Source organism: Streptomyces sp. NPDC059816 (assembly GCF_042732055.1).
GTDB lineage: Bacteria > Actinomycetota > Actinomycetes > Streptomycetales > Streptomycetaceae > Streptomyces.
This window is the reverse complement of record NZ_JBHWIQ010000003.1, coordinates 316057-373727: the sequence shown is the minus strand read 5'-3', so window position 1 is coordinate 373727 and position 57671 is coordinate 316057. Positions and strand designations below refer to the sequence as shown.

The 57671-nt window shown below is 72.2% G+C and carries 47 protein-coding genes, 2 tRNA genes and 1 riboswitch (1 of these 50 running past the window's edge); of the genes, 29 read left to right on the top strand and 20 right to left on the bottom strand.

The window, feature by feature from the left end:
- Positions 1-260 precede the first annotated feature (260 nt).
- Positions 261-1019 carry a LuxR C-terminal-related transcriptional regulator gene (locus tag ACFV88_RS06440; protein ID WP_385486635.1) on the top strand — a complete coding sequence of 253 codons (759 nt, stop codon included), beginning with the start codon at positions 261-263 and terminating at the stop codon, positions 1017-1019.
- Between the two features lie 49 nt (positions 1020-1068).
- Here ACFV88_RS06440 and ACFV88_RS06435 read toward each other — a convergent pair whose 3' ends face one another.
- Positions 1069-1566, bottom strand: coding sequence for a MarR family winged helix-turn-helix transcriptional regulator (locus ACFV88_RS06435; RefSeq protein WP_385486633.1), 498 nt, complete (start codon positions 1564-1566; stop codon positions 1069-1071).
- Between the two features lie 96 nt (positions 1567-1662).
- Between ACFV88_RS06435 and ACFV88_RS06430 the strand changes: the two genes are divergently transcribed.
- Complete coding sequence (locus tag ACFV88_RS06430) at positions 1663-2481, top strand: trans-aconitate 2-methyltransferase (protein WP_385486631.1); 819 nt, start codon at positions 1663-1665, stop codon at positions 2479-2481.
- 281 nt (positions 2482-2762) lie between these two features.
- Here the strand turns inward: ACFV88_RS06430 and ACFV88_RS06425 are convergent, their stop codons facing one another.
- Entirely contained in the window at positions 2763-3434 is a 672-nt protein-coding gene (locus ACFV88_RS06425; protein ID WP_385486629.1) for a TetR family transcriptional regulator, read from the bottom strand.
- On the bottom strand, positions 3431-4420 hold the full coding sequence (locus ACFV88_RS06420; RefSeq protein ID WP_385486627.1) for an acyl-CoA desaturase: 990 nt from the start codon (positions 4418-4420) through the stop codon (positions 3431-3433). Before ACFV88_RS06420 ends, ACFV88_RS06425 begins: the two co-directional genes overlap by 4 nt.
- Positions 4421-4699: 279 nt before the next feature.
- On the opposite strand from ACFV88_RS06420, the gene ppc reads away from it, so the two are divergent.
- Positions 4700-7432 carry a phosphoenolpyruvate carboxylase gene (gene ppc / locus ACFV88_RS06415; protein ID WP_385486625.1) on the top strand — a complete coding sequence of 911 codons (2733 nt, stop codon included), beginning with the start codon at positions 4700-4702 and terminating at the stop codon, positions 7430-7432.
- Between the two features lie 12 nt (positions 7433-7444).
- Here the strand turns inward: ppc and ACFV88_RS06410 are convergent, their stop codons facing one another.
- From ACFV88_RS06410 to ACFV88_RS06385, 6 genes are all read right to left on the bottom strand, one after another.
- Entirely contained in the window at positions 7445-7951 is a 507-nt protein-coding gene (locus ACFV88_RS06410; RefSeq protein ID WP_385486623.1) for a hypothetical protein, read from the bottom strand.
- Between the two features lie 120 nt (positions 7952-8071).
- The gene (pth, locus tag ACFV88_RS06405) at positions 8072-8668 is read right to left on the bottom strand and encodes an aminoacyl-tRNA hydrolase (RefSeq protein WP_385486621.1); all 597 of its coding nucleotides are present in this window, start codon (positions 8666-8668) and stop codon (positions 8072-8074) included.
- A gap of 118 nt (positions 8669-8786) precedes the next feature.
- Entirely contained in the window at positions 8787-9368 is a 582-nt protein-coding gene (locus ACFV88_RS06400) for a 50S ribosomal protein L25/general stress protein Ctc (RefSeq protein WP_385486619.1), read from the bottom strand.
- Between the two features lie 267 nt (positions 9369-9635).
- Positions 9636-10610, bottom strand: coding sequence for a ribose-phosphate diphosphokinase (locus ACFV88_RS06395; protein WP_385486617.1), 975 nt, complete (start codon positions 10608-10610; stop codon positions 9636-9638).
- 139 nt (positions 10611-10749) lie between these two features.
- Complete coding sequence (gene glmU / locus ACFV88_RS06390; RefSeq protein ID WP_385486615.1) at positions 10750-12198, bottom strand: bifunctional UDP-N-acetylglucosamine diphosphorylase/glucosamine-1-phosphate N-acetyltransferase GlmU; 1449 nt, start codon at positions 12196-12198, stop codon at positions 10750-10752.
- 110 nt (positions 12199-12308) lie between these two features.
- Positions 12309-12383: transfer RNA gene (locus tag ACFV88_RS06385), tRNA-Gln, on the bottom strand.
- A 170-nt stretch (positions 12384-12553) separates the two neighbouring features.
- On the opposite strand from ACFV88_RS06385, the gene ACFV88_RS06380 reads away from it, so the two are divergent.
- Positions 12554-13903, top strand: coding sequence for a sensor histidine kinase (locus ACFV88_RS06380; RefSeq protein WP_385486613.1), 1350 nt, complete (start codon positions 12554-12556; stop codon positions 13901-13903).
- A gap of 38 nt (positions 13904-13941) precedes the next feature.
- Here ACFV88_RS06380 and ACFV88_RS06375 read toward each other — a convergent pair whose 3' ends face one another.
- Together ACFV88_RS06375 and ACFV88_RS06370 are read right to left on the bottom strand one after the other, a co-directional pair.
- On the bottom strand, positions 13942-14481 hold the full coding sequence (locus tag ACFV88_RS06375; protein WP_385486611.1) for an SUKH-3 domain-containing protein: 540 nt from the start codon (positions 14479-14481) through the stop codon (positions 13942-13944).
- A 121-nt stretch (positions 14482-14602) separates the two neighbouring features.
- A complete protein-coding gene (locus tag ACFV88_RS06370) occupies positions 14603-15148 on the bottom strand; it encodes a YwqJ-related putative deaminase (protein WP_385486609.1) in 546 nt (181 codons plus the stop codon).
- 297 nt (positions 15149-15445) lie between these two features.
- Between ACFV88_RS06370 and ACFV88_RS06365 the strand changes: the two genes are divergently transcribed.
- The 7 genes from ACFV88_RS06365 (at position 15446) to ACFV88_RS06335 (ending at position 29448) form a co-directional block, all read left to right on the top strand.
- The gene (locus tag ACFV88_RS06365) at positions 15446-16453 is read left to right on the top strand and encodes an SMI1/KNR4 family protein (RefSeq protein WP_385486607.1); all 1008 of its coding nucleotides are present in this window, start codon (positions 15446-15448) and stop codon (positions 16451-16453) included.
- A gap of 7 nt (positions 16454-16460) precedes the next feature.
- A complete protein-coding gene (locus ACFV88_RS06360; RefSeq protein WP_385486605.1) occupies positions 16461-19010 on the top strand; it encodes an SUKH-4 family immunity protein in 2550 nt (849 codons plus the stop codon).
- A gap of 552 nt (positions 19011-19562) precedes the next feature.
- Entirely contained in the window at positions 19563-20453 is an 891-nt protein-coding gene (locus ACFV88_RS06355) for a cellulose-binding protein (protein WP_385486603.1), read from the top strand.
- A gap of 605 nt (positions 20454-21058) precedes the next feature.
- A complete protein-coding gene (locus ACFV88_RS06350) occupies positions 21059-21847 on the top strand; it encodes an ABC transporter ATP-binding protein (RefSeq protein ID WP_385486601.1) in 789 nt (262 codons plus the stop codon).
- Positions 21844-24420 carry an ABC transporter permease gene (locus tag ACFV88_RS06345; RefSeq protein ID WP_385486600.1) on the top strand — a complete coding sequence of 859 codons (2577 nt, stop codon included), beginning with the start codon at positions 21844-21846 and terminating at the stop codon, positions 24418-24420. Before ACFV88_RS06350 ends, ACFV88_RS06345 begins: the two co-directional genes overlap by 4 nt.
- Before the next feature lie 544 nt (positions 24421-24964).
- The gene (mfd, locus tag ACFV88_RS06340; protein ID WP_385486598.1) at positions 24965-28540 is read left to right on the top strand and encodes a transcription-repair coupling factor; all 3576 of its coding nucleotides are present in this window, start codon (positions 24965-24967) and stop codon (positions 28538-28540) included.
- Positions 28541-28689: 149 nt separating this feature from the next.
- Complete coding sequence (locus ACFV88_RS06335) at positions 28690-29448, top strand: HNH endonuclease family protein (protein ID WP_385486755.1); 759 nt, start codon at positions 28690-28692, stop codon at positions 29446-29448.
- On the opposite strand, the gene ACFV88_RS06330 is transcribed toward ACFV88_RS06335, so the two are convergent.
- Positions 29445-29867: a hypothetical protein gene (locus ACFV88_RS06330; RefSeq protein ID WP_385486596.1), complete on the bottom strand. Its 423-nt coding sequence runs from the start codon at positions 29865-29867 to the stop codon at positions 29445-29447. The genes ACFV88_RS06335 and ACFV88_RS06330 overlap by 4 nt on opposite strands.
- A 500-nt stretch (positions 29868-30367) precedes the next feature.
- Positions 30368-30838 carry a hypothetical protein gene (locus tag ACFV88_RS06325; protein ID WP_385486594.1) on the bottom strand — a complete coding sequence of 157 codons (471 nt, stop codon included), beginning with the start codon at positions 30836-30838 and terminating at the stop codon, positions 30368-30370.
- Between the two features lie 195 nt (positions 30839-31033).
- Between ACFV88_RS06325 and ACFV88_RS06320 the strand changes: the two genes are divergently transcribed.
- The 12 genes from ACFV88_RS06320 to ACFV88_RS06265 all read left to right on the top strand — a co-directional run bounded on the left by ACFV88_RS06320 (position 31034) and on the right by ACFV88_RS06265 (position 45369).
- Positions 31034-33241, top strand: a complete 2208-nt coding sequence (locus ACFV88_RS06320) for an N-6 DNA methylase (RefSeq protein WP_385486753.1) — start codon at positions 31034-31036, stop codon at positions 33239-33241.
- Between the two features lie 173 nt (positions 33242-33414).
- Positions 33415-34236, top strand: a complete 822-nt coding sequence (locus ACFV88_RS06315) for a hypothetical protein (RefSeq protein ID WP_385486592.1) — start codon at positions 33415-33417, stop codon at positions 34234-34236.
- Positions 34233-35795, top strand: coding sequence for a protein kinase (locus tag ACFV88_RS06310; RefSeq protein ID WP_385486590.1), 1563 nt, complete (start codon positions 34233-34235; stop codon positions 35793-35795). The genes ACFV88_RS06315 and ACFV88_RS06310 overlap by 4 nt, the downstream gene beginning before the upstream one ends.
- A gap of 193 nt (positions 35796-35988) precedes the next feature.
- Positions 35989-36663: a SurA N-terminal domain-containing protein gene (locus ACFV88_RS06305; protein ID WP_385486588.1), complete on the top strand. Its 675-nt coding sequence runs from the start codon at positions 35989-35991 to the stop codon at positions 36661-36663.
- A gap of 61 nt (positions 36664-36724) precedes the next feature.
- Positions 36725-37765, top strand: a complete 1041-nt coding sequence (locus tag ACFV88_RS06300; RefSeq protein WP_385486586.1) for a nucleoside triphosphate pyrophosphohydrolase — start codon at positions 36725-36727, stop codon at positions 37763-37765.
- A 5-nt stretch (positions 37766-37770) separates the two neighbouring features.
- Positions 37771-39087: a cytochrome P450 gene (locus ACFV88_RS06295; protein ID WP_385486584.1), complete on the top strand. Its 1317-nt coding sequence runs from the start codon at positions 37771-37773 to the stop codon at positions 39085-39087.
- A gap of 186 nt (positions 39088-39273) precedes the next feature.
- The gene (locus tag ACFV88_RS06290; RefSeq protein ID WP_385486582.1) at positions 39274-40359 is read left to right on the top strand and encodes a transglycosylase family protein; all 1086 of its coding nucleotides are present in this window, start codon (positions 39274-39276) and stop codon (positions 40357-40359) included.
- Between the two features lie 174 nt (positions 40360-40533).
- Positions 40534-40725: riboswitch (cyclic di-AMP (ydaO/yuaA leader) on the top strand.
- A 4-nt stretch (positions 40726-40729) separates the two neighbouring features.
- Complete coding sequence (locus ACFV88_RS06285) at positions 40730-41482, top strand: transglycosylase family protein (protein ID WP_385486580.1); 753 nt, start codon at positions 40730-40732, stop codon at positions 41480-41482.
- A 413-nt stretch (positions 41483-41895) separates the two neighbouring features.
- Positions 41896-43176, top strand: a complete 1281-nt coding sequence (eno, locus tag ACFV88_RS06280; RefSeq protein ID WP_385486578.1) for a phosphopyruvate hydratase — start codon at positions 41896-41898, stop codon at positions 43174-43176.
- A 138-nt stretch (positions 43177-43314) separates the two neighbouring features.
- A complete protein-coding gene (locus ACFV88_RS06275) occupies positions 43315-43800 on the top strand; it encodes a septum formation initiator family protein (protein ID WP_385486576.1) in 486 nt (161 codons plus the stop codon).
- A gap of 70 nt (positions 43801-43870) precedes the next feature.
- Complete coding sequence (locus ACFV88_RS06270; protein WP_385486574.1) at positions 43871-44431, top strand: DUF501 domain-containing protein; 561 nt, start codon at positions 43871-43873, stop codon at positions 44429-44431.
- The gene (locus tag ACFV88_RS06265) at positions 44428-45369 is read left to right on the top strand and encodes an exopolyphosphatase (RefSeq protein ID WP_385486572.1); all 942 of its coding nucleotides are present in this window, start codon (positions 44428-44430) and stop codon (positions 45367-45369) included. Before ACFV88_RS06270 ends, ACFV88_RS06265 begins: the two co-directional genes overlap by 4 nt.
- A gap of 83 nt (positions 45370-45452) precedes the next feature.
- Here the strand turns inward: ACFV88_RS06265 and ACFV88_RS06260 are convergent, their stop codons facing one another.
- Positions 45453-45869: an ATP-binding protein gene (locus ACFV88_RS06260; protein ID WP_385486570.1), complete on the bottom strand. Its 417-nt coding sequence runs from the start codon at positions 45867-45869 to the stop codon at positions 45453-45455.
- Between the two features lie 197 nt (positions 45870-46066).
- Here ACFV88_RS06260 and ACFV88_RS06255 point away from each other — a divergent pair, with 197 nt between their 5' ends.
- Both ACFV88_RS06255 and ACFV88_RS06250 read left to right on the top strand, forming a co-directional pair.
- Positions 46067-46783 carry a GntR family transcriptional regulator gene (locus tag ACFV88_RS06255; protein ID WP_385486568.1) on the top strand — a complete coding sequence of 239 codons (717 nt, stop codon included), beginning with the start codon at positions 46067-46069 and terminating at the stop codon, positions 46781-46783.
- Positions 46784-46886: 103 nt separating this feature from the next.
- On the top strand, positions 46887-47270 hold the full coding sequence (locus ACFV88_RS06250; RefSeq protein WP_385486566.1) for a hypothetical protein: 384 nt from the start codon (positions 46887-46889) through the stop codon (positions 47268-47270).
- Positions 47271-47314: 44 nt separating this feature from the next.
- Here the strand turns inward: ACFV88_RS06250 and ACFV88_RS06245 are convergent, their stop codons facing one another.
- Together ACFV88_RS06245 and ACFV88_RS06240 are read right to left on the bottom strand one after the other, a co-directional pair.
- On the bottom strand, positions 47315-47572 hold the full coding sequence (locus ACFV88_RS06245; RefSeq protein WP_385486564.1) for a type II toxin-antitoxin system RelE/ParE family toxin: 258 nt from the start codon (positions 47570-47572) through the stop codon (positions 47315-47317).
- Positions 47569-47841 carry a type II toxin-antitoxin system Phd/YefM family antitoxin gene (locus ACFV88_RS06240; protein ID WP_385486751.1) on the bottom strand — a complete coding sequence of 91 codons (273 nt, stop codon included), beginning with the start codon at positions 47839-47841 and terminating at the stop codon, positions 47569-47571. Before ACFV88_RS06240 ends, ACFV88_RS06245 begins: the two co-directional genes overlap by 4 nt.
- Positions 47842-48350: 509 nt before the next feature.
- On the opposite strand from ACFV88_RS06240, the gene ACFV88_RS06235 reads away from it, so the two are divergent.
- The gene (locus ACFV88_RS06235) at positions 48351-49733 is read left to right on the top strand and encodes an NAD(P)/FAD-dependent oxidoreductase (protein WP_385486562.1); all 1383 of its coding nucleotides are present in this window, start codon (positions 48351-48353) and stop codon (positions 49731-49733) included.
- Between the two features lie 393 nt (positions 49734-50126).
- Positions 50127-51500 carry a class I SAM-dependent methyltransferase gene (locus ACFV88_RS06230; RefSeq protein ID WP_385486560.1) on the top strand — a complete coding sequence of 458 codons (1374 nt, stop codon included), beginning with the start codon at positions 50127-50129 and terminating at the stop codon, positions 51498-51500.
- A gap of 111 nt (positions 51501-51611) precedes the next feature.
- On the opposite strand, the gene ACFV88_RS06225 is transcribed toward ACFV88_RS06230, so the two are convergent.
- Together ACFV88_RS06225 and ACFV88_RS06220 are read right to left on the bottom strand one after the other, a co-directional pair.
- Positions 51612-54140 carry an ABC transporter permease gene (locus ACFV88_RS06225; protein ID WP_385486558.1) on the bottom strand — a complete coding sequence of 843 codons (2529 nt, stop codon included), beginning with the start codon at positions 54138-54140 and terminating at the stop codon, positions 51612-51614.
- An 88-nt stretch (positions 54141-54228) separates the two neighbouring features.
- A complete protein-coding gene (locus tag ACFV88_RS06220) occupies positions 54229-54999 on the bottom strand; it encodes an ABC transporter ATP-binding protein (RefSeq protein ID WP_385486556.1) in 771 nt (256 codons plus the stop codon).
- A 341-nt stretch (positions 55000-55340) separates the two neighbouring features.
- On the opposite strand from ACFV88_RS06220, the gene ACFV88_RS06215 reads away from it, so the two are divergent.
- Together ACFV88_RS06215 and ACFV88_RS06210 are read left to right on the top strand one after the other, a co-directional pair.
- Positions 55341-55694 (top strand): DUF5713 family protein, encoded by a 354-nt coding sequence (locus ACFV88_RS06215; RefSeq protein ID WP_385486554.1) that lies wholly within the window; start codon positions 55341-55343, stop codon positions 55692-55694.
- Positions 55695-56131: 437 nt separating this feature from the next.
- Positions 56132-56215, top strand: a tRNA-Leu gene (locus ACFV88_RS06210).
- 428 nt (positions 56216-56643) lie between these two features.
- Here the strand turns inward: ACFV88_RS06210 and ACFV88_RS06205 are convergent.
- Both ACFV88_RS06205 and ACFV88_RS06200 read right to left on the bottom strand, forming a co-directional pair.
- Complete coding sequence (locus tag ACFV88_RS06205; protein ID WP_385486552.1) at positions 56644-57375, bottom strand: RibD family protein; 732 nt, start codon at positions 57373-57375, stop codon at positions 56644-56646.
- A 38-nt stretch (positions 57376-57413) separates the two neighbouring features.
- On the bottom strand, positions 57414-57671 hold the end of the coding sequence (locus ACFV88_RS06200) for a hypothetical protein (protein ID WP_385486759.1). 705 nt of this gene lie beyond the right edge of the window; the window shows 258 of its 963 coding nt (coding positions 706-963); the start codon falls outside the window, past its right edge; the stop codon is at positions 57414-57416.

Here is a 57671-nt window from a genome sequence, read left to right as displayed (position 1 = left end):
CCCGCCTCGAACTGCGAGGTCAAACAGTTCCCCAAATAGGCTTCCGCTTCTGCCGGGCGGCCTTACTCTGATGGGCAGCGCCGGTGGGGGCCGGCGTCGATCAGGGGGCGAGACAGTCGGGTACGACGCCCGAAGTGGGGGTAGCAGTCCAGGCACGGCGACGGTCGTGCGGCTGCGGCGACTCGTGCCCGGACCGATCCGGGTCCGGGTTCCACTCGGGGCGCCGCACCCGCTCAGGTCGTCCCCCAAAGGGGGTTTCTGTGGTTCGTATTCGCGCGCTGGTCGTTGACGACCATCGTATTTTCGCCGAGTCGCTCGCGGCGGCGCTCGCCGCCGAGCCCGATGTCGAGGTGTCGGCGGCCGGCAGTGGTCCGGCGGCCCTGCGCTGTCTGGACCGTGCAGCGGCCGACGGGCGCAGATTCGACGTACTGCTCGTCGACGCCGACCTCGGCGCGGCGGCGGTGGGCGTCCTGCCCGGGGTGCGGCCGACCGTGGCGGTCGCCGGCGGGACCGACCCGGTGCCCACCGTGGACGGGATCTCGCTGGTCGCCGCGGTGCGGCAGGCGCAGCCCGGGGTCCGCACGGTGGTGCTCGCCGAGAAGGACGATCCGCGCCGCGCGGCGCAGGCCCTCCAGGCGGGTGCCAGCGGCTGGGTCGCCAAGGACTGTTCGCTGTCGCGGTTGCTGAACGTGATCCGGGGGGTGCTGCGGGACGAGACCCATCTGCCGCCGGCGCTGCTCACGGGGGTGCTGCGGGAGCTGACCGCGGCCCGCAAGCACCGCACGGAGAGCGAGCGGCTGGTCGAGTCGCTGACCCCGCGCGAGCGCGAGGTGCTGCGCTGCATGGTCGCGGGCCTCGGCCGCAAGGCGGTCGCGGAGCGGCTGTTCCTGTCCCCGCACACCGTGCGCACCCATATGCAGAACGTGCTCGGGAAGCTCGGCGTGCACAGCACGCTGGCGGCGGTGGCGCTCGCCCGGCGGGCCGGGGTGGGCCCCGTGGACCTCGAAGCGGCCTCCTAGGCCGGTACGGCCGGTGCCGGTCGGGTGGCGACCGCGGGCCCGTGCGGGGTCAGCCGGGAATGTTGTCGAACGGGGCGGTGAGCTGTCTCAGCAGTGCGGCCAGCTCGCCGCGCTGGGCGCGGGACAGCTCCGAGAGGATCGCCCGTTCCTGGTCGAGCAGACCCGCCAGCGCCTGGTCGGCGCGGTCCCGCCCCTCGGGCGTGAGCCGTACGAGGACGCCCCGCCGGTCGTTGGGGTCGGGGAGCCGTTCCACCAGGCCCTTCTTGGTGAGCCGGTCGATCCGGTTCGTCATGGTGCCCGAGGTGACCAGGGTCTGGGTGAGCAGTTGGCCCGGGGACAGCTGGTAGGGGGAGCCGGCCCGGCGCAGTGACGTCAGCACGTCGAACTCCCAGGGCTCCAGCTGGTGTTCGGCGAAGGCCAGTCTGCGTGCGCGGTCGAGGTGTCTGGCCAGCCGGCTCACCCGGCTGAGCACCTCCAGGGGCTCCACGTCGAGATCGGGGCGCTCCCGGCGCCACGCTGCGACCAGCCGATCGACCTCGTCCTCCATGGCGATCAGTGTAATAGGTCTGTCGACGTGAAGTCTCTTGATGTCAAGATAGGTTTGGGAGCGGTGGACGGTCCACCGCCTCGCGAGGAGGACGCCGTGCCCGCCGTACCCGTCTGGGACCCGCACCAGTACCTGCGCCACGCGGACCACCGCGGCCGGGCCTTCGTCGACCTCCTCGCCCGGGTGCCCGAGCCGCCCGGCGGGCCGGCCCCGCGCATCGCGGACCTGGGGTGCGGGCCCGGCAACGTCACCACCCTGCTGGCCGAGCGCTGGCCCGCCGCGCGGATCACCGGGTACGACAACTCCCCGGACATGCTGGAACGGGCCCGGAAACTCGCCGGGCCCACCTCCGGCGGCGGCCGGCTCGACTTCGCGCACGCCGACGCCGTCCGCTGGGCGCCCGACCCGGCCGAGCCGTACGACCTGCTCATCAGCAACGCCCTGCTCCAGTGGGTGCCCGGGCACACCGACCGCTTCGCCGACTGGATCGCGGGCCTCGCGCCCGGCGGCACCTTCGCCTTCCAGGTGCCCGGCAACTTCGACGCGCCCAGCCACGCCCTGCTGCGGGAACTCACCGGCTCCCCGCGCTGGCGACAGCGGCTCGACGGGGTGCTGCGGCACGGGGACGCGGTGCGCGAGCCCGCCCAGTACCTCGCCGCGCTGGCCGCCCTCGGCTGCGAGGTGGACGCCTGGGAGACCACGTACCTGCACGTGCTGGGCGGGGACGACGCGGTGCTCGACTGGATCACGGGCACCACGCTGCGGCCCGTACTGGCCGCGTTCGACGGCGACCCCGAGGAACGGGACGCCTTCCTGGACGAGTACCGGATCGCCCTGCGGCGCGCCTACCCGGCCGCCGCGCACGGCACGGTGCTCCCGTTCCGCCGCATCTTCGTAGTAGCCCGCCGCAGCTGACCCCCGCCGAGACAGCGCCCCCGAGCCCGAACGCACCAGCTCAGGGGCGCGGGGAACTCCGCAAACCCCCAGCGCACCCCGCAGAACAGCGCACCCGAGACCGGACGCACCTGATCAGGGGCGCGGGGAACTGCGCAAAATCGCCCACGCACCCGCACGGGCCAACGCACGCGCAGCAGATCGCACCAGCTCAGGGGCGCGGGGAACTCCGCAAACCCCCAGCGCACCCGCACCGGACAACGCACCCGCCCAGGACAGCACACCCCGAGCCGACCGCACGGTCACGTGTGCCGGTGCCCCATCAACCGCGGCTTGGGCTCCAACCCGTGGAGCCCATGCCACGCGAGGTTCACGAGGTGCGCCGCGACCTCCGCCTTCTTCGGACGGCGCACGTCCAACCACCACTGCCCGGTCAGGGCGACCATCCCCACCAGCGCCTGCGCGTACAGCGGCGCCAGCTTCGGGTCGAAGCCCCGGCTCTTGAACTCGCGCCCCAGGATGTCCTCGACCTGCGTCGCGATGTCGGAGATCAACGAGGCGAACGACCCCGTGGACTGGGCGACGGGCGAGTCCCGCACCAGGATGCGGAACCCGTCGGTGTACTCCTCGATGTAGTCGAGGAGGGCGAACGCCGCCTGTTCGAGCAGTTCCCGCGGATGCCCGGCGGTCAGCGAGCCGGTCACGCCGTCCAACAGCCGACGCATCTCCCGGTCCACCACCACCGCGTACAGGCCCTCCTTGCCGCCGAAGTGTTCGTACACCACCGGCTTGGACACCCCCGCCTTCGCGGCGATCTCCTCCACCGAGGTGCCCTCGAAACCCTTGGCCGCGAAGAGGGTGCGGCCGATCTCCAGCAGTTGCTGGCGGCGCTCCGCGCCGGTCATCCGGGTGCGGCGGGTGCGCCGCGGCTTCTCGCTGGAGGTGCTGGAGTCGGTCGCCACGCCGTCCATCATGCCGGTTCGGCGGCTTCCTGCTTGCGCCGGGAGTCGATCCGCTCCTGTGACGGCCAGCGCACGTCGTACGCCCAGCCGAGCTTCTCGAACCAGCGGATCAGCCGGGCCGAGGAGTCGACCTGCCCGCGCATCACCCCGTGCCGCGCCGACGTCGGGTCCGCGTGGTGGAGGTTGTGCCAGGACTCGCCGCAGGACAGCACCGCCAGCCACCACACGTTGCCCGAGCGGTCCCGGGACCGGAACGGGCGCTTGCCGACCGCGTGGCAGATGGAGTTGATCGACCAGGTCACGTGGTGCAGCAGGCCCACCCGGACCAGGGAACCCCAGAAGAACCCGGTGAACGCGCCCCACCACGACATGGTCACCAGCCCGCCGATCAGCGCCGGCAGCGCCAGCGAGAGCAGCGTCCAGTACACGAACTGGCGCGAGATGAGACGGATCGCCGGGTCCTTCACCAGGTCCGGGGCGTACTTCTCCTGCGAGGTCTGCTCCTCGTCGAACATCCAGCCGATGTGCGCCCACCACAGGCCCTTGAGGAGCGCCGGCACCGTCTCCCCGTACCGCCACGGCGAGTGCGGGTCGCCCTCCGCGTCGGAGAACTTGTGGTGCTTGCGGTGGTCGGCGACCCACCGCACCAGCGGCCCCTCCACCGCGAGCGAGCCCGCGACGGCCAGCGCGATCCGCAGCGGACGCTTCGCCTTGAAGGAGCCGTGCGTGAAGTAGCGGTGGAAGCCGATCGTGATGCCGTGACAGCCGAGGTAGTAGAAGAAGACGAGCAGCCCCAGGTCCAGCCAGCTCACCCCCCACCCCCAGGCCAGGGGGACGGCGGCGGCGATCGCGAGGAAGGGCACGGCGATGAACAGCACCAGCGTGATCTGCTCGATCGACCCCTTCTGCTCGCCCCCTAGGGTCGCGGACGGAATCGCCTGGTCGGACCCTTCTGACGCCGAGGAGGCGTCGTCGAGCACGTCGGAGCGGGTGGTCATGGGGAGTTCCCTGGGGGGTCGGGGGCATGGGGAGGGGGACGCGTGCGGTCACGGTTCCTACGGTTCCGTAACCTACGGCGACGTAAGTATGGCAGTGCGCCCCCGCTCGGCAAGAGGCCCTTGGCCGCGCGTCCGCTCGGACACCTATCCTGGGGAGCGGCCGGACAGCGTCGTCCGCTCTGTGTTCGTCCCGGGCCCCGAGCGGTGCCAGCCGCCCTCACCACGGACAACCCCGGGTTCCCCTCCAGAAGCGCCTCAACACTGCAAGGAGCCGCACCTGTGAGCAGTGCCGACGACCGGACCACCACCACCAGCCCCGAGCTGCGGGCCGACATCCGCCGACTGGGTGACCTCCTCGGCGAGACCCTGGTCCGCCAGGAGGGTCCCGAACTCCTCGACCTCGTCGAACGCGTCCGCCGCCTCACCCGTGAGGACGGGGAGGCCGCCGCCGAACTCCTCGGCGGTACGGAACTGGAGACCGCCGCCAAGCTGGTGCGCGCCTTCTCCACCTACTTCCACCTCGCGAACGTCACCGAGCAGGTCCACCGCGGACGCGAACTGCGGGCCAAGCGCGCCGCCGAGGGCGGACTCCTCGCGCGCACCGCCGACCGCCTCAAGGACGCCGACCCCGAGCACCTGCGGGAGACGGTGGCGAACCTCAACGTCCGCCCCGTCTTCACCGCCCACCCGACCGAGGCGGCCCGGCGCAGCGTCCTCAACAAGCTCCGCCGCATCGCCGCCCTGCTGGAGACCCCGGTCGTCGAGGCCGACCGGCGCCGCTACGACACCCGCCTCGCCGAGAACATCGACCTCGTCTGGCAGACCGACGAACTGCGGGTGGTGCGTCCCGAGCCCGCCGACGAGGCCCGCAACGCCATCTACTACCTGGACGAGCTGCACGCCGGAGCCGTCGGTGACGTCCTCGAGGACCTCACCGCCGAACTCGAACGCGTGGGCGTGAAGGTTCCCGACGGCTCCCGCCCGCTCACCTTCGGCACCTGGATCGGCGGCGACCGCGACGGCAACCCCAACGTCACCCCCCAGGTCACCTGGGACGTCCTGATCCTCCAGCACGAGCACGGCATCAACGACGCCCTCGAACTCGTCGACGAGCTGCGCGGCTTCCTCTCCAACTCCATCCGCTACACCGGGGCCACCGAGGAACTGCTCACCTCCCTCCAGGCCGACCTGGAACGCCTCCCCGAGATCAGCCCCCGGTACAAGCGGCTGAACGCCGAGGAGCCCTACCGCCTCAAGGCCACCTGCATCCGGCAGAAGCTGGAGAACACCAAGACGCGCCTGGCCAGCGGCACCCCGCACGAGTCCGGCCGCGACTACCTGGGCACCGCGGAACTGCTGCGCGACCTCACCCTCGTCCAGACCTCACTGCGCGAGCACCGGGGCGCGCTGATCGCGGACGGCCGGATGAACCGCACCATCCGCACCCTCGCCGCCTTCGGTCTGCAACTGGCCACCATGGACGTCCGGGAGCACGCGGACGCCCACCACCACGCCCTCGGTCAGCTCTTCGACCGGCTCGGCGAGGAGTCCTGGCGCTACACCGACATGCCCCGCGAGAACCGCACCAAGCTGCTCGCCAAGGAGCTGCGCTCGCGCCGTCCGCTCGCCCCGACCCCGGCCCCCCTGGACGCCGCCGGGCTGAAGACCCTCGGCGTCTTCGGCACCATCAAGCGCGCCCTGGAGGTCTTCGGGCCCGAGGTCATCGAGTCGTACATCATCTCCATGTGCCAGGGCGCCGACGACGTGTTCGCCGCGACCGTGCTGGCCCGGGACGCCGGACTGATCGACCTGCACGCCGGCTGGGCCAAGATCGGCATCGTCCCGCTGCTGGAGACCACCGACGAGCTGCGCGCCGCCGATGTCATCCTCGACGGCATGCTCGCCGACCCCTCCTACCGGCGGCTGGTCGCCCTGCGCGGCGACGTCCAGGAGGTCATGCTCGGCTACTCCGACTCGTCCAAGTTCGGCGGCATCACCACCAGCCAGTGGGAGATCCACCGCGCCCAGCGCCGACTGCGGGACGTCGCCCACCGCTACGGGGTCCGGCTGCGCCTGTTCCACGGCCGCGGCGGCACCGTCGGCCGCGGCGGCGGCCCCTCGCACGAAGCGATCCTGTCGCAGCCCTGGGGCACCCTGGAAGGCGAGATCAAGGTCACCGAGCAGGGCGAGGTCATCTCCGACAAGTACCTCGTGCCGTCCCTGGCCCGGGAGAACCTGGAACTGACCGTCGCCGCGACCCTCCAGGCGTCGGCCCTGCACACCGCGCCCCGCCAGTCCGTCGAGGCCCTCGCCCGCTGGGACGCGGCCATGGACGTCGTCTCCGACGCCGCCCACGGTGCCTACCGCGAACTGGTCGAGGACCCCGACCTGCCCGCCTACTTCTTCGCTGCCACCCCGGTCGACCAGCTCGCCGACCTGCACCTGGGTTCCCGGCCCTCCCGCCGGCCCGACTCCGGCGCCGGACTCGACGGCCTGCGCGCCATCCCGTGGGTGTTCGGCTGGACCCAGTCCCGCCAGATCGTCCCCGGCTGGTTCGGGGTCGGCTCCGGGCTCAAGGCGCTGCGCGAGGCCGGACTCGACGGCGTCCTCGACGAGATGCACGAGCACTGGCACTTCTTCCGCAACTTCGTGTCCAACGTCGAGATGACCCTCGCCAAGACCGATCTGCGGATCGCCCGCCACTACGTCGACACGCTGGTGCCCGAGGAGCTCAAGCACGTCTTCGACGCCATCGAGGCCGAGCACGCGCTCACCTGCCGCGAGGTCATGCGGATCACCGGCGGGGAACGCCTGCTCGACACCCACCCGGTGCTCCAGCAGACCTTCGCCATCCGCGACGCCTACCTGGACCCGATCTCCTACCTCCAGGTGTCGCTGCTCGCCCGCCAGCGGGCCGCCGCCGCCCGGGGCGAGGAGCCCGATCCGCTGCTCGCGCGGGCGCTGCTGCTCACCGTCAACGGGGTCGCCGCCGGCCTGCGCAACACCGGCTGACCCGCGGGGGACCTAGACCGTCACGACGGCCGCCGTCAGCAACGCCAGCGCGGCGGCGGCCGTCGCCCACGCCGTCCGGGGCATCCGCACGCCCCCGGCGATGATCACCGCGGCCAGCAACAGGGCGCCGCCGAGCGGCACCCACGCCCGCAGCAGCCCCGCCCGCCCGGTGCGCACCACCTGGTCGGTGTCCGGCTTCACCACGACGGGTATCCGGTCGCCCGGGTCCGCGCCCACCGACTGGTCGAGCACCACCCGCCCGCGCGCCTGCGAACCCGAGGACCCCGGCGCGTAGGCGCCCACGCACTCCTCGGCGTCGCACCCCTCGACCGTCATCGTGCCGCGCTCGCGCCCCTTGGCCAGCATCACGTGCTGCGCCGTGCCCCAGGACGCCCACACCCCGGCGATCAGCAGCAGCAGCGCCACCACGCCCATCAGGGTCCGGCCCGCCCAGGACACCGCGATCCGGCCGGCAGGACGGGAGTGAGCTCTGTGACCCGAGTGGGCGCGCGTCGCCATGGCCCGGATCCTTGGCCATCGCCGACGCCCGGTCAACCGCCCTCCGTGACTTGCCCCGAGATGTACACCTCCCTGTGACCGGCTCCACCCCGGGCGGACCGCCCGCACGGGCGAAAGGGCCTAGGTGTTGTACGTGCCCTGCGCCCGCTCCAGGCCGTCCGCGACGAGGCACTCCACCGCGTCGGCGGCCCGGTCGACGAAGTAGTCCAGCTCCTTGCGCTCCGTGGACGAGAAGTCCTTCAGCACGAAGTCGGCGACCTGCATCCGGCCCGGCGGCCGGCCGATCCCGAACCGCACCCGGTGGTAGTCGGGCCCCATCGCCTTCGTCATCGACTTCAGCCCGTTGTGGCCGTTGTCGCCGCCGCCCAGCTTCAGCCGCAGCGTCCCGTAGTCGATGTCCAACTCGTCGTGGACCGCCACGATGCGCTCGGTGGGCACCTTGTAGAAGTCGCGCAGCGCCGTCACCGGGCCGCCCGACAGGTTCATGTACGACAGGGGCTTGGCGAGCACCACCCGACGGCTGGCCGGACCGGGCGGACCCGTGCGCCCCTCCAGCACCTGCGCCTGCCCCTTGGTGGCCCGCTTGAACGTCCCGCGCATCCGCGCGGCGAGCAGGTCCACCACCATGAAGCCCACGTTGTGCCGGTTCATGGCGTACCCCGGTCCGGGGTTGCCCAGACCCACCACCAGCCAGGGCGCGTTGACGTCGTCCGTCATCGGTTTCGTGCCTCCTGAAGTCCCCCACGGCCACAGCCGTCGCCCGGACGGGGCGACGGCTGTGGGAACACGGCGCTGTTGCGGTGGAGCGGACGTCCCGGTGACCGGGACGCACGGCTCACGCCTCGGCGGTCTCGCCCTCGGCGGCGGGGGCCTCCTCGGCCTGCGCGGCCAGCACCTGGATGACGACGGCGTCGTCCTCGACGGCGAGGGACACGCCGGACGGCAGCACGACGTCCTTGGCGAGCACCGAGGCACCGGCCTCCAGGCCCGCCACGGAGACGGTCACCGACTCGGGGATGTGGGTGGCCTCGGCCTCGACGGGCAGCGAGTTGAGCACGTGCTCCAGCAGGAAGTTGCCCGGCGCCAGCTCACCCTCGGTCAGGACGGGGATGTCGACGCTGACCTTCTCGCCGCGCTTCACGAGGAGCAGGTCGACGTGGTCCAGGGAGCCCCGGACGGCGTCGCGCTGGACGGCCTTCGGGATCGCGAGCTCGGTGTGGCCGTCGAGGTCCAGGGAGATCAGGACGTTCGGGGTGCGCAGCGCGAGCAGCAGCTCGTGGCCCGGCAGCGTCAGGTGGACGGGGTCCGTGCCGTGCCCGTAGAGGACGCCGGGGACCTGGTCGGCGCGGCGGATGCGGCGCGCAGCGCCCTTGCCGAACTCGGTACGGGACTGGGCGGTGAGCTTGACCTCGGACATGTGCACTCCTCGTAGATGGGGAATCGATGATGGCCGTCACCCGGCCGTACGACTGGCCTGCTACGAAGAGCGCGTCGATAACGGACCGCCGCACCCAAGAAGTGCGGCCTCCCTCGCCGAGCAACTCGACCAGCTTACTCGGCGGGCAGGCCGCACTCCAAAAGGATCATCCGGGGATCACCCGGGACCCGCGCTCACGGGGCCCGCTCACGGGGCCGGGCGGCGCACCGCAGGACCCGCGACGGCTCCCGGGGTCCGGCTCGTGGCCTACTGCTCGTCGAACAGGCTCGTGACCGAGCCGTCCTCGAACACCTCGCGCACGGCCCGGGCGATCGTCGGCGCGATGGACAGGACGGTGATCTTGTCCAGTTCCAGCTCGTTCGGGGTGGGCAGGGTGTTCGTCAGCACGAACTCGCTCACCTTCGAGTTCTTGAGCCGGTCGGCCGCCGGGCCGGACAGCACGCCGTGCGTGGCGGTGACGATGACGTCCTCGGCACCGTGCGCGTACAGGGCGTCCGCCGCGGCGCAGATGGTGCCGCCCGTGTCGATCATGTCGTCCACCAGGACGCAGACGCGGCCCTTCACGTCACCGACGACCTCGTGCACGGTGACCTGGTTGGCCACGTCCTTGTCACGGCGCTTGTGCACGATCGCCAGCGGTGCGCCCAGCCGGTCGCACCAGCGGTCGGCAACCCGCACCCGGCCCGCGTCCGGCGAGACGACCGTGAGCTTCGAGCGGTCGACCTTGGCGCCCACGTAGTCCGCGAGGATCGGCAGCGCGAACAGGTGGTCCACCGGGCCGTCGAAGAAGCCCTGGATCTGGTCGGTGTGCAGGTCCACCGCGAGGATGCGGTCGGCGCCCGCGGTCTTCATCATGTCCGCCACCAGGCGCGCCGAGATCGGCTCGCGACCGCGGTGCTTCTTGTCCTGGCGGGCGTACCCGTAGAACGGCACGATCACGGTGATGCTCCGCGCCGACGCCCGCTTCAGGGCGTCGATCATGATGAGCTGCTCCATGATCCACTTGTTGATCGGCGCGGTGTGGCTCTGGATCAGATAACAGTCCGCGCCGCGCGCCGACTCCTGGTAACGGACGTAGATCTCACCGTTGGCGAAATCGAACGCCTTGGTCGGCACGATGCCGACTCCCAGCTGGTGGGCGACCTCCTCGGCCAACTCGGGGTGGGCGCGGCCGGAGAAGAGCATCAGTTTCTTCTCGCCGGTCGTCTTGATCCCGGTCACAGCACAGTCTCCTCGACGTGTTCGCAGCTGCTGCACCCGTCCGCGTTCCGCACCGACGAGTCAGCCGAATCAAATGCCCCAGTCCAGCGGAATGAGTGCACCTATCACGGTACGCGCTATCGGACGCCCCCGAATCCGGTCAGCTTTCGCCAGTGGCCTCCCCGGCCGCCGACTCGGCGGCCTTCGCCGCCGCGCTCCCCGGACGCTTGCGGGCCACCCAGCCCTCGATGTTCCGTTGCTGGCCCCGGGCCACCGCCAGCGAACCCGCCGGAACGTCCTTGGTGATCACGGACCCGGCGGCGGTGTACGCCCCGTCCCCGATGGTGACGGGCGCCACAAGCATGTTGTCCGCGCCGGTGCGGCAGTGCGAGCCCACCGTCGTGTGGTGCTTGTCCTGGCCGTCGTAGTTCACGAACACGCTCGCGGCACCGATGTTCGTGAAGTCGCCGATCGTCGCGTCCCCCACGTACGACAGGTGCGGCACCTTGGTGCCCTCGCCGATCGAGGCGTTCTTCATCTCCACGAACGACCCCGCCTTGGAGGCCGGACCGAGCCGCGTGCCCGGCCGCAGGTACGTGTACGGGCCCACCGACGCCCCCGCGCCCACCTCGGCCGCGTCCGCCACCGTGTTGTCGACCCGGGCGCCCGCGCCGACCACCGTGTCCCGCAGCCGCGTGTGGGGGCCCACCTCGGCGCCCTCGCCGATCCGCGTCGCACCGAGCAGTTGCGTACCCGGCCACACCACCGCGTCCCGCTCGAAGGACACCGACACGTCGACCCAGGTCGAGTCCGGGTCCATCACCGTGACGCCGTCCAGCATCGCCCGCTCCACCAGCCGCGCGTTCAGCGTCCGCCGCGCCTCGGCCAGCTGCACCCGGTTGTTGATCCCGGCGATCTCCCGGTGGTCCGCCGCGACCGAGGCGCCCACCCGGTGCCCCGCCTCGCGCAGGATGCCCAGCACGTCGGTCAGGTACTCCTCGCCCTGGCTGTTGTCCGTGCGCACCCGACCCAGGGCGTCCGCCAGCAGCACCCCGTCGAAGGCGAACACCCCCGAGTTGATCTCCCGGACCGCGCGCTGCGCCGCGGAGGCGTCCTTGTGCTCCACGATCGCCGTCACCGCGCCCGACGCCGGGTCCCGGACGATCCGTCCGTACCCCGTGGCGTCCGGCACCTCGGCCGTCAGCACGGTCACCGCGTTGCCGTCCGCGGCGTGCGTGCGCGCCAGCTCCCGCAGCGTCGCGCCGGTGAGCAGCGGGGTGTCCCCGCAGACCACGATCACCGTGCCGGTGAGGGTGCCGCCCAACTCCGCCAGGCCCGTGCGGACCGCGTGACCGGTGCCGTTCTGCTCGTGCTGCACGGCGGTGCGGGTCTGCGGGTCGATCGCCGCCAGGTGCTCCGCGACCTGCTCGCGGGCGTGCCCCACGACCACCACGAGCCGCTCCGGCTCCAGTTCGCGGGCGGCGGCCAGCACGTGGCCCACCAGGGAACGGCCGCAGATCTCGTGCAGGACCTTGGGTGTGGCCGATTTCATACGGGTGCCCTCACCCGCTGCGAGAACGACGACGGCGGCCGGGCGAATGGCGCTCACGGTATGCCCTTCGGCTTTCGGTGCTTGGTGCTGACATCCGCAGGATACCGGGGCGTACGGGGCCGGAAATGGGCGCGGGCCCCGACCTGGTGGCAGGGGCCCGAACGCCGTGGCTCCGCCGGCTGGATTCGAACCAGCACTACAAGGCTTCAAAGGCCTGCGGGCTACCGTTACCCCACGGCGGATCACTGCCCCGAACCTTACCCGAGTCGACCGTGCCCGCCGTCAAGTTCCCGGTCGAACACCGGCCGTCCGACGGCGGGGTGGCCCGGCCCCGTCCGCGGGTCGCACGGGTCGTGCGCCCGCCCGCCGAAACTCCCCGGGCGGCGTGCACCCGCCCCCGTACGCTGGGGGCATGACCACGACGGGGGAAGTCCACCGCGCGGCCTTGACCGGGCCGTGGTGGTGGGCACGGCGGCGCAGCGCCGTACTGGACGTCACATTGGCCGTGGTGTCGGCCGTGGAGTGCGCGAAACAGGGCACCACCTTCGCGCGGGACGTCGGCCTGCCCTTCGCGGTGGGGCTGGTGTTCGGCCTGCTCGCCGGCGCGACCCTGCTGGTGCGGCGGCGGTGGCCCATCGTGGTGGTGCTCGTCGCCATCGCGGTCACCCCCGCGGAGATGGGCTTCCTGCTCAGCGTGGTGGGTCTCTACTCACTGGCGGCCTCGGAGTGCCCGCGCCGCATCACCGCGGGCCTCGCCGGTATGTCCCTGGTCGCCGTGCTGATCGTCTCGTACGTGCGCACCGACCAGCAGGCGGACGCCGGGGTGGTGCCCGGCGAGGGGTGGGTCGTCACGTTCATCGCCCTGACGATGTCCCTCGGGCTGACCGCCCCGCCGGTGCTGCTCGGCCTGTACGTCGGGGCGCGGCGCCGGCTGATGGAGAGCCTGCGGGAGCGGGCCGACTCGTTGGAGCGGGAGTTGCAGTTGCTCGCGGAGCGCGCGGAGGAGCGCGCGGAGTGGGCGCGCAGCGAGGAGCGCACCCGGATCGCCCGCGAGATGCACGACGTGGTGGCCCACCGGGTCTCGCTGATGGTGGTGCACGCGGCGGCGCTCCAGGCGGTGGCCCGCAAGGACCCCGAGAAGGCGGTGCGCAACGCCGCCCTGGTGGGCGACATGGGGCGGCAGGCGCTGAGCGAGCTGCGGGAGATGTTGGGGGTGCTGCGGACCGGCGACGGCTTGTCCGCGCCCGCCGCGGGCAACGAGCGCAGGGGCCGTGCCGAGCCGGTGCCGCTGGCCGCGGTGGGGGCCGCCGCCGCGGCGGCGGCCTCGCGGGCCGCCGGCCCCGCCCCGGTGGGGGAGGGCCCCTGTCTGGCGGACCTGGACGAGTTGGTGGGTCAGTCGCGGGTGGCGGGCGTGGTGGTCGTGCTGTCCGTGGAGGGGGAACTGCGGGCGTACGCGGCCGAGGTGGAGCAGACGGCGTTCCGGGTGGTGCAGGAGGCGTTGACCAACGTCCACAAGCACGCGGCGGGCGCGAAGACGTACGTGCGCCTGGCGCACCGGTTGTCCGAGATCGCGATGCAGGTGGAGAACGAGGCGCCGCCGCCGGTCACCGAGGGCGGCTGCGGTGCGCGGCTGCCCAGCGGGGGCAACGGGCTGGTGGGCATGCGGGAACGGGTCGGCGCCCTGGGCGGCGTGTTCGTGTCGGGGCCCACCGACGCCGGCGGGTTCCGGGTGTCCGCGGTGATCCCCTGCGGGGCGGCCTGACCGGAGCCCCCGCCGGTCGGCCCCGCACCACGGGCCCGTTACGACGCCGGTGCGGTGGTGAGGCGGGGCGGCAGGGCGCCGGTGACCAGCGTGATGAGCGCGGTGTCCAGATCGGGACCCAAGTACCAGTCGCCGGTGTGGTCGAGCCCGTAGACGCGGCCTTCGGCGTCGATGGCGAGCAGCGCCTGGTGGTCGCCCGGGGCGGGGGAGCCCGCGACGATCTCCTCGCCGAGGGGGCTGACTTCGGTGCCGAGCGCACGGCCCAGGTCGGCGAGGGTGCGGGCCAGGTGCAGACCGTGCAGCGGGTCGAGGCGGACGGCGGTCGGTGCGACCGGCCGACCCGGCCCGGCAGGCATCGGCCCGGGGGCGAGGTGCAGGCCGCCGAACTCGGCCCACGCCTCGACGGCCGCGGGGAAGACGGCGTGTTCGTGTCCGCCGGGCGAGGTGTGGGCGCGCAGGGTGTCGGCCCAGTACTCGGCCTGCTTTATGTCCCAGCGGCCGGGCTCCCAGCCCGCTGCGCGCAGCGCGGCGTCGACGGGGACGGGGAAGCGGGTGGTGGAGCTGCGGTCGGGCTGCATCTGCTCTCGTTCGTGGGGGTGCGGGGCGGGTGCTACGCGTACTACGGGCTGACGGGGTGGTGCGGGTCAAGGGGTGGTGCCGGCGGGTGCCGGGCGGTCGACCTGCGCCCGCCCGGGGCGGTCATCGGGGGCCGATCACGCGGACGCCGAAGTGGCTGGCCAGGGCGGTGCAGGCCCGGCACGGGTGGGCGAACGTGCCGTGCAGCGGGTCGTCGTCCTCGCGGATGCGGCGGGTGGTGAGCTTGGCGTGCCGCAGCGCCTTGCGGCCCTCGCCGTTCGTCATCGGCTTGCGACGGGCGCGCTTGGAGCGCTCGGCGTCCGCGGTGGTGAGGTGCCGGGAGATCAGGAGCGTCTCCGCGCAGCGCCCGGTGTAGCGGTCGCGGCGGTCGCTGGTGAGCGTGTCCAGGAAGTCCTGGACGAGGGGGTGCAGCGCGGGGGGCCGGTCGCCGCGGGCCGCCGTGCCCGTGAGGGTGGCGCCGTGCACGGAGAGCGCCGCCGCGACGGTAGGGAGGATGCCGTCACGACGGTGGGCGAGCACCGGGGCGTCCAGGGTGCGCTCGGTGCTCCAGCCCACCCGGGGGTCACCGGTCGCCGTGGCGGACCGCGTCGGCCCGGTGGGCCGTGCGGACCCCGTCCGCTGTGCCGGTTGTGCCTGTGGTGTTCTCATCGGCTGCGTGTTCCCTCCCCGCGGGAGGGTGCCTGGCTGGTCGTCGCCACCCCGCGTGCGGTGTATCAGCCTGCCAAATTCCGGCGCCGCTGTGGAAGCTGCGGCGTTGCGGGGCAGGCCGTCTCGCGTGTCGCTCGTCGTACGGTCACGTCGGTGTGACAGCAGGTCACCGAATCGGTGGCCCGATGACCGCCGTTGCGGTTCGGCATAGGCTGTCGCCGACTCACGTTCCGTCCGCATCGATGACGTACATGATCACGCATCGATCGATCCCAGCGCCGCAGGGGGGCTACCGCCATGACGACAGGTCGGCTCGGGCAGCAGGCCGCGCCGCCGAACGCGGCGTACGCCGGGCAGGTCGTGCACTTCCCGGACCCGGTCCGGGCCGCACGCCACCCACGGGGGGTGCGGGTGGACGAGCACGGTCACCCGGACTTCGCACCGTACGCCCGGGCCGCCGCCGAGATCGCCGAGCCACCGGCCGGTTTCGGCGTGGACGAGCTGCGGTTGACGGACTACGTCTCGGCGAACGCGGTGCTCGCGGCGGAACGCCACGCGCTGTGGGAGTCGGGGTCGCCGGTGGCGACCCCGCACGGCTGGACCTGGCACCACGTGCCGGGCACCCGGCGGCTGGAGTTGGTCCCCGTCGAGGTGAAGGCGCTGTTGCGGCACCACGGCGGACTGACGACCACCCCGGTGGACCAGGACAAGCGCGGGACGCGCCCGCTCCAGGAGACCCGCCCCGTGCACTTCGGCCTGCCCCGCGGCGCGGTGGCGGTCACGGAGACGCAGGTCCAGTCGGCGGAGGAGGAACTCGGCTACCGACTGCCCGGCGCCTACCGCTCGTTCCTGAAGGCGGCGGGCGGCTGCGCCCCCGTGGGGGCGGCGTTGGACGCGGAACTGGGCCTGCTGGTGGACCAGCCGTTCTTCACGGTGCGCGACGAGGCCGCGATCAACGACCTCGTCTACATGAACAAGTGCCTGCGCGACCACCTGACCAAGGACTACCTCGGCATCGGGTTCGTCCAGGGCGGGCTGTTGGCGGTCAAGGTGCGCGGCGAGCTGCCCGGTTCGGTGTGGTTCTGCGCCCATGACGACGCCCGGGACCGGGACGGCTTCCCGGTGGAGGAGCGGATGCGGACGTTGCTGCTGCCGTGCGGCGACGACTTCGACGTGTTCCTGTCGCGGCTCGCGGGCAGTCCGCCGGAGTTGGAGACGGTGGCGAACCTGATGGTGGACGGTGGGTTCGCGCGGTCGGTGCCGGTCGGCGGCGCCGAGTCGAACGCGCAGGTCGCGGGGGAGTGAGTACTCGATGGTGACGTTCGCGCAGGCGCAGGAGCGCGGCGAGGAGTGGGTCAACGGCGACGTCCCCGCGTACCAGCACCGGGAGGTGCGGGTGCGAGAGTTCGGGCTCGGCTTCGTGGTGTGGGCGGAGGACCGCCCACAGGGCCCGCGCTCGGACGGCGGCGCACAGCGGCTGGTCATCGCCCGGGACGGCGGTGAGGCGACGCTGTGGCCGGGGCTGCCGGTGGGCGAGGTGATCCGCCGGTACGAGGAGGAGTACGGGGCGGTGCAGGGCGCGGCGGAGGACGCCGTGCCGGCGGCGCCGGAGCGGATCGACCTGCACCAGACGTCGTTCCTGCTGAGTCCTCCGGAGTGGTTGCAGGAGGCGGCGGACAAGTTGGGCATCCCGGATCAGCGCCGGGACGCCGAGCAGCGCCGGGACGTCGGGGGCGCCGGGGATGTCGGTGCGGCGGGTGCGGGTGCGGGTGCGGCTGCGGGTGCTGGCGCGTCGGGCGCCGTCTCCGCTTCGAGCAGCGGGGCCGGGGTGTCCGGGCCGTCCGGGGACGTCTTCCCGGGGGCCGCGGCTGCGCCGGCGCAGACGATGGCCGGCCCTCCGGGGCTGGCGCGGACGGTCGCCGGTCCCGGCGCCGCCGACGGCCCGGTCGACGGTCAGGTCCCGGACGCCGTGCCGGCGCCCGGTGGTGGCCCGGCGTCCGGAGAGACCCCGTGGGCCGGGACCGACACCTCGGGCGGCGCGGGCGAGGCGGGCTCGGTGCCGCTGCCGGACACGGTGTTCGCGGCGCCCGTCGTCCCGGAGAGCGTTCCGCCGTCGGTGGCGCCGGACGCCCCCACCGCGCTGATTCCCGGGGGGAGCCAGTTGCCGCCCACCGCGCTGGCGCAGGCGCTGCCCCCGTCGGGGGCTCGGCCCGGTGCTCCGGCGGGCCCGGCGGTGCCGCCTCCGGCGCCCGCTCCCGGGGCGACCCCGCCGCCCGGTGCTTCGCAGGGCGCGCCGTACGGTACGCCGCCGCAGGGTGCCCCGTACGGTGCGTCGCCCCAGGGCTTTCCGCCCGGTCCGCCCGGCCCGGCTGGTACCAGTGGTGCAGCTGGTCCCGGTGGGCCGGCTGGTCCCGGTGGTGCCGTGGGGCAGGGGGGCGCGGGCGGCTCGTTGCCGCCGGGCGCCCAGGACATCGCGGACGCGGCGACGAGCAAGGCCCAGCGACCGCCCCGCAAGTCCCGGGGCGGTGCCGTGCCCCCGCCTCCTCCGCCGCCCGGGGTGCCGGGCGTCCCCGGGGCGCGTCCGGGACCGCCCCCGCCGCCTTCGGGCCCGGGAGCTCCCGGGACGCCGGCCGGGGGTTACGTCCCCACCCAGCTGATGCCGTCGATCCCCCCGGAGCAGCCGGGCGGTCCCGGTGGTGGGGTGCACCACGCGGCGACGATGCTCGCGGGTCCGGCGGTGCAGGGCCCGCCGGGTCCGGGCGCGCCCCCGCCGCCCGGCGCGCCGGGCGTTCCCGGTGGCCCCGGGGCGCACGCTGTTCCCGGGGTGCCCGGGGGTCCGCCGGCCGGTGCGGCTCCCGCCTACGGGTACCCGTCCGCCCCCGCGGGGCAGCCGATGGTGGGCCCCGGGTACCAGGCGGTGCTGCGGTACCGGGCGGCCGACGGTTCGGAACAGCAGCTGATCCGGCGGTCCGCGCCGGGCACCCCCCACCCGGAGTGGCAGATCCTGCACGAACTGCGGGCGCTGAACGTGCCCCCGCAACAGGTGCTGGAACTCCACACCGAGTTGGAGTCGTGCGAACTGCCTGGCGCGTACTGCGCGCGCATGATCCGGGAGAGCTGGCCGCAGGCCCGCATCACGAGCATCGCCCCGTACGGCACGGACCACGCATCACGTCAGCAGGGCATGCGACAGCTGTTGGAGCACCAGGGCGAGCTGCACCAGGTCGCGGACGGGCCGGCCCGTCCCGCGCCGGTGCGGGCTCCGCTGCCCCCGCCGCAGCCGGTGCCGCCCGCCCCGCCGGAGGCGGTCGCCCAGGAGTTGGCGGCGGCGTTCGGGCCGGGGGTCTTCCGGTTCGACCAGCACGCGGTGTCCCGGCAGGGAGTGCCCGAGGCGGTCGCGGTGACGCTCATGTGGGCGGGGCTGCCGATCGAGGTGGGTCCCTTCTTCTGGGCGCAGGCCCAGCCGGGGCGCCCGGTACCGACGTTGGCGGAGCTGGCGCAGGAGCGCGGGGTCCAGCCCGCTCCGGACGCGGGCTCGTACCTGGTGGTGGGCAGCGACTTCGGCAAGGCGATCTGCGTCCAGTACGGCACCGCGAACATCGTCGCCGTGCCGGTCGAGGCGGGCCCGGGCGGCACGGTGGTGGCACCGCAGTTCGTCAACTCCGGGCTGCCGGAGTTCGTGCGGTGCCTGGCGCTGCTCGGCCGGATGTGGCGGCTGCGGTACGGGCTCAACCAGGAGCAGGCGGCCCGGTGGACGGTCGACTTCCAGGCCCAGTTGGTGGCGCTCGACCCGGCGGCCCTGGGCTCGCCGGAGGGCTGGTGGTCCGTGCTGCTGGAACAGATGTGGGACGGCCTGCTGTAGGCCCGGCCAAGGCGCTCGACCTGGACCAGGTCGAGCGCCTCTTGCCTGCCCCGTCCCGCCCGGTGCGCTGTCCCGTGCGCAAGCGCCCCATTCAGGGGCGCGGGGAACTGCGCGAAATCCACCGCGCACCGCACGGGACAGCGCACCGCAGGTGGACGTACGGGATCAGGGGCGCGGGGAACTGCGCAAAGCCGCAGCGCACCCGCACAGGACCCCGTACCGGATGGTGGACGCACCCGATAGGGGCGCGGGGAACTGCGCGAAACCGCCACGCACCCGCACGGGACAGCGCACGCGCAGCGGGACGTACCGAGGGGGCGCGGGGAACAGCGCGAGCAACCACAGCGCACCCGCACGCACACACGGAACAGGGTGGCATGGGCGTGGTGCGTGGGTATGGGGAGTGAAGACCCTGATTCCGACTTTCAGCGGCTTTGGGAGCATCCTTGAGCAAGCGGACGGACGGAGTACGGGGTGGAATCCGTTCCCGGAGGGATCGGGACGGGCCCGGCTCCCCCGTGGGCCCCGGTCGCGCGAGGAGAGGAATCACAGGTGAGCAGTGCAGCAGCGGCGTCGCCCCACGGCTTCGGAACGCAACGCGGCCGTGGCTACCGCCCGGAACAGGTGGACCAGCGGATCGCGGAACTGTCCCGGCTGCGCGACGACGCATGGGAGCGGGCCGCCCGACTGACCGTCCTGGCGAAGGAGATGGACGCGGAGGCGGCGTCGCTGCGGGAGAAGGCGGCGACCCTCGCCCCGCAGACGTACGAGTCGCTGGGTGAGCGCGCGGTGCTCATCCTGACCTCGGCCGAGACGGAGGCCACCGCGGTCCTGGAGGCCGTCCTGGAGGAGGCCGCGCGGACGCTCGCCGAAGGGGAGGAGGCCGGGCGGCTGCTCCGGACGGCAGCCGAACAGCACGCGCGCGCGGTGCGCGATGCGGCGGCTGCGCGGGCCGAGGAACGGGTCGCGGCCGGGCAGACGGAGGCGGCCACCGTCCGCGCGTCGGCGCAGGAGGACGCGAAGGAGTGGCGCGCACAGGCGGAGCGCGTACTCGACGACACCCGGCAACGGACCGCGACGGTCCTCGCCGAGCAGGAGCGGGACCTCGCGGACCGCGGTCGGACGGCCGACCGGTCCCTCGCCGAGCGGGAGACCGAGGCCGACGCGGCACGCGACGAACTGCTGGCCCGGGCCGAGGCCCGGCTCGCGGAGGCCGAACGCGCCCATGCGGACACGGAGGAGGCCGCGCTCCGCGGCCAGCAGGACGCGGAGGCCGAGGCCGCACGGGTGCTCGCGGAGGCGGAGGCCCGCGAGGAGCGGATCGCCCGGGAGACGGAACGGGTGCTGCGGGAGCACGGGGAGCGGTGGGACGAGGTACGGGCCCACATGGCGCACGTGCGCAGCAGCCTGGCCGCGCTGACGGGAGCGGTGCCCGAGGAGTAGGCCCCGAACGCGGGGCCCTGGTGAACGGCAGTACGGCGTCCTGGCGGACGTCGGTGCGCGGTGCCCGATGAGGCCCGCTGTCGGCCCGAGAGGGGTGCCCGGAATCCGCGTCGGCGGGGGCGCGGGCGGGCCGTCGTCCGGCGCGGGCTTGACCTTCACGTAGCGGGAGGGAGCAGCCTGGGCTGCGAGCAACGGAGTACTCGACCCTGAGAGTTCTCCCTCCGCGGGCGGAGAACCCCTAGGGGTACCTCGGCAGGAGGGTGTGGTTCGGCTTCGTACCACCGGAGGACGTGGCGGCCCGCCCGCGTCCTTAGATTGGTCCTACACGGCGGGGGAGCGCCGGGACCGACGGGTCCGGTGGCCCCCCTGCTGTGGACCGCAGGGCCGGGGGTGGGGTTTTCCCCAGGGAAAGACTGCGCTCTGCACCAGGGCGCCGCACCCCCTCCGCGTTCGAGACTGTTTGGCGTCAGGACACCACCGCAACACCGCACCGCACCGGACCACCGCACCGCCGGATCGCCCGCCGACCGGGCCCGCCACTGCTCGACCCATCGACTGCTGGTGGAAGCCTGCGCGCTTCTACTGACCGACATAGGAGACATACCGTGACAACGGCTGTGACCACCCCCCAGCACGGGGGTACGGGAGGGCGTACGGCCGTAGCCGCCCGGGCGCGACAGGTCGTGAAGGCGTACGGCTCGGGGGAGACCCGGGTCGTCGCGCTGGACCGCGTCGACGTCGACATTGCGCGCGGGCAGTTCACCGCGATCATGGGCCCCTCGGGCTCCGGCAAGTCCACGCTGATGCACTGCCTCGCCGGGCTGGACACGGTGACGGAGGGGCACATCTACCTGGACGAGACCGAGATCACGGGCCTCAAGGACAAGAAGTTGACCCAACTGCGCCGGGACCGGATCGGCTTCATCTTCCAGGCGTTCAACCTGCTCCCGACGCTGAACGCGTTGGAAAACATCACCCTGCCGATGGACATAGCCGGCCGCAAGCCGGACCGCGCCTGGCTGAACCGGGTGGTCGAGACGGTCGGCCTCGCCGGGCGGCTCAAGCACCGGCCGACCCAGCTCTCCGGCGGTCAGCAGCAGCGGGTCGCCGTGGCGCGGGCCCTCGCCGCCCGCCCCGAGATCATCTTCGGTGACGAGCCCACCGGCAACCTCGACTCCCGGGCGGGCGCGGAGGTCCTCGGCTTCCTGCGCCGCTCGGTGGACGAGCTGGGCCAGACGATCGTGATGGTCACCCACGACCCGGTGGCCGCCTCCTACTCGGACCGCGTGCTGTACCTCGCCGACGGCCGCATCGTCGACGAGATGCTCCAGCCCACCGCCGAGGCCGTCCTCGACCGCATGAAGGACTTCGACGCCCGGGGGCGCACGTCATGACGGTCATGAAGACGTCCCTGCGCAACTTCCTCGCGCACAAGGGAAGAATGGCGCTGTCGGCGGTGGCGGTACTGCTGTCGGTCGCGTTCGTCTGCGGCACCCTGGTGTTCACGGACACCATGAACACCACGTTCGACAAGCTGTTCGGCGCGACGTCCTCCGATGTCACGGTCAGCGCCAAGAACGCCGAACTCGCCGGCGAGGCCACCCCCACCGGACGCCCGGAGACGGTGCCCGCCTCCGCGGTGTCCAAGGTGGCGAAGGTCGAGGGCGTCAAGTACGCCGAGGGCTCCATCGCCTCCACCGGTGTCACGGTCGTCAACGCGAAGAACGAGAACATCGGATCGACGAGCGGAGCCCCGACCTTCGCGGGCAACTGGACCCGCAACGACCTGCGGTCCATGGAGATCACTTCGGGGAACGCCCCGCGCGGCCCCACCGACGTCATGGTCGACGCCGACACCGCCGAGAAGCACGACCTGAAGCTCGGTGACGAACTGCGGACGATCACGGCCAAGGGCGACTTCACGGCCAAGATATCCGGCATCGCCTCCTTCAAGGTCACCAACCCGGGCGCGGCCATCGTCTACTTCGACACCAAGACCGCGCAGCAGCAACTGCTCGACGACACCGCCGCGTTCACCCAGATCAACGTGACCGCCGCCGACGGGGTCAGCGACACGGCCCTCAAGGGCAACATCGCCGAGGCGGTCGGCTCCGGCACCTACAAGCTCCAGACCCAGGAGGAGGCCGCCGAGGCCGGCCGCGACGAGGTCGGCTCCTTCCTCGACGTCATGAAGTACGCCATGCTCGGCTTCGCCGGGATCGCGCTGCTCGTCGGCATCTTCCTCATCGTCAACACCTTCTCCATGCTGGTGGCCCAGCGCACCCGCGAGATCGGCCTGATGCGGGCCATCGGTTCCTCGCGCAAGCAGATCAACCGGTCCGTGCTGGTCGAGGCGATCCTGCTCGGCGTGGTCGGTTCCCTGCTCGGAGTCGGCGCCGGAGTCGGCCTCGCGGTCGGCCTGATGGAACTCATGGGTTCCATGGGCATGGAACTCTCCACGGAAGACCTCACCGTCAAGGCGACCACCCCGATCGTGGGTCTGGTCCTCGGCGTCGTCGTCACGGTCCTCGCGGCGTATCTCCCGGCGCGTCGGGCGGGCAAGGTCTCCCCGATGGCCGCCCTGCGGGACGCGGGCACCCCCACCGACGGCAAGGCCGGGCTGATCCGCGGCATCATCGGCCTCACCCTCACCGGTGCCGGCGGCGCCGCGCTCTTCGCGACGGCCAACGCCGACAAGGCGAGCGAGGGCTCCCTGTACCTCGGGCTCGGCGTGGTCCTCACCCTGATCGGCTTCATCGTGATCGGCCCGCTCCTCGCGGGTGCCGTGGTCCGGGCGCTCAGCGTCGTCGTCCTGCGAGCCTTCGGACCGGTCGGTCGGATGGCCGAGCGGAACGCGTTGCGCAACCCGCGCCGCACCGGTGCCACCGGCGCGGCCCTCATGATCGGCCTGGCCCTGGTGGCGTGCCTGTCGGTGGTCGGCTCCTCCTTGGTCGCCTCGGCCACCGACGAGCTGGACAAGTCGGTCGGCGCGGACTTCATCGTCCAGTCCGACTCGGGGCAAGGCATCGTCGGCGACGCCGAGAAGGCGATGCGCGCCAACCAGGACCTCGACCACGTGAGCCGCTACAAGATCGTCGACGCCAAGATCACCACGCCGGACGGCAAGACCGAGTCCTCCGACCTGTCCGCCGCCGACCGCACCTACGCCCAGGACCTGCGCCGCGAGGTGACCGCGGGCGAGCTCGCCGCCGCCTACGGCGAGGACGCGATGTCGGTGGGCAGCGACTACGCCGAAGACCACGGGGTGAAGCTCGGCGACACGCTCACCGTGGCGTTCAAGGGCGGCGAGACGGCGAAGCTGAAGGTGGCCGCGATCACCGCCGGCGACGCCACGATCGACGCCGACTCCCGTTACGTCAACATCACCACCGTCGAGAAGTACCTCCCCGCGGACCGCATGCCGCAGAGCGCGATGCTCTTCGCCAAGGCCAAGGACGGCAAGGCCGACGCGGCGTACACCTCGCTCAAGGACAGCCTGAAGGAGTACCCGCAGTACGTGGTCCGGGACCAGACCGACTACAAGGAAGAGCTGGAGAACCAGGTCGGTCAGCTCCTGAACATCGTGTACGGGCTGCTGGCCCTGGCGATCATCGTGGCCGTGCTCGGTGTGGTGAACACGCTGGCGCTGTCCGTGGTGGAGCGCACCCGGGAGATCGGCCTGATGCGGGCGATCGGAATGTCCCGCCGCCAGCTGCGCCGGATGATCCGCCTGGAGTCCGTGGTCATCGCCCTGTTCGGTGCGCTGCTGGGCCTCGGACTGGGGATGGGCTGGGGCACGACCGCGCAGAAGCTCCTGGCGCTGGAGGGGCTCGGGATCCTGGAGATCCCGTGGCCCACGATCCTCACGGTGTTCGTCGGCTCGGCCTTCGTCGGACTGTTCGCCGCGTTGGTCCCGGCGTTCCGTGCGGGACGTATGAACGTCCTCACGGCGATCGCCACGGACTAGGCCGTGTTCTAGGTCGGGTTCGCCCCGCACCCCGCGCCTCCCCACGGCGCGGGGTGCTCCCCGTTCCCCGGTGATTCCCCGGTGCGCTGCCCTGTGCGGGTGCATGGTGGTCACCCGCGCAGTTCCCCGCGCCCCTCAAGTACGTCCACCTGCGGTGCGCTGTCCCGTGCAGTGCGCTGTGGCTTTGCGCAGTTCCCCGCGCCCCTATCGGGTGCGCCCACCACCCGGTGCGCGGTCCCCCGCAGGCGCGGAGAGCCAACCCTCCCCGAGAAGCCCCCCCATCAGGGGCGCGGGGAACCGCGCAAAATCAACCGAGCACCCGCACGGAACCCCGCACCGGCAGGTGAACGCACCGGATCAGGGGCGCGGGGAACTGCGCAAAAACCACAGCGCACCCGCACGGGCCACCGCACGGGACCGGCAACGCCCCCACACGGAAACGAAACCCCCACCCCCCACGCCGGACGGCGTACGCTGAGAAAACCCCGGTCCCCCAAGAACCGGGGCATTCGTGTTGCCCAACCACCGGGACGGAAACCCCTTCATGAGCCTGCACGGCCTGCTGGACGCCGTAGCCGAGGACCCCGCCCTCACCGAAGCCGTGGCCGCCGCCCGCGACGCCCGCCGACCCCACGTCGACCTCGTGGGCCCACCAGCGGCCCGCCCCTTCGTGGTGGCCGCCCTCGCCCGGCAGACGGACCACCCGATCCTCGCGGTGACGGCCACCGGCCGCGAAGCCGAGGACCTGGCCGCAGCGCTCCGCTCCCTGCTCCCGGCCGACGGCATCGTGGAGTACCCGTCCTGGGAGACCCTGCCCCACGAGCGGCTGTCGCCCCGCTCGGACACCATGGGCCGCCGTCTCGCCGTGCTGCGCCGGTTGACGCACCCCCGCCCCGACGACCCGGAGACGGGCCCCGTCTCGGTCGTGGTCGCCCCGATCCGCTCGGTGCTCCAGCCGCAGGTGAAGGGCCTCGGCGAACTGGAGCCCGTGGCCCTGCGCACCGGCCAGCAGGCCGACCTGGGCGCGACGGTCCAGGCGCTGGCCGCCGCCGCGTACGCACGGGTGGAGCTGGTGGAGAAGCGCGGCGAGTTCGCCGTGCGCGGCGGCATCCTGGACGTGTTCCCGCCGACGGAGGAACACCCGCTGCGGGTGGAGTTCTGGGGCGACGACGTCGAGGAGATCCGGTACTTCAAGGTCGCCGACCAGCGCTCCCTGGAGGTCGCCGAGCACGGCCTGTGGGCGCCCCCGTGCCGTGAGCTGCTGCTCACCGCGAGCGTGCGCGCCCGGGCCGCGGCCCTCGCCGAGGCCCACCCCGAGCTGGGCGAACTCCTCGGCAAGATCGCCGAGGGCATCGCCGTGGAGGGCATGGAGGCACTGGCGCCGGTGCTGGTCGACGACATGGAACTGCTGCTGGACGTGCTGCCCGTCGGCAGCATGGCCGTGGTGTGCGACCCGGAGCGGGTGCGCACCCGCGCGGCGGACCTGGTGGCCACCTCGCAGGAGTTCCTCCAGGCGTCCTGGGCGGCGACCGCGGGCGGCGGCGAGGCCCCGATCGACGTCGGCGCGGCCTCCCTGAGGTCCATCGCGGAGGTCCGGGAGCGGGCCCGCGAGCTGGGCGTGATGTGGTGGTCGGTGTCCCCGTTCGCCGCCGACGAGAGCGCGTTCCCGGCGGAGACGGACACCCTGAAGCTGGGGATGCACGCCCCGGAGACGTACCGGGGCGACACCGCGCGGGCCCTCGCCGACACCAAGGGCTGGCTGGCGGACGGCTGGCGCACGGTGTTCGTCACCGAGGGGCACGGTCCGGCGGCCCGTACCGTCGAGGTCCTGGGCGGCGAGGGCATCCCGGCCCGCCTCACCAGCCTCGACGGCGCCACCCGAAAGAGTGCCGAGGGCGGGACCGGCAGCCAGCTGAGCCCGGCCCTGGTGCACGTGGCCTGCGGATCGATCGAGTACGGCTTCGTCGACCCGCACCTCAAGCTGGCCGTCCTCACCGAGACGGACCTGTCGGGGCAGCGCACGGCGACCAAGGACGGGCAGCGGATGCCGGCCCGCCGCCGCAAGACCATCGACCCCCTGAGCCTGGAGACGGGCGACTACATCGTCCACGAGCAGCACGGCGTCGGCCGCTACATCGAGATGGTGCAGCGCACGGTGCAGGGGGCCACCCGCGAGTACCTGGTGGTGGAGTACGCACCCGCCAAGCGCGGTCAGCCCGGGGACCGGCTGTACATCCCGACCGACCAACTGGAACAGATCACCAAGTACGTCGGCGGGGAGGCACCCACCCTGCACCGGCTCGGCGGCGCCGACTGGACGAAGACGAAGGCCCGCGCCAAGAAGGCCGTCAAGGAGATCGCCGCCGACCTGATCAAGCTGTACAGCGCCCGGATGGCGGCGCCCGGCCATGCCTTCGGCCCGGACACCCCCTGGCAGCGGGAGTTGGAGGACGCGTTCCCCTACGTGGAGACCCCCGACCAGCTGACCACGATCGCCGAGGTCAAGGAGGACATGGAGAAGACGGTCCCGATGGACCGGTTGATCTGCGGTGACGTGGGTTACGGCAAGACGGAGATCGCGGTGCGCGCCGCGTTCAAGGCGGTGCAGGACGGCAAGCAGGTGGCCGTGCTGGTGCCGACGACGCTCCTGGTGCAGCAGCACTTCGGCACGTTCAGCGAGCGGTACGGGCAGTTCCCGGTGAAGGTGCGCGCGCTGAGCCGGTTCCAGACGGACACGGAGTCGAAGGCCACCCTGGAGGGCCTGCGCGACGGTTCGGTCGACATCGTGATCGGTACGCACCGGCTGTTCGCGGCGGAGACCAGGTTCAAGGACCTGGGCCTGGTCATCGTGGACGAGGAACAGCGGTTCGGCGTCGAGCACAAGGAGCAGCTGAAGAAGCTGCGGGCCAACGTCGACGTGCTGACGATGTCGGCGACGCCGATCCCGAGGACCCTGGAGATGGCGGTGACCGGCATCCGGGAGATGTCGACGATCACCACCCCGCCGGAGGAGCGGCACCCGGTGCTCACCTTCGTCGGCCCGTACGAGGAGCGGCAGATCGGTGCGGCGATCCGTCGTGAACTGCTGCGCGAGGGCCAGGTCTTCTACATCCACAACCGGGTCGAGTCCATCGACCGGGCGGCGTCGCGGCTGCGGGCGATCGTCCCGGAGGCGCGGATCGCGACGGCGCACGGTCAGATGTCGGAGCAGTCGTTGGAGCAGGTCGTCGTCGACTTCTGGGAGAAGAAGTACGACGTGCTGGTGTCCACGACGATCGTGGAGTCCGGGATCGACATCTCCAACGCCAACACGTTGATCGTGGAGCGCGGTGACAACTTCGGACTGTCGCAGCTGCACCAGTTGCGCGGCCGGGTGGGTCGGGGGCGCGAACGCGGGTACGCGTACTTCCTGTACCCGCCGGAGAAGCCGCTCACGGAGACGGCGCACGAGCGGTTGGCGACGATCGCCCAGCACACCGAGATGGGCGCGGGCATGTACGTCGCGATGAAGGACCTGGAGATCCGCGGTGCGGGCAACCTCCTGGGCGGCGAGCAGTCGGGCCACATCGCGGGCGTCGGTTTCGACCTGTACGTCAGGATGGTCGGCGAGGCCGTGGCGGACTACCGGGCGTCCCTGGAGGGCGGTGTGGAGGAGGAACCGCCGCTGGAGGTGAAGATCGAACTTCCGGTCGACGCGCACGTTCCGCACGACTACGCGCCCGGTGAGCGGCTGCGGCTCCAGGCGTACCGGTCGATCGCCTCGGCCAACACCGAGGAGGACATCGCGGCGGTCCGCGAGGAGCTCACCGACCGGTACGGCAAGCTGCCGGAGCCGGTGGAGAACCTGTTGCTGGTGGCCGGGCTGCGGATGCTGGCCCGGGCGTGCGGGGTCGGTGAGGCGGTGCTCCAGGGCACGAACATCCGGTTCGCGCCGGTGGAGTTGCGGGAGTCGCAGGAGCTGCGGCTGAAGCGGCTGTACCCCGGTTCGGTGATCAAGACGGCGACCCGGCAGGTGCTCGTGCCCCGTCCGAAGACGGCGAAGGTCGGCGGCAAGCCGCTGACGGGACGTCAGCTGCTGGCGTGGACGGGCGAGTTCCTGACCACGATCCTCGGCTCGTAACGGACGCGGTCGAAGGGGGAGGGCGCAGTGTCGTACGCGAGCGGTGCGGGTCTCCGGGGCTCGCGCCGGTGACGGAGGACGCGGACCGGGTACGCAGCGTGTGTGGGGTGTGGTCGGCTGTGCGTAGGGGGAGGCACGTGAGTCACAGGATGCTGTCTACTCGCAGGAAGAGGGCCGTCCTTACGGTCGCCGTTGCCGCCGCGCTCCTCGCGGGTTGCGATGCCCTGGAGTCGGGCGGCAGCTCTGCGGGGTCCGGACCAGATGCCACTGCCGGGCGGGCGGCGAGCCCGCTGACGAATCAGGACGGAACGAAGCCGGGGCTCGGCGCGCTCACGTCGGAGGCGGACAAGGCCGACGCGCGCAAGCTCGTCGACGAACTCGCAGTCAAGGGGCGTGGGCCGAAGACGGGCTACGAACGGGACGAGTTCGGCTATGCGTGGATGGACACGGCGGATGGGGTGCCGCTGGCGCGGAACGGTTGTGACACGCGGAACGACTTGCTGGAACTCCATGGACGGGACGTGCAGTTCCGTACCGGTTCCGACTGCGTGGTCGTGTCGATGGACCTGTACGACCCATACACCGGCAAGGACATCGCCTGGAAGAAGGCCAAGGCCACCGAGGTGCAGATCGACCATGTGGTGCCGCTGTCGTACGCCTGGCAGATGGGGGCTTCCCGTTGGAGCGAGGAGAAGCGGCAGCAGCTGGCCAACGACGTGCTGAATCTTCTGCCGGTCTCGGGCTCCACGAACTCCTCCAAGCGCGATTCCGGTCCGGCGTCCTGGCTGCCGCCGAACAAGGAGATCCGCTGCTCGTACGCGGTGCGGTTCGCGCAGGTGGCCCTCAAGTACGACCTCGCGGTGACGGCGGCGGACAGGGCGACGATGTGGAAGCAGTGCCAGGGCTAGGGTGCGCTGTCCTTCTTGAGCTCGGCCACAGCGAGGAGGTGCAGGTCGGGTCCCGTGACGGGGAATGGTTCTGCGCGCGGGCCTGGGCGCAGCTGCTCAGCGACCAGGGACGCCAAGCCGAGGCGCTGGAGGTGCTTTCTCCGTACGTTGCCACTGGCTGGTGGCCGGCAGCCCGGGCCCAGGCGGAGCTGCTGGAGAGCCGGGGGTGGGCGGAGGAAGCGATCGCGCGTGCCCGCTCCCACCCCGAGGCCGCCACCTCGTACGCGGCGCCGCACATCGCCGAGCTGCTCGGCGGCGCCGGACGCATCGACGAGGCTGTTGCCGTTCTCGCACAGCACGCCCCCGCGAACAGCCATGATCTGGCCGGTCACCTCATCGACCTGGGTCGTGTCGAAGACGCTGTCGTACTTCTTCAGCACCGCGATTCCGCCGCGACGCGGACGGTTGCGCAGGGGACCGACGCGCGATGCACGCGCAGTGCGCTGCGCGGTCCCCCGCGAGCACAAAAAGCCGAACTCCCCGGGAAGCACCCCCCACCAGGGGCGCGGGGAACTGCGCAGAACCACCGCGCACCGCACAGGACAGCGCACCGACAACTGGACGCACCCGATCAGGGGCGCGGGGAACTGCGCAAAACCACAGCGCACCGCACGGAAGCAGCGCACCGGCAGGTGAACGCACCCGATAGAGGGGCGCGGGGAACTGCGCAAAACCACAGCGCACCCGCACGGGACCCGCACCGGCACCACGTCCCAGGTCGGCTCACCGCAGAAGTGCCGCCGCCGGCCCACACCCTGGGTCCCCGGCGCCCGGGAGTCCCGCGCGAAGCGGTACGGGCGACCCGGGAGCGGTACCGGGCACCCGCCGCGCGGGGGTGTGGATCCGACGGCGGCGCACGGGCGCCGGGCGGAGAGGCGGATCAGAAGTTGCCGTTCCCGAGCAGTTCCCCGTCGGTGTCGTAGACGGTGACGAGGCCACCGCCGTTGTCGGTCTTCTTCCAGTCCGCGAACGCGGAGGCCAACAGCTTCGCGGGACCGGTGCCCTTGCCCATGATGCCGCCGGTGTAGTCGGTGTAGACGTCGGCCGTGCTGAGGAGGTCGTTCACCTCGTCGGCGCCCTGCACCTTGGTGACGTGGGAGACCGCGTCCTTCTCCTTCGGCGTGCCGTTCTTGTTCACGAACGCCTTGAACCGGTCGGCCTGTGAACCCTTGGCCGCGCTCTTGTCGGCGTCCTTCTTCTTGTCGTCGCCCTTCGCGGAGCCCCCGGAGGACGAGGAGCTGGACTTGTCCTTCTTGGTGCCCGAGTCGTCCTCCTCGGGGGTGCAGCCGATCGCGCCGAGCGCGGTGATGCTGACGACAGCGCCGATCGCGAGCGCCTTCCTGATGCCCATGAAGGGTCCCCTCCCACAAGTGAAGGCCCCCGAACCCGAGGTGCCGTTCGTTCGATGGGTCAATAGAAGCAAAGCTTGTGAACCACGTCAACACGAGAACTGGGGGTTGATTAATTCACGGCGTGAATAGGTCGGTCGCGATTGGCTGGGTATGCTCGATGTCACATGAGTACGGGGACGAGGGAGGTCGAGCGGGTGCACGACAACGCCACGGAGGTGACTGCCGCCGGGATCGCGCGGCTCGCGGGGGTCGGTCGGGCCGCCGTCAGCAACTGGCGCCGTCGTCATCCCGACTTCCCCCGACCGGTGGGGGGCACGGAGACCAGCCCTTCCTTCGCGCTCACCGACGTCGAGGAGTGGCTCCGCCGTCAGGGCAAGCTCGCCGAGGTCCCCCTGCGCGAACGGGTGTGGCAACAGCTCGCCGGCCATCCGGCGGGTCCCGTCACCGCACTCGTCCAGGCGGGGTGCACCCTGCTCCTGCTCCGGGACCGCCCCACCGAGTGGCTGGAACTGGCCGCCGTCTCCGATCAACGGATGGCGGAACTCCTGCCCGACGCACTGGCGAAGGTGGTCGCCGCCCGCCTGGGCGTCCGCCCCGCGGACCCCGCTGCGCGGCCGGGCCCCGGTTCACAGCAGGGCGCCACCGCGAGCGCCGGGCCCGCCCTGACCGTCCCCACGCCCGCCGAACTGGCTCCGTCCGTGCCGCTGCTGCGGGGCGTCGTCGACCTCGCCGCCGAACGCGGGGCCCGCCAGACCTTCGAGTTCCTGCTCGGGCGGCACCTCGACGCCAACCCCCGCCAGTACACCCTCACCCCCACGGGTCCCGCCGAACTGATGGCGGAGATCGCCGGGGAAGCCCGTACCGTCCTCGATCCCGCCTCCGGCACCGGCACCCTGCTGCGCGCCGTGCGCGCGCCCGCCGCCGTGTACGCCCAGGACGCCGTCCCCGACCTGGCCGCGCTCACCGCCCTTCGACTCGCCCTGCACGACGCCGCCGAGGTGCAGGCCCGGGCCGGCGACACCCTGCGGGCCGACGCCTTCCCCGGCCTCAAGGTCGACGCGGTCCTGTGTCACCCGCCGTTCAACGAACGCAACTGGGGCCACGACGAACTCGCCTACGACCCGCGCTGGGAGTACGGCTTCCCGGCCCGCACGGAGTCCGAACTCGCCTGGGTGCAGCACGCCGTCGCCCATCTGCGCGACGGCGGCACCGCGGTCCTGCTGATGCCGCCCGCCGCCGCCTCCCGCCGCTCCGGCCGACGCATCCGCGCCGACCTGCTGCGCCGGGGCGCACTGCGCGCCGTCATCGCGCTGCCCGCCGGCTCCGCGCCCCCCTACAACATCCCCCTGCACCTGTGGGTCCTGCGCCGGCCCGTCCCGGGGCAGCCCCCCGCGCAGCCCGAGGTGCTGCTGGTGGACGCGACCTCGGACACCTCCGACGGCCGTACGCGCCCCAGTTGGCAGACGGTGCGGGAGGCCGTTCTCGACGCCTGGCGCCCTTACGAGCGCACCGGCGCCGTCGAGGAACGCCCGGGCCTCAGCCGCGGGGTGCCCGTCATCGAACTCCTCGACGACGACGTGGACCTCGCGCCCGCCCGTCATCTGCCGCCCCCGGCCGCGGGCGGTGGCACCGCGGAACTCACCACCGTCCGCGAACGCCTCGGTGACACGCTCCGACTGACCGCGGACCTCACCCCGCCGCCGCCCCCGGCCGAGGCCGCCCCGCGGTCCCCGTGGCCGCTGACCACGATCGGCGAACTCGCCCGCGCCGGTGCGGTGGTCCTGCGCAGTGCGACCGTCCACGCCGTGCCGACCGGCGCCGCGTCCGACGTGCCCGCACCGGGCGCCCGCATCCCCGTCCTCACCGACCACGACGTGCTCGCCGGCTCCGGGCCCTCCGGGGAACTCCCGGAAGCCGAACTCCCCGAGGACACCGTGGTGACCGAACCCGGTGACGTGGTGGTCCCCGTCCTCGGCGGCGGCGCGGTGGCCCGGGTCGTCGACGCGGACGGCGCGGGCGCCGTCCTCGGCCGCAACCTCACCCTGCTGCGGCCCGACCACGCCGCGCTCGACCCCTGGTTCCTCGCCGGGTTCCTGCGCGGCACCGCCAACAACCGGCAGGCGAGCAGCTACGCCTCCACCGCCACCCGGCTGGACGTGCGCCGGATGCAGGTGCCGCGCATCCCGCTGGACCAGCAACGGCGCTACGGCGACCGGTTCCGCACGCTCGCCGCGTTCGAGGACGCGCTGCGGTTGGCCGGGGTGCTCGGCGAACGGCTGGTGCGGGGCATGCACGACGGCCTCACCGACGGCACGCTCGCCCCCGACCCCGTACCCGCCCCCGACCCCGGACCGGCGGACGGCGACCAGGCGGACGGAGACCGCCCGGACCAGGCGTCCTGACAGCGCCGTCCCGCGAACGATTCCGGCAAGTCGCCTGAAAACGCCCGGAGTCCCGGCGGGGCGGGCCGTGGTTCCCCCGTATCGGCCGGCCCGTTGCCGGATGTGGCCTATACGCTCGAAACCCGTACCGTCCGCAGGTCCACCGCAGGCGGCCCCGGCCCGACAGGAGAGTCATGCACGGCCACGGCCACGGCCCCGGCTTCGCGCCGCAGTCGCCCCAGCCGCCCAGGCGGCCCGGCAAGGGAACGCTGCTCACCCTCCGGGTGGTCTTCGTGGTCCTGTGCATCGGCAGCCTCGGCATGCTGGCCTGGGCCGCCCTGCTGCGGGCCGCGGTCCTGACCCGCAAGCAACGCGACTGGACGGTCTTCTTCGGCTCGCTCGTGCTCCTCATCGGAGCGTTCGCGCTGATCGGCACGGACAACACGGAGGGCCTACAGACCTGGCGCGGCAACACCGGTGTCGCCGTGATGCTGGTGATGGCCCTCTTCGGCGCCGCGTACTTCCTCTACGTCGACATTCGCCACTTCGAGGGCCCGCCCCGGTACGGCCCCGGCCCGTATCCGGTCCCCGGGAGCGGCGCGCTGCACCCGACCGTCCCGTCGGCCCCCCCGACCCCCGGCTACGGCTACCCGCCCCCGTCCGCTCCCCGGACGCCCGCGGCGAACACGCTCCCGAACTGGGGCACGCACCCCGCCCAACACCCGACGCAGCCGGCCCACCCCGCAGGCCCCCGGACCCCCGTCCCCGGCTACCCGGCGCCCGCGCCGCCCGTCGCCCCCGCCCCGGGACCCGCCCCGCAGCACCACCCCACCCCGCCCCCGCAGCACCGCACCGACCCCGCCCGCATCGACCAGGTCCGCGCCGAACTCGACGAACTGAGCGACTTCCTGCGCAACGGGAACCCCGACCCCGCCCCCGTCCGCCCCCCGGACACCCCCGACGAACACGACGAGCGCGACCGAACCGACCGACGCAACGGGGGGAACCACTGGTGACCGGACGTGTCGTGGCCGACCGCTACGCACTCTCCACGCTCATCGGGCAGGGCGGCATGGGCCAGGTCTGGACGGCCTACGACCAGCGCCTCGACCGGCGGGTCGCCGTCAAGCTGCTGCGCCCCGACAAGGTCACCGGCCCCGGCAGCCCCGAAACCGAGGAACTGCGCCGTCGCTTCGTGCGCGAGTGCCGGGTCACCGCCCAGGTCGACCACCCGGGCCTGGTCACCGTGCACGACGCGGGCAGCGAGGACGGCGACCTCTACCTTGTCATGCAGTACGTCGACGGGGCGGACCTCGCCGACCACCTCGCCGAACACGACCCCTATCCGTGGCAGTGGTCGGTGGCCGTGGCCGCCCAACTGTGCGCGGTCCTCTCGGCCGTGCACGCCGTGCCGATCGTCCACCGCGACCTCAAGCCCCGCAACGTGATGGTCCGCCAGGACGGCACCGTCACCGTCCTCGACCTCGGCGTCGCCTCCGTGATGGACACCGACACCACCCGCCTCACCCACACCGGCTCGCCCATCGGCAGCCCCGCCTACATGGCCCCCGAACAGGCCATGGGCGGCGCCGTCGGCCCGTACACCGACCTGTACGCGCTCGGCGTGCTCCTGCACGAACTCCTCAGCGGGAACGTCCCCTTCGTCGGGGCCACCGCGCTGGGCGTCCTCCACCGCCACCTGTACGAACCGCCGCTGCCCGTCCGGCGCAGCCGCCCCGAGGTCCCCGAAGCGCTGGAGGCCCTGGTGCTCCGGCTGCTCGCCAAGGACCCCCAGCACCGCCCGGCCAGCGCCCAGGAGGTGTACGAGCACCTGCTCCCGCTGCTGCCCTCGCGCGGCGCACCGACCGGCGGCCCCCTCGACCCCACCCGCCCCTTCCTGCGCCCGCACGCCCCCTGGCCCGACCGGGCGGTGACCCCCGCACCGCGCCCCGAGGCACCCGCGCCGCCCGCCGCCACGGCCACCGCCTCCACCGGGCGGCCCGACGTGGCCACGGCCGTCGACGAGGTCAAGCGGCTGCTCGGCGAGGGGCGCATCACCCAGGCCGTCGACGTCCTCGGCGCGATCCTGCCCACCGCCGCCGCCCAGCACGGCGAACGCTCACCCGTCGTACGGACCCTGCGCAAGCAGTACGCGGCCACCCTCATGGACGACGGCCAGTACCGGCGCGCGCTGCCCGAACTGCGCCGCCTGGCCGACGAGCGCACCGCCGAGACGAGCCCCGCGGACCCGCAGGCCCTGCGCTTCCGCTACGACGCCGCCCACTGCCTCGAACAACTCGGGGAACCCGCCGCCGCGCTCGCCGAGTACCGGGCGCTGCTCCCGCACTACGAGAACCCGTACGCGGGCAATCCGCACACCGCGGGCGATCCCGACCTGCCGTTCGAGATCCGCCGTCGGATCGGGCACCTGCTGCTGGCCCTCGGCGACCGGACCGCCGCCCACGACACGCTGGTGCGGCTGCTGCACGACGTGCGGGCCCACCACGGGCCCGCCCACCCCCTGCCGGTGGAGGTCCAGCGCACGCTCCAGTGGCTGGGCCAGGTCGGGGGCTGAGGCCGGGCGGACGTCCGGGGCCGGGGTGACACGCGTACCCCGGCCGCGGCCGGATCGTTGGTGCATCGGGGCCGCCGCCACTTCGGCGGAATCAGGTCTGCCGAACCAGTGGCCGAACCACCGGTCACTGCCTACCATCGATCACCGCACGACTTTGTGCACCGAAGCACAATCTCGCCGCCGGGAGGCTCCTTTGCACCGCCGCCGTCGCATCGCAGTCACTCTCTCCACCGCCGCCCTGCTCGCGGCGACCCCCCTGCTCACCGCCTGCGGCAACGACGCGCGGCCGGGCGCGGCGGCCGTCGTCGGCGAACAGCGGATCACCGTCGAGCAGCTGGAGAGCCGGGTCAACGCGGTGCGCGCCGCCCAGCGCGCGGCGATCAAGGACGACGAGGGCTACGAACGCGCCCTGTCCGGCAGCGGCCAACTGGCCCGGGCCACCCTGCACACCATGGTCCTCGACCGGGTCCTCGACCGTGCCGTCACCAAAGCCGGCGTCGAGGTGTCCCGCAAGGACGTGCAGCAGCTCCGCAAGGGGCTCGCCCAGCAGGCGGGCGGGGAGCAGGGCCTGCGGGCGGCCTGGCTCCAGCAGTACAACGTGCCCCCGAGCCAGCTCGACGCGAGCCTGCGCACGGAGATCGGCGCGCAGAAGCTGTCCGAGCGGCTGGGCGCCGACATGAACACCGAAGCGGGCCAGAAGGCGTTCTGGAAGGCGCTCTCGCAGGCGTCCGACGAGTTGGACGTCCGCCTCAACCCCCGGTACGGGAAGTGGGCGGTCGCCGAGAACGGTCGGGTCGGCCGGGTGGACGGGTCCACCCCGTGGGTGCGTACGGTCACCCAGCCCAGCCCGGCGGCCACCGTCACCTGATCCGCACCCCGGGCGGGGGCCCCTTCCGGCACCCCGCCCCGGGGTGGGCTAGGTTCGTCGGGTGAGTGAGAACAACGTGACCGGCACCGGGTCCGCGGGCCGGATCGTCCTGGTCACCACCAGCCACCGAGTCGCCCCCGGCCTGCTGTCCTGGACCGCCTGGCACACCCTGCGCACCGCGGACCGGGTGCTGTGCGCCGACCCGGGCCACCCCCAGCTCCCCTATCTACGGGAGGCCGGGGTCGAGGTCGAGATCGCCACCCCCGACGCCCGGGAACTGGTCGGCGAAGCGGCGGGCCGCACGGTGGTCGTCCTCGCCCAGGGCGAGGGGGAGTCCCCGCTCACCGACGGCCTGGCCCGGCTCGCCGGTTCCGGTCGCACCACCATGCCGGACCTGGAGCTGCTGCCGGCCTCCTACGACCTGCCGGGCGCCCGACTCCTCGACCTTGTCCAGGTCATGGACCGCATCCGTCTCGACTGCCCCTGGTCCTCGCTGCGGACCCACCGGGACCTCGCCAAGTACGGCATCGAGGAGGCGTACGAACTCGTCGAGGCCATCGAGGACGGCGACCGGGACGAACTGCGCGAAGAACTCGGGGACGTCCTCCTCCAGGTGGTGTTCCACGCCCGCATCGCCGAGGAGGACGAGTCCGCTCCGTTCTCCGTCGACGACGTGGCGGCCGGGATCGTCGCCAAGCTGGTCCACCGCCACCCCCACGTCTTCGGGGACGCCACCGCGACGACCCCCGAGGACGTCCGCGAGCTGTGGTTGCGCACCAAGGCGGAGGAGAAGCGCCGCGATTCGGTCACCGACGGCGTGCCGCTGGGTCAGCCCGGCCTCGCGCTTGCCGCCAAGCTCGCCTCCCGGGTCCGCTCCCGCGGTCTGGACGTCCCGCTGCCCACCGGTGACGACCTCGGCTACGCCCTGTTGGCGATGGCCGTGCGCGCCGAGGCGGAGGGCACCGACCCGGAGGCCGCGCTGCGCGCCGCCGCCCGCGCGTACCGGGACGCGATCCGCGTCGCAGAGCACGCAGAGCAGAGCCGCGGCACCGAGCACGCCGAACACGCCGAGCAGGGCCGGGACGCCGGCGCGGACGGCTGAGCGCGGTGTCCGTTCCCAGCCACCCGGCCGGGGCGCAGGGCGAGCCGGCGCCGCCCCTGTTCACCTGGGAGTTCGCCGCCGACCCGTACCCGGCGTACGCCTGGCTGCGGGAGCACGCCCCGGTGCACCGCACCCGGTTGCCGAGCGGGGTCGAGGCCTGGCTCGTGACCCGCTACGTCGACGCCCGGCAAGCGCTCGCCGACGCCCGGCTCAGCAAGAACCCGGCGCACCACGACGAGCCGGAACACGCCAAGGGCAAGACGGGCATCCCGGGCGAACGCAAGGCCGAGCTGATGACGCATCTGCTCAACATCGACCCGCCGGACCACACCCGGCTGCGGCGTCTGGTCTCCAAGGCGTTCACCCCGCGTCGGGTGGCCGCGTTCGCGCCCCGGGTGCAGCAGCTGACGGACCGCCTCATCGACGGTTTCGCCGAGCGCGGCGAAGCGGACCTCATCCACGAGTTCGCGTTCCCGCTGCCCATCTACGCCATCTGTGACCTGCTGGGCGTGCCCGCCGAGGACCAGGACGACTTCCGGGACTGGGCGGGCATGATGATCCGCCACGGCGGCGGCCCCCGGGGCGGTGTCGCCCGCTCGGTGAAGAAGATGCGCGGCTATCTGGTGGAGCTGATCCACCGCAAGCGCGAGACCCTCGGCGAAGCGGGCGACGACGACCTGATCTCGGGTCTGATCCGCGCCTCGGACCACGGCGAGCACCTCACCGAGGGCGAAGCGGCGGCGATGGCGTTCATCCTGCTGTTCGCCGGGTTCGAGACCACCGTGAACCTCATCGGCAACGGCACCTTCGCCCTGCTCACCCACCCCGAACAGCGGGCGCTGCTCCAGCGGTCGCTGGCCGAGGAGGGGGAGGGCTCCCCGCTGCTGGACACGGCGGTCGAGGAGCTGTTGCGGTTCGACGGCCCGGTGGAGATGGCCACCTGGCGGTTCGCCACCGAACCGCTGCGCCTGGGCGGTCGGGACATCGAGCGGGGGGACCCGGTGCTGGTGGTGCTCGCCGCGGCGGACCGCGACCCGGCCCGCTTCGACCGGCCCGACACCCTGGACCTGACCCGGCGCGACAATCCGCACCTCGGATACGGCCATGGAATCCACTACTGCCTCGGCGCGCCACTGGCCCGGTTGGAGGGCCGCGCCGCGCTGGTCACGCTGCTGCGCAGGCTGCCTGACCTGCAACTGGCCGCTGCTCCGGAGGAATTGCGGTGGCGCGGCGGCCTGATCATGCGGGGCCTGCGGACGTTGCCCGTGCGGTTCGCCCCGGCCGCCGTGACCAGCAGTGGTGACGTCAGATCAGTTCCGTGATGCCTGCGTGATCTGCGCTGCATTGACTTGTGACAGGCGTTCGACTCCGGCTACCTTCACGACGAATCGGCCGCCCCCAGCCGCCGTGTTCGGTCCTGCTGTCGTACGAAAGGCCACCGCATGCTCTCCGGGAACGGTCGTCATCGACGCCCCCGACAGGCCCCCCCTCTGGTCGTTGCGGCCGGGGTGACCAGCTCCGCGATCGTCCTCCCGCTGCTCGGTGCGAGCGGTGCGACCGCGGCGGAGGCAGCGACCTGGGACCGACTCGCGGAGTGCGAGAGCGGCGGCGCGTGGAGCGCGAACGACGCCAACGGCTTCTACGGCGGTCTCCAGCTCACCCAGGAGGCGTGGGAGAAGCACGGCGGGCTCACCTACGCGGTCAGCCCCGACCAGGCCAGCCGGTCCCAGCAGATCACCGTGGGCGAGCGCATCCTGGCCGCGCAGGGACCCGCCGCCTGGCCGGGGTGCGGCGAAGCCGTGGGCCTCGTCAAGGGCGGCCCGGCGGCGGCCGTCGACCCGGGCGTTCCGTCCAAGTCCGACAAGGGCAACAAGGGCAGCGCGGTCATCGACACCGCCCCGGGCGGGGTGGCCGCCGGCAAGTCGGACGCGTCCCGTTCCACCGCGGACCGGCCCGCGTCCCAGACCCCCCGACCGGTGGAGACGACGGAACCCGGTTCCTCGACCTCGCCGAGCGCTTCGGAGGGCGCCTCCGGTTCCGCCGCTCCCTCCGACGGCGCCACCTCCCCCGGCGCCACGGGTTCTTCGGGACCCTCGGACTCCGCCGACCCCTCGGGCTCGTCGAGTTCCTCCCCGTCGTCCGAGGCGTCCCCCGGCGAGTCCTCGTCGAGCAGCGACCCGGGAGACGGGACGCCCGGTACGGGTACCGGGAGCGAGTCGGGTCTGCCCGGCTCGTCGTCCCCCTCGCCCGGCGCCTCCGACGCGACCACGGGCGCATCGACGGGGACGGAGGCGAAGGACGGTTCGGGCCGTCACCGCGGCGCCCCGGCGGCCGAGGAGGCCGTCGCCTCCCGGGAGGGCGACAGTGCGGCGGAGCACGCCTCGCGCAGCAGTGCATCCCGTGACGAACTGGACAAGTCGTACACGGTGCAGTCCGGTGACAACCTGTCGGCGATCGCCGACTCCCAGGGCGTCGAAGGGGGTTGGTCGACCCTCTACGACGGCAACAAGGGCACCGTCGGAACCGACCCCGACCTCATCCTCCCTGGCCAGAGCCTTGACCTGGCGCCCGAAGCGCCCGAAAAGAAGCAGTAGTTCGCTCCTTAATGTCCGTTTTGAGGTGTGGGGCGGAAGTGAGACATGGGTCTCATCAACCCGGCTGAGCTTTGAGTTTCCGCCCGCCCCATGCCTACGGTCAGGGCCGTTCGCCAATGCGGGCACCGACCTCCGTCACGCCGAATCCTGCCGACGGAAGTTCGGGAAAAGTCGACGCGTGAAGCGCCGTGGGCAGGAGCGGGGGACCCAAGGTAAGTGCCGGACGGGGTCGTTCGGGGAGTCGATCGAGACTCCCCGGGAGGCGACCGGACGGCTAGGGGTGGAGCCGCGCGCTGGACGCGCGGCCGGGCACTCACTCGGCCCGAACCCGACAGCTCACCTCGTATGGCGTCGGTGAGGGGATGTCTTCATGCTGCTTTCCGGTAAGGGCAAGCACCGCAAGCCCAGCAAGGCCACTCGTATCGTCACCCTCGCGGGGGTCACCGGAGCGGCCGTCGCCGCCCCGCTGCTGACGGCGACCAGTGCGTCCGCCGCCACCGCCGCCGAGTGGGACCGCGTCGCCCAGTGCGAGTCGGGCGGCAACTGGTCCATCAACACCGGCAACGGTTACTACGGCGGCGTCCAGTTCTCCGCCTCCACCTGGGCCGCCTTCGGCGGAACCAAGTACGCGCCCACCGCGAACCTGGCCACCAAGGCCCAGCAGATCGAGATAGCCGAGAAGGTCCTCGCCGGCCAGGGCAAGGGTGCCTGGCCGAGCTGTGGCGTCGGCCTCTCCAGCGCCCCCTACGGTGGCGGCGCCGCCGAGCAGCCCAAGCCGCAGACCCAGCAGCCGCAGCAGAGCGCCCCCGTGCAGCAGGCTCAGCCGAAGCAGCAGCAGCCGCAGCAGACCGAGCAGCGCGCCTCCCGTGCCGAGGACCGCGCCCCGGCCGCCCCGGCGCAGCCCGCCAAGCCGGCCGCGCCGACCAAGACGGTCGAGACCCCGACCGGCAAGAAGGTCGCGAAGGGCGACGGCGAGTACAAGGTCGTCAGCGGCGACTCGCTCAGCGCCATCGCCGAGGCCGAGGGCGTCAAGGGCGGCTGGCAGAAGCTGTACGAGCTGAACGACGACATCGTCGACGACGCCGACTTCATCTACCCGGGCCAGCAGCTCCACCTCTCCTGACCCCCACTGAACCGGTAGTCCCCTCCGGGCCCGACGGGCCCCACGGGACCACTCCCGGCTCCGGCCCGCCCCGGCCGTGAGCCGCACCCCCGGTCCCGGGCCGCGCCCCGGCCCGGCCGGGTACCCGTCCCCTCGGGTCAGTCCGCCCCGGTGCGCCGCCCCCGTGCACCGGGGCGGCGGTGCGTCCCCGGCCGGCCGGGTCCGACCGGCCCCGCGTTCCGTCGCGAACGGGGCCGGGCCCCGGAGCTCAGGTGAAGGACCCCGAGCACATTTGTTTGCCGACGGAACAATTTGGTTTCCGTTTGTCCACGAGCCGGGCGGCCGGGTGGCCGAAGTCCCGGGGGCCGTTAGGCTCAGGGGCGGCGGGGCCACCGGCCCCGCATCACTGCGTCACATCCCAGAAGGAGATGCTCGTGCCGTCCATCGACGTCGTCGTAGCCCGGGAAATCCTGGACTCCCGAGGCAATCCCACGGTCGAGGTCGAGGTGGGCCTCGATGACGGCAGCACCGGCCGTGCCGCCGTACCGTCCGGCGCCTCCACGGGCGCCTTCGAGGCCCTGGAGCTGCGTGACGGTGACGCCAACCGCTACGGCGGCAAGGGCGTCGAGAAGGCCGTCCTCGCGGTCATCGAGCAGATCGGCCCGGAGCTCGTCGGTTACGACGCCACCGAGCAGCGCCTGATCGACCAGGCCATGTTCGACCTGGACGCCACCCCGGACAAGTCCTCGCTCGGCGCCAACGCCATCCTCGGCGTCTCGCTCGCCGTCGCGCACGCCGCCTCCGAGGCCAGCGACCTGCCGCTGTTCCGCTACCTGGGCGGCCCCAACGCGCACCTCCTGCCGGTGCCGATGATGAACATCCTGAACGGCGGCTCGCACGCCGACTCCAACGTGGACATCCAGGAGTTCATGATCGCGCCGATCGGCGCCGAGTCCTTCTCCGAGGCCCTGCGCTGGGGCACCGAGGTCTACCACACCCTCAAGAAGGTCCTGAAGTCGAAGGGCCTCGCCACCGGCCTCGGCGACGAGGGCGGCTTCGCCCCGAACCTGGGCTCCAACCGCGAGGCCCTGGACCTGATCCTCGAAGCGATCAAGGAAGCCGGTTACGTCCCCGGCCAGCAGGTCGCCCTGGCGCTCGACGTCGCCGCCTCCGAGTTCTACAAGGACGGCGTGTACCTCTTCGAGGGCAAGGAGCGCACCGCCGCCGAGATGACGGACTACTACGCCGAGCTCGTCGACGCGTACCCCCTCGTCTCCATTGAGGACCCGCTGTTCGAGGACGACTGGGCGGGCTGGAACGGCATCACCGCGCGCCTCGGCGACCAGGTGCAGCTGGTCGGCGACGACCTGTTCGTCACCAACCCGGAGCGCCTGGCCCGCGGCATCGAGGAGAACTCCGCGAACGCCCTGCTCGTCAAGGTCAACCAGATCGGTTCGCTGACCGAGACCCTGGACGCCGTGGAGCTGGCCCAGCGCAGCGGCTTCAAGTGCATGATGAGCCACCGTTCCGGCGAGACCGAGGACGTCACCATCGCCGACCTCGCCGTCGCCACCAACTGCGGCCAGATCAAGACCGGCGCCCCGGCCCGCTCCGAGCGCGTCGCCAAGTACAACCAGCTCCTGCGCATCGAGGAGATCCTCGACGACGCCGCCGTCTACGCGGGCCGCAGCGCCTTCCCGCGGTTCAAGGGCTGATCGCACGACACGCACGACCACCCCGTCCGGCCCCCGACCCGGGGGCCGCACGCGGTGGCTGCGGGACGTCCCCGCACCCGGTCCCGTACCGTGTGCGGGGACGTACGCACATCACGGGAGTGACGGGGAGGCCGAGAGATGGCCGTCAAGGACCGGGACCGGTTCTCGACCGCGACCAGGTTGCGGGTGCTCGGCGAGCAGACCGCCGCCCGCGTCTACCGCTCCCAGACCCGCCGCCAGGCCCGCCGCTCCCGTCTCACTGGCCGGGCCGCCCTGCTGACCCTGGTCCTGTGCTCGCTGATCGTCGCGCTGGCCTTCCCGATGCGGCAGTACGTCTCGCAGCGCGCCGACATCGCCGACCAGCTCCGCGAACAGGAAGAGGCCAGGGCCCGGGTCGAACAGCTCCGGGACGACAAGGCCCGCTGGCAGGACGACGCCTACGCCGAGCAGCGCATAAGGGAGCGGCTGCACTACGTGATGCCCGGCGAGATCGGCTACACGGTGGTCGACCCGCGCGCGGACGAGGAGCACCGGGCCGACCGGGGCTCCACCGACCGCGCCTGGTACACCACCCTGTGGGGCGCCCTCGACCGGGCCGACGGGGCCCCCGCCCCGTCCCCCTGACCCCACCCGACGTCCGACGCCCCGGGAACCCCCGGGGGAGCGCCCGATACGGAAAGACACAGCCCCAGGCATGCACACCCCTCCGCCGACCACCCCGCGCACCGAGCCGACCGACACCGACGTCGCCGCCTTCAAGGAGCAGCTCGGACGGCCCCCGCGCGGTCTGCGCGCCATCGCGCACCGCTGCCCCTGCGGCCTGCCGGACGTCGTGGAGACGGCACCGAGGCTGCCCGACGGCACGCCCTTCCCGACGCTCTACTACCTGACGTGCCCGCGCGCCAACTCGGCGATCGGCACGCTGGAGGCCAGCGGCGTGATGAAGGAGATGACGGAGCGTCTCGCCACCGACCCGGAGCTGGCCGCCGCCTACCGGGCCGCGCACGAGGACTACGTCCGGCGCCGCGACGAGATCGAGGAGCTGACGGGCTTCCCCAGCGCGGGCGGGATGCCCGACCGGGTGAAGTGCCTGCACGTCCTGGTCGCCCACTCGCTGGCGGCCGGCCCCGGAGTGAACCCGCTGGGTGACGAGGCCATCGAGATGCTGCCCGAGTGGTGGCGCAAGGGCCCCTGCGTGACGCCCGTGACGGACACCGCCGCAGCGCCCGCGCCGGTCGCCGGGGGCCAGCGATGACCCGGGTGGCCGCGATCGACTGCGGCACCAACTCGATCCGGCTGCTGGTCGCCGACGCGGACCCGGTGACGGGCACGCTCGTCGACCTCGACCGCCGGATGACGATCGTCCGCCTCGGCCAGGGCGTGGACCGCACCGGCCGCCTCGCCCCCGAGGCACTGGAGCGGACCTTCGCCGCGTGCCGCGAGTACGCGGCGGTGATCAAGGAGCACGGCGCCGAGCGGCTGCGCTTCGTGGCGACCTCGGCGAGCCGCGACGCGGAGAACCGCGACGCGTTCGTCCGCGGCGTCCTGGACATCCTGGGCGTCGAGCCGGAGGTGATCACGGGCGACCAGGAGGCGGAGTTCTCGTTCACCGGCGCCACCCGCGAGCTGTCCGGCCGCACCGACCTGGCGAAGCCGTACCTCGTGGTGGACATCGGCGGCGGCTCCACGGAGTTCGTCGTCGGCGAGGAGCACGTACGGGCGGCCCGCTCGGTGGACGTCGGCTGCGTCCGGATGACGGAACGTCACCTCGTCCAGGACGGCACGGTCACCGACCCGCCGACCGCGGCGCAGGTCGCGGCGGTCCGCGCGGACGTCGAAGCCGCCCTCGACCTCGCGGAGCAGACGGTTCCGCTGCGCGGGGCCCGCACCCTGGTCGGCCTCGCCGGTTCGGTGACGACGGTCGCCGCCATCGCCCTGGACCTGCCGGCGTACGACTCCGCCGCGATCCACCACGCCCGCGTCCCGTACGCACGGGTCCGGGAGATCACCGAGCGCCTGCTGACGTCCACGCACGCCGAGCGCGCGGCGATACCGGTGCTGCATCCCGGGCGGGTCGACGTGATCGGCGCCGGTGCGCTGGTGCTGCTCGCGCTCATGGAGCGCATCGGCGCGGACGAGGTCGTCGTCAGCGAACACGACATCCTGGACGGCATCGCGTTCTCCCTCGCGTAGCCGCCCGGCGGGTCCTCGACGGACCTGCCCCTCCCGGCCCCGGCCCCGGCACTGCATGTGCCGGGGTCTTCGCGTGCGCGGGGTCAGGTGGCCTTCACCTCCGCCCACACGGACTTCCCCTCGGCGAGGTCCGTCACCCCCCACCGCCCCGGGCACAGGGCGTCCAGGATGACGAGACCACGTCCGCGGGTGCGGTGCGCGGACGCGTGACGCAGGCGCGGATGCCGGCGCACCCGGTCGTGGACCTCCACCCGGGTGCGGATGTCGTCGGCGTCCACCACCAGCCGCAGGAAGTCGTCGGGTCCGGCGGTCCCGTAGCGGACGGAGTTGGTGACCAGCTCACAGGCCACCAGGACGACCGTCTCGACGTGGTCGTCGGACGCGTCAGGCGCGTGGCGCCGCACGTGGTCCCGTACGAACTCGCGGGCTGCTCTGGCCGACGCGGGCTCGCCGACCAGCAGGAGAACGGGCGGCGGCCCGCCGGGCGGGGCATGTTCCATGGACTCACTTCCCTGGTGAGGCGGCCATGGGCTTGACGCTCCGGGGGAGCGTGGCTCATCGCCTGCAAAGTAGACCACTAGCTTTCAGGTGCGCTACTAGTAGCGCTACATGTATGCGTGATCTACCCTCTTTCGTGTAGCGCTGCACTCGGTCAGGATTGATGCGGCACACGCGGAGAAGTGGGAGAGGGAGAGGCATGGCCCAGGTGGGATATGAGGGAATCGCGGCCTACTACCGCCAACAGATCCAGGACGGGGTCCTCAAGCCGGGCGCCACGATGCCGTCGCTGCGTCAGGTGTGCGAGCAGTTCGGGGTGGCGAACACGACGGCCAACCGCGCGTACCGCGTGCTCAAGACGGAGGGGCTGACGCTCCCCAGGGCCGGCGTGGGCACGGTCGTCGCGGGGCCGATCAGCAACAACATCGCGGCCCGGGTGCGCCTGTACGAGTCCACGGGCAAGGCCCTGGGGGACGGCGAGACCTCCAGGGTCGTCGAGGTCGGGACGGTGGGCGCGGACGAGTTGGTCGCCCCGCGTCTCGATGTGGCCCCGGGCACTCCGGTCCACGTGCGGCGACGGATCGTCAGCCGTGAGAACGCCCCGGTGCACATCAGCAGTTCGTACTACCCCGCCCATGTGGTGGCCGTGACGCCCGAACTCGCCGAGCCCGTCTCCACCGGAGGGTCCAGGGAACTGGCTGCGGAACGGCTCGGGGTGGCGCAGGACCGCGTTCTGGAGGAGGTGACGTCGAGGCTGCCCACCGCCGCGGAGAAGGAGGCCCTGGGGCTGACCGCCAGTGTCGTCGTGACTCAGGTGGTGAGGACGGTGTACCTGGCGGACGGCCGTGTGGTGGAGGTGGCCGTGAAGGTCTCCGGCGGTGCCACGATCCTGCGGTGGGTGACTCCGTTGCGCTAGTCCTCCCGAGCGGGTACGGGCATGTCGGTCGGCTCCGAGGTGCGGGCGGGCCGGCGGAGAGCGGCGGAGCCCGCGCATCTGACGTCAACAGCCAGAGGAGACCGTGACGGAGATCGAAGGAGCCCGGTCGTTCCGGGAGGCGTGGTTCGCGGGGGTGCGCAAGCATTTCCCGGGCGAGCCGAAGCCGGGGTACGTGACCCCGTGGGAGGACACCCCCGAGTGGGAGCGGCAGGCGGCCGGAGCGGTGTACGAACAGGTGAGGCGGTTCCTCGACCTGAGCGACGGTCACGCGGCGCGGCTGAGTCGTGAGCAGAAGGGCCGGTTCGTCGCCACGTCCTGGACCGCGCAGATGTACAAGCACTTCGGGGACCCGAAGCCGGGGTACGTGGCCGACTGGCCCGACCTGCCCGAGTGGCAGCGGGAGACCGACGCGGACCTCTTCGAGACGATCGAGGCGATCGAAGCGGTCGAGGCGAGGGCGCGCTGACGCGTTTCCGCGCGCCGCTGGTGCTCCGCGGCTCACTGCCCTCGTTACACGTCGCGAAGACCGCCCACCTTGACCACGAGGACGAGGAGTTCACCGTCCTCGACCCGGTAGGCGACCCGGTAGGGGCCGACCCGGAGCCGGTAGAGCCCCGAGGGGCCGGTCAGCCTCTTGGCATCGGCGTCTTCCCGGTACGGGTCGTCGCCGAGCGCGGTCAGCGCGGTCAGGATGTGCATGGCGGCGGTCCGGTGGAGGGACCGCAGCTGCCGCTGGGCCGCCGCCGTGAACCGGAAGGCGTACTTCACGCCGTGCCCTCGCCGGACTCCGTGAACAGGTCGGCCAGCAACTCGGCCATGGTCACTGTGGGCCCGCCCGCGGCCAGCACCGCTTCCGCCTCGCGGGCCAACAGCACGTCGGCCGCCTCCTCCAGCGCTTCGAATTCCGCGATGGGCACCACGGCGGCCACCGGTACCCCGTTGCGGGTGATCACTGTGGGGGTGCCCTGCTCGGCGTGGTTGATGTGGTCGGCGAGGTGGGCCCTGGCCTCCCGGACGGTCACGGTGTTCTTCTCCACGGGGTCCATGCATGCAGTGTGCGCGTGAACGTGTACACCGACTCCTCGACGGCGTGTCGGAAGGGTGCTTCGGGGCCGCCCGGCGGGGAGCCCGACAGGCCCCCCGGAGGGCCCTCCGGGGGGCCGTGAACGCGCCGTCCCGAAGTGTTCCGGCCACCCTCTGCGAGAAAGTTCGTGAAGTTCTTCACAAGGAAAAAACCCCTGGCGAGCGCCCTGGAGGCCCCCAAGGCCCCTGCTTATGGGTCCAAGGTCCCGAGTCGGGTGACTGTGGGGTGTTCCCGACGTGTGGCACGGGTCCGGATCAAGGGGGTCGCGGTACCGGGTCGAGGGGCCGACAGTGCAGCTCAGACGGTATTGACAGGGGTGACCCAACGTACCGAGGCGGCGCAGGGTTCCCCTCGGCGTGCATGACCTCCGTCACGCGGGTCGGGCACTATAGCAGAGGGGGCAGTGATCCTTGTGAAGGGGCGCACTAAGTACCCCTCCGTGGCGGGTGGATACTCGATGCCATGAGCACCACGGAGCGTCCCAGGATCCTCGTAGTAGGCGGTGGGTACGTAGGTCTGTACGCGGCGAGCCGCATCCTCAAGAAGATGCGGTACGGAGAGGCGACGGTCACGGTCGTCGACCCGCGCTCGTACATGACGTACCAGCCCTTCCTCCCCGAAACCGCCGCCGGCAGCATCTCCCCGCGGCACGTCGTCGTCCCGCTGCGACGCGTGCTCCCCAAGGCGGAGGTCCTCACCGGTCGGGTCACCACCATCGACCAGGACCGCAAGGTCGCCACCGTGGCGCCGCTCGTCGGTGACGCGTACGAGCTGCCGTTCGACTACCTGGTGATCGCTCTCGGTGCCGTCTCCCGGACGTTCCCGATCCCGGGTCTCGCCGAGCAGGGCATCGGGATGAAGGGTGTCGAGGAGGCCATCGGCCTGCGCAACCACATCCTGGAGCAGCTCGACAAGGCCGACTCCACGACCGACGAGGAGGTCCGCCGCAAGGCGCTCACCTTCGTCTTCGTCGGCGGCGGCTTCGCTGGCGCGGAGACCATCGGCGAGGTCGAGGACATGGCCCGGGACGCGGCCAAGTACTACACCAGCGTCTCCCGCGAGGACATGCGGTTCATCCTCGTCGACGCCGCCGACAAGATCCTGCCCGAGGTGGGACCCAAGCTCGGCACGTACGGCAAGGAGCACCTCGAGGGCCGCGGGGTGGAGATCTACCTCAGCACCTCGATGGAGTCCTGCGTCGACGGCCACGTGGTGTTGAAGAACGGCCTGGAGGTCGAGTCCAACACCATCGTGTGGACCGCCGGCGTGAAGCCCAACCCCGCGCTCGCCCACTACGGTCTGCCGCTCGGCCCGCGCGGCCACGTGGACACCCAGACCACGCTCCAGGTGCAGGGCAGCGACTACATCTGGTCCGCCGGTGACAACGCGCAGGTGCCCGACGTCGCCGCCCGCAAGGCCGGGAACCCGAACGCCTGGTGCCCGCCCAACGCCCAGCACGCGCTGCGCCAGGCCAAGCTCCTCGGCGACAACGTCATCTCCGGCATGCGGGGCTTCCCGCAGAAGGAGTACAGCCACGCCAACAAGGGCGCGGTCGCGGGCCTCGGCCTGCACAAGGGCGTGGCCATGATCGTCATGGGCAAGTTCAAGATCAAGCTGCGCGGCCGGCTCGCCTGGTACATGCACCGTGGCTACCACGGCATGGCCATGCCGACCTGGAACCGCAAGATCCGGGTCTTCGCCGACTGGACCCTCGGCATGTTCCTCAAGCGCGAGGTCGTCTCGCTCGGTGCGATCGAGACGCCGCGCGAGGAGTTCTACGAGGCCGCGAAGCCGACTCCGCCGCCCGTGGCGAAGCAGGAGAAGCAGGAGAAGCTCAGCGCCTGACCCGCTGGTCGCTCCTTGCTCGTGTACGACTGTGGGGCCGTCCGCCATCCGTGGTGCGGACGGCCCCACAGTCGTACCCGGCCCGGCCCCGGCCGTACCTGCCGCGGTAGCTGCCCCCGGCTCCGTAGCCGCACCTGGCCCGCCGTCGCCCCCGGCCCGATGGCTGCCGCCCGATCCTCGGGCGTCCCGGCCCCGGTCGTCGCTCCCGGCCCGCGGACCCGTGCCGATGCCCGTAGAGCCACTCGGCGGGGCCCCGCCGAACGGATTCCGCCACCCGGAGGGTGCTGGCAAAAAACCGACCCGCACGACCCCACGACGGGACTGCACGGCCCCCGACCCGGTGTTTACGTGGTGATGGACCATCACCAGGCCCCGCCACGTAAGGACATCGCGATGCAGCCCACCGCCCGTCAGCTCCAGAACCTCGCACAACGCCTGCTGGGAGCCCCGTTCCCGCTCCGCATCCGCGCCTGGGACGGCTCGGAGTCCGGCCCGCCGCCCACGGGGACCGATCAGGACGCCACCCCCGCCCCCACCCTGGTGATCCGTCACCGAAAGGCCCTGCGCCGGCTGTTGTGGAAGCCGGGGGAGCTCGGCCTCGCCCGCGCCTGGGTCGCCGGGGACATCGATGTCGAGGGCGACCTGTACGAGGCCCTGGACCGGCTGTCCGGCGTCCTGTGGGACCGCGACGAACGGGCGCCCGGCCTGCTGGACGCGCTGCGCGACCCGTCCGTCCGCGCGGCGGCCCGCGCCTTCGCCGTCCTGTCCCGCCCCCTCCCGCCCCCGTCGCCCCCGCGCGAGGAGCGCCACCGCTCCGGCCGGCTCCATCTGCACACCCGCCGCAGCGACGAACAGGCCATCAGCCACCACTACGACGTCGGCAACGACTTCTACGAGCTGGTCCTCGGCCCGGCGATGGTCTACTCGTGCGCGTACTGGGACGTCCCGGCCCCGGGGCGCGCCCGCACGCTGGAGGACGCCCAGCGGGACAAGCTCGAACTGGTCGCGCGCAAGCTCGACCTGCGCCCCGGCACCAGACTCCTGGACGTGGGCTGCGGCTGGGGCTCCATGGCGCTGCACGCGGCGCGCGAGCACGGGGCCACGGTCGTCGGCATCACCCTGTCCCAGGAGCAGGCCGCGTACGCCCGCAAGCGGGTCGCGGAGGAGGGGCTGGCCGACCGGGTGGAGATCCGCGTCCAGGACTACCGGGACGTCCGGGACGGGCCGTTCGACGCGATCTCGTCCATCGGGATGGCGGAACACGTCGGCGCGGACCTGTACCTGGAGTACGCGCGTGACCTGTACGCCCTGCTGCGGCCCGGCGGGCGGCTGCTGAACCACCAGATCGCCCGCCGTCCGCAGCGCGACGAGACGACGTACCGGGTGGACGAGTTCATCGACGCCTACGTCTTCCCGGACGGCGAGTTGGCGCCGGTCGGCACCACGGTGAGCGCCCTGGAACGGGCCGGCTTCGAGGTGCGGGACCTGGAGTCGATCCGTGAGCACTACGCCCTCACCCTGCGCCGCTGGGTGGCCAATCTGGAGTCCGGCTGGGAGCGGGCCCTGAGTCTGGTCTCCCCGGGGCGGGCCCGGGTGTGGCGGCTGTACATGGCGGCGTCCGCGCTGTCCTTCGAGCGCAACCGGATCGGCGTCAACCAGATCCTCGCGGTGCGCACCCCTCAGTCCGGTGCGTCCGGTCTGCCGCTGCGCATCCGCACCTGGACGGAGCGCACGGCCGGTGGGGAGTTCGCTCCCGCCGCGCCCTGAATCCGGTCTCCGTACGCCCGGGGCACGGGCGTACGGGAGGGCCCCGGTACCGGGAATCCGGTACCGGGGCCCTGGAACAGCCGCTGCGGGAGGGGGGTGTCCCGGAGCGTGCTATTCCGTCTTGATGGCCGTCAGCATGTTCAGCCGGGCGGCGCTGCGCGCGGGCCACATCGCGGCCAGCACGCCGACCAGTCCGGCCAGGGCCATGAAGAGGACGATCCGTCCGCCCGGGAGGACCAACGCGTAGTCCGGGATGCTGCCCTTGATCGTCTCGCCGATGGCCCAACCGAGGAAGGAGCCGAGGACGATGCCGACGGTGGCGCCGAAGAGCGAGATCACGATCGCCTCCAGCCGGATCATCCGCTTCACGCGCCGCCGGTCGAGGCCGATGGCCCGCAGCATGCCGATCTCCTGCTGACGCTCGAACACCGACATGGCCAGGGTGTTGATGACGCCGAGGATCGCGATGATCAGGGCCATTCCCAGCAGCCCGTACATGATGTTCAGCATCATGTTGATCATGCCGCCGATCTCGTCGCGGAACTCCTTCTGGTCCTGGACCTTCATGCCCGGGTTGTTGCCGAGGGCGTCCACGAGGGCCTTCTCGTTCGCCTCGGTGGTGCCGCCCTGCATCGTGACCCAGATCTCCTGGATGGCGGACTGCGTCAGGTACGGGGTGGCCAGTTCGCGGGGCAGGAGGTAGGGCGAGACGAAGTCGTTGTCCTCGAAGACCGCGGCGATCGTGAGCTGCTGCGTGTCCTTCTTGCCGTTGCCCTCGAAGGTGACGGGGATCGTGTCGCCGGCCTTCCAGCCCTGCTTGTCCGCGGTCTTCTCGGCGACGGCGATCTGCCCCTGGCCGAGCGCGTCGAACGAACCGTTCACGACGGGCAGGTGGTAGACCTTGTCGACCCCGTCCGCGGTCACCGCGGAGGCGTGGCGCTCCTTGCCCTCGACCCGCACCTGGATCGCCTCCTGGGGCGACAGGGCCTCGATGCCCTTGGCCTTCTCCAGCAGTGCGAGCGAGGAGTCGTCCAACGGGTGGCCGCTGGACATGGAGATCCGGAAGTCACCGCGCACCTGGTCGGTGGTGCTGCGGTCGATCGCCTGGCTGATCGAGGCGCCGATCACGGTCAGCCCGGTGACCAGGGTCAGACCGATGGCGAGCGCGGAGGCGGTGGCACCGGTGCGGCGCGGGTTGCGGACTGCGTTCTGTGCGGCGAGCTTCCCGGAGACCCCGAAGGCCCTGGTCAGCAGCGGGCGGAACACCGCGATCACCGGGCGGGCGAGCTGCGGGATCAGGATGATGAAGCCGATGAGCGTCAGGAAGGCGCCCACGGCGATGAGCATGCGACCGCTGCTGCCCTGGGCCGCGCCCGCGGTGATCCCGAGGGCGCCCGCACCGGCGAGGACGGCACCGATGATGTTCCGCACCAGCAGGGACTTGCCGGAGGCGACCGCGTGGACGCTGCTCATCGCGGCGACCGGCGGGATCTTCGCGGCGCGGCGCGCGGGCAGCCAGGCGGCGAGCACGGTGACCGCGATGCCGACGCCCAGCGCGGACAGCACCGCGGCGGCGGAGACGACCAGCGGGCCGTCCGGGATCTTCATGTCCAGGGCGTTCAGCGTGGAACGCAGCCCGGTGGCGAGCCCGAGGCCCACGCCGAAGCCGATGAGCGAGGCGACCGTGCCGACGAACAGGGCTTCCATGATCACGGAGCGCTTGACCTGCGGCCGGGAGGCGCCGACGGCGCGCATCAGGGCCAGTTCGCGGGTGCGCTGGGCGACCAGCATCGTGAAGGTGTTGGCGATCAGGAAGATGCCCACGAACAGCGCGATGCCGGCGAAGGCCAGCAGCATCGTGTTCATGTTCTTCATCGAGTCCTTGATCATCTTGGCCTCGTCGGCCGCCGCCTTCTCGGCGGTCTTCGCCTTGGAGCCCTTGGGCAGCAGCGGCTTGACCTCGTCGAGGATCTGCTGCGCCGAGGCGCCGGACTTCGCGGCGACGGTGAAGCTCTCGAAGTGGCCGGGCCGCAGGTACTGCTTCTGCGCGACGGAGGTGTCGAACAGGACGAGGCTGCCGCCCGCGCTCACCTGACCGTCGTCGGTGGTGAAGATCCCGGCGAGGTCGTACTCCTGGACCGTTCCGGTCGTCGCGACCCGCACGGTGTCCCCGACCGCGTAGCCGCCCTTGTCGGCGGTGGTCTTGTCGAGGGCGATCTGTCCGTCCTGGACGGGGCCCTTGCCCTGGACGAAGTCGAACGCCGCGTCCTTGCCGCTGTCGTCGGGGGCGAAGTTGCGCCCGGTGTTGGACCAGCCGACGCCGAGCAGCTTGCCGTCCTCGTCGGCGACCCCGGCGAAGCCGGAGACCCGGCCGGTGACCTCGTCGACCCCGTCAACGCCCTGCACCTTGGTGAGGGTGCCCGCGGGGATGCCGAGCCGCTGACCGTCCTTCTCCGGGCCGTCGACGACCACGGCGATGTCGTCGTAGCTCTTGGCGGACTGGCTGCTGAAGGCTTTGCCGAGGGTGTCGGTGAAGACCAGGGTGCCGGAGACGAAGGCGACGCCGAGCGTGACGGCGAGCACGGTCATCAGCAGCCTGGCCTTGTGCGCGAGTACGTTGCGCAAGGCGGTACGGAACATGAGTGAAGTCCTGGGGTGAGGGCCGCGGGATACGGCGGTACGACGGGCGGCCGGGCTGCGGGTCGGTGCGACGGGGGAGCCCGGAGGGTCAGCTGACGCGGCCCTTGGCGTCGAACGCCTTCATCCGGTCCAGCACGGCATCGGCCGTGGGGGCGTGGATCTCGTCGACGATCCGTCCGTCGGCGAGGAAGATCACCCGGTCCGCGTAGGAGGCGGCGACGGCGTCGTGGGTCACCATGACGACGGTCTGACCCAGCTCGCGCACCGAGTTGCGCAGGAAGCCGAGGACCTCGGCGCCGGAGCGCGAGTCGAGGTTTCCGGTCGGCTCGTCACCGAAGATGATCTCCGGCCGGGAGGCCAGGGCGCGGGCCACGGCCACGCGCTGCTGCTGACCGCCGGAGAGCTGGGTGGGACGGTGCCCGAGGCGGGCCCGCAGACCGATCATGTCGATGACCGCGTTCACCCACTGCTGGTCCGGCTTGCGGCCGGCGATGTCCATCGGGAGCGTGATGTTCTCCAGGGCCGTCAGGGTCGGCAGCAGGTTGAACGCCTGGAAGATGAAGCCGATCTTGTCCCGGCGGAGCTGGGTGAGCTGCTTGTCCTTGAGCGTGCTCAGCTCGGTCTCGCCTATCCGGACGGAGCCGCTGCTGAAGCTGTCGAGCCCGGCGACGCAGTGCATCAGCGTCGACTTGCCGGAACCGGAAGGGCCCATGATCGCGGTGAACTGGCCCTGGTGGAAGTCGACGGTGACGTGGTCGAGCGCGACCACCTTGGTCTCGTCCTGGCCGTAGACCTTGCTCAGGTTCGTGGCGCGGGCGGCCACACCCGTGGCGCGGTCTGCGATGGAGGTGGTGGTCACGGAGGGCACTCCCTGTCGGTTCGGGGTGGGACGTCTTCCATCCTGTCCGCCGATCCGGGCCGTGGAGTCAGCCGCTGTTCCGGTTCCGGGGACAACCCTTGGTCGCACCGGACCGCCCCGAGTCATACCTGGGGATGACCCGCGTCTGCGACCGGGGCCATGTCCTCCAGCACGGGCGGCGGGCCCGGGCATCGGTGCCGGTGGGGCGGGGCGGCTGTCAGTGGCCCGGTGCACAGTGGTGCCGTGCCGGGCAGCCCCGGCGGTGCGCCCCCGGGTCGCCCGGCGCGTCCGCGCACCCCACCCGGCGCGTCCTCGCGCCACCGAGCAGAAGGGGGACCGCCGTGCCGGTCACCAACGAGAAGGTCGCCGCACTGGTCGCCGATTCCGCGCTGCTGGGCGGGATGTACACCGACGAGTACTTCCCCGACCACCTGGTCGACCGGGGAGTCGCCGTCCTGCTGCGGCTGTGCGAGCGGATCGAGTCCGAAGGCCCCGCGGACCTCACGGCGTTGTACGCCCTCACCGCCGTCGCGACGGAGGAGTTCAACGACCTGGAGTCGGTGTTCGAGGCGGAGGGCAGCGAACTGGAGACCGTCGCGCGCGAGGAGATCTGCGAAGCGTTCTTCCTCGTGGCCGGGTGCTACGGCTTCGTGGACGCCGATCCGGAACGGCTGGTCGAGGCGCGCGAGTGGTGACGGCTCCGGCGCGTTGACGGGGGACGGAGCCCGACGGTGACCGGCGCGCCCCTCCGGGCGCTGACGGCGGTCGCAGCGCGCCGGTGTGCGACGGTGCGCGGGGGCGTGCGGCAGCGTGCGGCGGCTTGGTGAAGGCGGCGCGGACAACCCGTGTGGGTGGTGTGTGCAGGGGTTGGGTTGACGTTTCGCTTCGGGCGGTGGCCGAAACCCACGCGAACGACTGAACGACCCCCTACACCGACGGTGAATTCCCGTCATTTCACGCTCGGCATGGGAGCCGACGGATGAGGGCAATCTTTGGGTGCGGACGGGAGGGCCCCGGTGTCTGATGCTCCCTCAGACCTCAATAAAATCAGACAACATCGGGCTTCGGTTCGGCTGTTCGGGCTACCCGTCCGGCTAGGCTCGGACCCCTGGTCACGGAGCCATGGCCCTGAGCCCGGATGGTGGAATGCAGACACGGCGAGCTTAAACCTCGCTGCCCCGCGCGGGGCGTACCGGTTCAAGTCCGGTTCCGGGCACCGATCTTCACACGATCGCCCCACCAGCCGAAGCGGGCTGGTGGGCACGACTCCTTCACGGGGGTGGGGAACGCCGTGGGTACTCCGCGGGCGATTCCCCTCCCACGCGACCCGCTCAGAGCAGGAAAAAGCCGCGAAGCGGATCGCCCGGATCGTGGCACGTGGGCCCCGCTCCACGACCGGCGGGGCTGACCCACCGGTTCCCGAGCTCTTCGCCGTAGACGACGTCCACTTCTACTGCGCCGCGGTCGGCTGTGACCTCTGCGCCCGCTCGATGAGCACGTGCTGAAGCGACGCCACCTCGGGGACGCTCGTGCGCGCCCGGGGTCGTCGCCGGGGGTTGCCGGGCGCCCCGGCAGCAGTCGCAGGCAGGGGATCGCGGCCCGGAGAACGAAGTTCCCCCGACAGCAGGTCACTTCGCCCGGTGCTCAGCGCCGCGCGCGTGCGGGCCGGGCGACCAGCCGCACATCGGGGCCGGAGCGGGCCACGTCCAGCAGTTCGCAGCGGAGGATGTCGTCCATGGTGCCGATCGTCCCGCCTTCGAGTCCACTCTTGCCGCGCCCGAGGAGCGCCGGCGCGACGTAGGCGATGATCCGGTCGACCAACCCGGCGGAGACGAACGACGCGGCGAGTGTCGGACCGCCTTCCAGGAACACACCCCGTACGTCGCGGTCCCGGAGCTCCCGTAGCAGTGCCGTCAGGTCGAGACCGCCTCCCCGCGCGGCACGCGGCAGCCGCACGACCGTGGCGAGGCCACACAGATGGGTGGCCTCGGCGTCCTCGGCGACGGCGATCAGCGTGGGCGCGACGTCGTCCAGCACCCGTGCATTGGCGGGCGTACGGGCCCGGGTGTCGACGATCACCCGCCAAGGCTGTTCCTCGACCGGCACGGCCACCCGCAGAGAGGGGTCGTCCCGCACCGAACGCACCGCGAGGTGGGGGTCGTCGGCCTGCTGCGTGCCCGAGCCGACCACCGTCGCCCCGCACGCCGACCGCAGTGCGTGCACCTCGGCACGGGATTCCGCACTGGTGATCCACTGGCTGGTGCCGTCCACCGCGGCGATGCGCCCGTCCAGAGTGGCCGCGTACTTGTAGACGACGTACGGCCGTCCGTCGACGGTGTGCCATTCGTCGGTGCCGACCAACTCGCTGCTGTGCACGGGCCCTCCCACGGGGATTCGGTAGGCGCGAGCCTAGGTCAGATCGCTGCGACCGCTTCGACGAGTCCCCGCACCGCGCTGGTGGTCCGCCACGGGGTGAGGGCGGTGACGACCCGTCGCAGTTCTGCCGTCGTGCGCCGCGAATCGGTCTCGCGCATGATCTCCAGCGCCTCCAGGGCGGTGACGCATGCCGCGTCGGGCGACCGGGCGGCGGCGTGTGCGGTGGCGAGTCGTGCGAGATGGAGTCCCCGCTCCCGCTGGTAGCTGCCGGGCCAGTGATCCAAAGCTCGTTGGTA

Excerpts from the sequence above, each read along its gene's own strand:
- ACFV88_RS06435 (WP_385486633.1), bottom strand. The coding sequence starts at position 1,566 with ATGGAGGACGAGGTCGATCGGCTGGTCGCAGCGTGGCGCCGGGAGCGC.
- ACFV88_RS06425 (WP_385486629.1), bottom strand. The coding sequence starts at position 3,434 with ATGATGGACGGCGTGGCGACCGACTCCAGCACCTCCAGCGAGAAGCCG.
- ACFV88_RS06420 (WP_385486627.1), bottom strand. The coding sequence starts at position 4,420 with ATGACCACCCGCTCCGACGTGCTCGACGACGCCTCCTCGGCGTCAGAA.
- ACFV88_RS06410 (WP_385486623.1), bottom strand. The coding sequence starts at position 7,951 with ATGGCGACGCGCGCCCACTCGGGTCACAGAGCTCACTCCCGTCCTGCC.
- pth (WP_385486621.1), bottom strand. The coding sequence starts at position 8,668 with ATGACGGACGACGTCAACGCGCCCTGGCTGGTGGTGGGTCTGGGCAAC.
- ACFV88_RS06400 (WP_385486619.1), bottom strand. The coding sequence starts at position 9,368 with ATGTCCGAGGTCAAGCTCACCGCCCAGTCCCGTACCGAGTTCGGCAAG.
- ACFV88_RS06380 (WP_385486613.1), top strand. The coding sequence starts at position 12,554 with ATGACCACGACGGGGGAAGTCCACCGCGCGGCCTTGACCGGGCCGTGG.
- ACFV88_RS06375 (WP_385486611.1), bottom strand. The coding sequence starts at position 14,481 with ATGCAGCCCGACCGCAGCTCCACCACCCGCTTCCCCGTCCCCGTCGAC.
- ACFV88_RS06370 (WP_385486609.1), bottom strand. The coding sequence starts at position 15,148 with ATGAGAACACCACAGGCACAACCGGCACAGCGGACGGGGTCCGCACGG.
- ACFV88_RS06365 (WP_385486607.1), top strand. The coding sequence starts at position 15,446 with ATGACGACAGGTCGGCTCGGGCAGCAGGCCGCGCCGCCGAACGCGGCG.
- ACFV88_RS06360 (WP_385486605.1), top strand. The coding sequence starts at position 16,461 with ATGGTGACGTTCGCGCAGGCGCAGGAGCGCGGCGAGGAGTGGGTCAAC.
- ACFV88_RS06345 (WP_385486600.1), top strand. The coding sequence starts at position 21,844 with ATGACGGTCATGAAGACGTCCCTGCGCAACTTCCTCGCGCACAAGGGA.
- mfd (WP_385486598.1), top strand. The coding sequence starts at position 24,965 with ATGAGCCTGCACGGCCTGCTGGACGCCGTAGCCGAGGACCCCGCCCTC.
- ACFV88_RS06335 (WP_385486755.1), top strand. The coding sequence starts at position 28,690 with ATGCTGTCTACTCGCAGGAAGAGGGCCGTCCTTACGGTCGCCGTTGCC.
- ACFV88_RS06325 (WP_385486594.1), bottom strand. The coding sequence starts at position 30,838 with ATGGGCATCAGGAAGGCGCTCGCGATCGGCGCTGTCGTCAGCATCACC.
- ACFV88_RS06315 (WP_385486592.1), top strand. The coding sequence starts at position 33,415 with ATGCACGGCCACGGCCACGGCCCCGGCTTCGCGCCGCAGTCGCCCCAG.
- ACFV88_RS06285 (WP_385486580.1), top strand. The coding sequence starts at position 40,730 with ATGCTGCTTTCCGGTAAGGGCAAGCACCGCAAGCCCAGCAAGGCCACT.
- ACFV88_RS06275 (WP_385486576.1), top strand. The coding sequence starts at position 43,315 with ATGGCCGTCAAGGACCGGGACCGGTTCTCGACCGCGACCAGGTTGCGG.
- ACFV88_RS06270 (WP_385486574.1), top strand. The coding sequence starts at position 43,871 with ATGCACACCCCTCCGCCGACCACCCCGCGCACCGAGCCGACCGACACC.
- ACFV88_RS06265 (WP_385486572.1), top strand. The coding sequence starts at position 44,428 with ATGACCCGGGTGGCCGCGATCGACTGCGGCACCAACTCGATCCGGCTG.
- ACFV88_RS06260 (WP_385486570.1), bottom strand. The coding sequence starts at position 45,869 with ATGGAACATGCCCCGCCCGGCGGGCCGCCGCCCGTTCTCCTGCTGGTC.
- ACFV88_RS06255 (WP_385486568.1), top strand. The coding sequence starts at position 46,067 with ATGGCCCAGGTGGGATATGAGGGAATCGCGGCCTACTACCGCCAACAG.
- ACFV88_RS06235 (WP_385486562.1), top strand. The coding sequence starts at position 48,351 with ATGAGCACCACGGAGCGTCCCAGGATCCTCGTAGTAGGCGGTGGGTAC.
- ACFV88_RS06230 (WP_385486560.1), top strand. The coding sequence starts at position 50,127 with ATGCAGCCCACCGCCCGTCAGCTCCAGAACCTCGCACAACGCCTGCTG.
- ACFV88_RS06225 (WP_385486558.1), bottom strand. The coding sequence starts at position 54,140 with ATGTTCCGTACCGCCTTGCGCAACGTACTCGCGCACAAGGCCAGGCTG.